Annotated in this window: 40 protein-coding genes, 1 tRNA gene and 1 pseudogene (2 of these 42 cut by a window edge); 35 read left to right on the top strand and 7 right to left on the bottom strand. The window is 60.0% G+C overall.

The annotated features are described in order from the left end of the window. Nucleotides 1-669, top strand: the end of a protein-coding gene (gene lapD, locus ICA15_RS20155) for a cyclic di-GMP receptor LapD (protein WP_210554442.1). It extends 1,278 nt beyond the left edge of the window; only the last 669 of its 1,947 coding nucleotides appear in the window; the start codon falls outside the window, past its left edge; it ends in the stop codon at nt 667-669. Nucleotides 670-767: 98 nt separating this feature from the next. Here lapD and ICA15_RS20150 read toward each other — a convergent pair whose 3' ends face one another. Both ICA15_RS20150 and ICA15_RS20145 read right to left on the bottom strand, forming a co-directional pair. After that, on the bottom strand, nt 768-1,106 hold the full coding sequence (locus tag ICA15_RS20150; RefSeq protein WP_042557024.1) for a hypothetical protein: 339 nt from the start codon (nt 1,104-1,106) through the stop codon (nt 768-770). A gap of 148 nt (nt 1,107-1,254) precedes the next feature. Then, nucleotides 1,255-16,893, bottom strand: coding sequence for a retention module-containing protein (locus tag ICA15_RS20145; RefSeq protein ID WP_210554441.1), 15,639 nt, complete (start codon nt 16,891-16,893; stop codon nt 1,255-1,257). Between the two features lie 357 nt (nt 16,894-17,250). Between ICA15_RS20145 and ICA15_RS20140 the strand changes: the two genes are divergently transcribed. From ICA15_RS20140 to ICA15_RS20090, 11 genes are all read left to right on the top strand, one after another. After that, nucleotides 17,251-18,603 (top strand): TolC family outer membrane protein, encoded by a 1,353-nt coding sequence (locus ICA15_RS20140; protein ID WP_150603984.1) that lies wholly within the window; start codon nt 17,251-17,253, stop codon nt 18,601-18,603. A 33-nt stretch (nt 18,604-18,636) separates the two neighbouring features. Next, the gene (locus tag ICA15_RS20135; RefSeq protein ID WP_210554440.1) at nt 18,637-20,793 is read left to right on the top strand and encodes a type I secretion system permease/ATPase; all 2,157 of its coding nucleotides are present in this window, start codon (nt 18,637-18,639) and stop codon (nt 20,791-20,793) included. After that, complete coding sequence (locus ICA15_RS20130; protein WP_150603983.1) at nt 20,783-22,150, top strand: HlyD family type I secretion periplasmic adaptor subunit; 1,368 nt, start codon at nt 20,783-20,785, stop codon at nt 22,148-22,150. Before ICA15_RS20135 ends, ICA15_RS20130 begins: the two co-directional genes overlap by 11 nt. Nucleotides 22,151-22,520: 370 nt before the next feature. Further along, nucleotides 22,521-23,417, top strand: coding sequence for a TauD/TfdA dioxygenase family protein (locus ICA15_RS20125; protein WP_210554439.1), 897 nt, complete (start codon nt 22,521-22,523; stop codon nt 23,415-23,417). Nucleotides 23,418-23,435: 18 nt separating this feature from the next. Continuing rightward, complete coding sequence (locus ICA15_RS20120) at nt 23,436-24,461, top strand: ABC transporter substrate-binding protein (protein ID WP_150603981.1); 1,026 nt, start codon at nt 23,436-23,438, stop codon at nt 24,459-24,461. A 4-nt stretch (nt 24,462-24,465) separates the two neighbouring features. After that, nucleotides 24,466-25,326: an ABC transporter ATP-binding protein gene (locus tag ICA15_RS20115; protein ID WP_210554438.1), complete on the top strand. Its 861-nt coding sequence runs from the start codon at nt 24,466-24,468 to the stop codon at nt 25,324-25,326. 20 nt (nt 25,327-25,346) lie between these two features. Next, entirely contained in the window at nt 25,347-26,213 is an 867-nt protein-coding gene (locus tag ICA15_RS20110) for an ABC transporter permease (protein WP_210554437.1), read from the top strand. Between the two features lie 135 nt (nt 26,214-26,348). Then, the gene (locus ICA15_RS20105; protein ID WP_150603978.1) at nt 26,349-27,266 is read left to right on the top strand and encodes a LysR family transcriptional regulator; all 918 of its coding nucleotides are present in this window, start codon (nt 26,349-26,351) and stop codon (nt 27,264-27,266) included. A 192-nt stretch (nt 27,267-27,458) separates the two neighbouring features. Further along, a complete protein-coding gene (locus tag ICA15_RS20100; protein WP_210554436.1) occupies nt 27,459-28,997 on the top strand; it encodes an MFS transporter in 1,539 nt (512 codons plus the stop codon). 26 nt (nt 28,998-29,023) lie between these two features. After that, a complete protein-coding gene (locus tag ICA15_RS20095) occupies nt 29,024-30,094 on the top strand; it encodes an HlyD family secretion protein (RefSeq protein WP_210554435.1) in 1,071 nt (356 codons plus the stop codon). Beyond that, the gene (locus ICA15_RS20090) at nt 30,091-31,686 is read left to right on the top strand and encodes an efflux transporter outer membrane subunit (protein WP_411959659.1); all 1,596 of its coding nucleotides are present in this window, start codon (nt 30,091-30,093) and stop codon (nt 31,684-31,686) included. The genes ICA15_RS20095 and ICA15_RS20090 overlap by 4 nt, the downstream gene beginning before the upstream one ends. Here ICA15_RS20090 and ICA15_RS20085 read toward each other — a convergent pair. The 3 genes and pseudogenes from ICA15_RS20085 to ICA15_RS20075 all read right to left on the bottom strand — a co-directional run bounded on the left by ICA15_RS20085 (nt 31,667) and on the right by ICA15_RS20075 (nt 34,088). Continuing rightward, a pseudogene (locus tag ICA15_RS20085) lies at nt 31,667-32,355 on the bottom strand (NYN domain-containing protein). The gene ICA15_RS20090 and the pseudogene ICA15_RS20085 sit on opposite strands and share 20 nt — an antisense overlap. Before the next feature lie 441 nt (nt 32,356-32,796). Further along, on the bottom strand, nt 32,797-33,555 hold the full coding sequence (locus ICA15_RS20080; protein ID WP_150603973.1) for a slipin family protein: 759 nt from the start codon (nt 33,553-33,555) through the stop codon (nt 32,797-32,799). A gap of 2 nt (nt 33,556-33,557) precedes the next feature. Then, nucleotides 33,558-34,088: an NfeD family protein gene (locus ICA15_RS20075; RefSeq protein ID WP_224450897.1), complete on the bottom strand. Its 531-nt coding sequence runs from the start codon at nt 34,086-34,088 to the stop codon at nt 33,558-33,560. Nucleotides 34,089-34,262: 174 nt separating this feature from the next. Here ICA15_RS20075 and ICA15_RS20070 point away from each other — a divergent pair, with 174 nt between their 5' ends. From ICA15_RS20070 to pgaD, 15 genes are all read left to right on the top strand, one after another. After that, nucleotides 34,263-34,724, top strand: coding sequence for an aminoacyl-tRNA deacylase (locus tag ICA15_RS20070; RefSeq protein WP_150618383.1), 462 nt, complete (start codon nt 34,263-34,265; stop codon nt 34,722-34,724). Between the two features lie 128 nt (nt 34,725-34,852). After that, on the top strand, nt 34,853-35,098 hold the full coding sequence (locus tag ICA15_RS20065; protein WP_150593777.1) for a DUF2789 domain-containing protein: 246 nt from the start codon (nt 34,853-34,855) through the stop codon (nt 35,096-35,098). 92 nt (nt 35,099-35,190) lie between these two features. Further along, complete coding sequence (locus ICA15_RS20060; RefSeq protein WP_150603970.1) at nt 35,191-35,436, top strand: type II toxin-antitoxin system Phd/YefM family antitoxin; 246 nt, start codon at nt 35,191-35,193, stop codon at nt 35,434-35,436. After that, nucleotides 35,426-35,707 carry a type II toxin-antitoxin system RelE family toxin gene (locus tag ICA15_RS20055; RefSeq protein ID WP_150603969.1) on the top strand — a complete coding sequence of 94 codons (282 nt, stop codon included), beginning with the start codon at nt 35,426-35,428 and terminating at the stop codon, nt 35,705-35,707. The genes ICA15_RS20060 and ICA15_RS20055 overlap by 11 nt, the downstream gene beginning before the upstream one ends. Before the next feature lie 144 nt (nt 35,708-35,851). Beyond that, nucleotides 35,852-36,280 carry a MarR family winged helix-turn-helix transcriptional regulator gene (locus ICA15_RS20050; RefSeq protein WP_191626464.1) on the top strand — a complete coding sequence of 143 codons (429 nt, stop codon included), beginning with the start codon at nt 35,852-35,854 and terminating at the stop codon, nt 36,278-36,280. After that, nucleotides 36,277-38,340, top strand: a complete 2,064-nt coding sequence (locus tag ICA15_RS20045; protein ID WP_210554433.1) for an FUSC family protein — start codon at nt 36,277-36,279, stop codon at nt 38,338-38,340. The genes ICA15_RS20050 and ICA15_RS20045 overlap by 4 nt, the downstream gene beginning before the upstream one ends. Beyond that, nucleotides 38,337-38,546: a DUF1656 domain-containing protein gene (locus ICA15_RS20040; protein WP_007917703.1), complete on the top strand. Its 210-nt coding sequence runs from the start codon at nt 38,337-38,339 to the stop codon at nt 38,544-38,546. The genes ICA15_RS20045 and ICA15_RS20040 overlap by 4 nt, the downstream gene beginning before the upstream one ends. Further along, on the top strand, nt 38,543-39,430 hold the full coding sequence (locus ICA15_RS20035; protein ID WP_047299245.1) for an HlyD family secretion protein: 888 nt from the start codon (nt 38,543-38,545) through the stop codon (nt 39,428-39,430). The genes ICA15_RS20040 and ICA15_RS20035 overlap by 4 nt, the downstream gene beginning before the upstream one ends. Then, nucleotides 39,427-40,869, top strand: coding sequence for an efflux transporter outer membrane subunit (locus tag ICA15_RS20030; protein WP_210554432.1), 1,443 nt, complete (start codon nt 39,427-39,429; stop codon nt 40,867-40,869). The genes ICA15_RS20035 and ICA15_RS20030 overlap by 4 nt, the downstream gene beginning before the upstream one ends. Nucleotides 40,870-40,961: 92 nt before the next feature. Further along, entirely contained in the window at nt 40,962-41,597 is a 636-nt protein-coding gene (locus ICA15_RS20025; RefSeq protein WP_042557045.1) for a hypothetical protein, read from the top strand. Nucleotides 41,598-41,914: 317 nt separating this feature from the next. Continuing rightward, nucleotides 41,915-43,420 carry a YdgA family protein gene (locus ICA15_RS20020; RefSeq protein WP_150618388.1) on the top strand — a complete coding sequence of 502 codons (1,506 nt, stop codon included), beginning with the start codon at nt 41,915-41,917 and terminating at the stop codon, nt 43,418-43,420. Between the two features lie 255 nt (nt 43,421-43,675). Then, complete coding sequence (pgaA, locus tag ICA15_RS20015; protein WP_210554431.1) at nt 43,676-46,156, top strand: poly-beta-1,6 N-acetyl-D-glucosamine export porin PgaA; 2,481 nt, start codon at nt 43,676-43,678, stop codon at nt 46,154-46,156. A gap of 12 nt (nt 46,157-46,168) precedes the next feature. Continuing rightward, on the top strand, nt 46,169-48,166 hold the full coding sequence (pgaB, locus tag ICA15_RS20010; RefSeq protein ID WP_210554430.1) for a poly-beta-1,6-N-acetyl-D-glucosamine N-deacetylase PgaB: 1,998 nt from the start codon (nt 46,169-46,171) through the stop codon (nt 48,164-48,166). 1 nt (nt 48,167) lies between these two features. Beyond that, on the top strand, nt 48,168-49,523 hold the full coding sequence (gene pgaC, locus ICA15_RS20005) for a poly-beta-1,6-N-acetyl-D-glucosamine synthase (protein WP_150603963.1): 1,356 nt from the start codon (nt 48,168-48,170) through the stop codon (nt 49,521-49,523). Then, entirely contained in the window at nt 49,520-50,047 is a 528-nt protein-coding gene (gene pgaD, locus ICA15_RS20000) for a poly-beta-1,6-N-acetyl-D-glucosamine biosynthesis protein PgaD (RefSeq protein WP_150603962.1), read from the top strand. The genes pgaC and pgaD overlap by 4 nt, the downstream gene beginning before the upstream one ends. Nucleotides 50,048-50,149: 102 nt before the next feature. Here pgaD and ICA15_RS19995 read toward each other — a convergent pair whose 3' ends face one another. Further along, nucleotides 50,150-51,673 carry an FAD-dependent oxidoreductase gene (locus ICA15_RS19995; RefSeq protein WP_210554429.1) on the bottom strand — a complete coding sequence of 508 codons (1,524 nt, stop codon included), beginning with the start codon at nt 51,671-51,673 and terminating at the stop codon, nt 50,150-50,152. A 139-nt stretch (nt 51,674-51,812) separates the two neighbouring features. Here ICA15_RS19995 and ICA15_RS19990 point away from each other — a divergent pair, with 139 nt between their 5' ends. From ICA15_RS19990 to ICA15_RS19960, 7 genes are all read left to right on the top strand, one after another. Continuing rightward, on the top strand, nt 51,813-52,373 hold the full coding sequence (locus ICA15_RS19990) for a YbhB/YbcL family Raf kinase inhibitor-like protein (RefSeq protein WP_210554428.1): 561 nt from the start codon (nt 51,813-51,815) through the stop codon (nt 52,371-52,373). Nucleotides 52,374-52,460: 87 nt separating this feature from the next. Beyond that, on the top strand, nt 52,461-54,134 hold the full coding sequence (locus tag ICA15_RS19985; RefSeq protein WP_210554427.1) for a vWA domain-containing protein: 1,674 nt from the start codon (nt 52,461-52,463) through the stop codon (nt 54,132-54,134). A gap of 29 nt (nt 54,135-54,163) precedes the next feature. Next, entirely contained in the window at nt 54,164-54,745 is a 582-nt protein-coding gene (locus ICA15_RS19980; RefSeq protein WP_215731455.1) for an RNA polymerase sigma factor, read from the top strand. Continuing rightward, nucleotides 54,742-55,332, top strand: coding sequence for a hypothetical protein (locus ICA15_RS19975; RefSeq protein ID WP_210554425.1), 591 nt, complete (start codon nt 54,742-54,744; stop codon nt 55,330-55,332). The genes ICA15_RS19980 and ICA15_RS19975 overlap by 4 nt, the downstream gene beginning before the upstream one ends. Before the next feature lie 20 nt (nt 55,333-55,352). After that, nucleotides 55,353-55,625 (top strand): hypothetical protein, encoded by a 273-nt coding sequence (locus ICA15_RS19970; RefSeq protein ID WP_150618398.1) that lies wholly within the window; start codon nt 55,353-55,355, stop codon nt 55,623-55,625. Between the two features lie 107 nt (nt 55,626-55,732). Beyond that, nucleotides 55,733-56,032 carry a type II toxin-antitoxin system Phd/YefM family antitoxin gene (locus ICA15_RS19965; protein ID WP_210554424.1) on the top strand — a complete coding sequence of 100 codons (300 nt, stop codon included), beginning with the start codon at nt 55,733-55,735 and terminating at the stop codon, nt 56,030-56,032. Next, nucleotides 56,029-56,346 carry a type II toxin-antitoxin system RelE/ParE family toxin gene (locus tag ICA15_RS19960; RefSeq protein ID WP_210554423.1) on the top strand — a complete coding sequence of 106 codons (318 nt, stop codon included), beginning with the start codon at nt 56,029-56,031 and terminating at the stop codon, nt 56,344-56,346. Before ICA15_RS19965 ends, ICA15_RS19960 begins: the two co-directional genes overlap by 4 nt. Before the next feature lie 66 nt (nt 56,347-56,412). On the opposite strand, the gene ICA15_RS19955 is transcribed toward ICA15_RS19960, so the two are convergent. After that, nucleotides 56,413-56,489, bottom strand: a tRNA-Arg gene (locus ICA15_RS19955). A gap of 285 nt (nt 56,490-56,774) precedes the next feature. Between ICA15_RS19955 and ICA15_RS19950 the strand changes: the two genes are divergently transcribed. Then, nucleotides 56,775-57,671, top strand: partial view of a class I SAM-dependent DNA methyltransferase gene (locus ICA15_RS19950; protein ID WP_210554422.1) — the start only. It continues 2,565 nt past the right edge of the window; the window shows 897 of its 3,462 coding nt (coding positions 1-897); its start codon is at nt 56,775-56,777; its stop codon lies off the right edge, out of view.

The following is a 57,671-nucleotide window of genomic DNA, read 5'->3' as shown; positions in this document are numbered from 1 at the left end:
GAGTTGTATTTCCAGCCAGTGGTGGCCGCGCAGGACACGCAACTGGTGCTGCATTACAAAGTGCTGTCGCGCTTGCTCGACGAGCAGGGCCAGACCGTCCCGGCCGGCCGTTTCCTGCCGTGGCTGGAGCGCTTCGGCTGGACCGCGCGGCTTGATCGCCTGATGCTGGAGCGAGTGCTTGAGCAGATGAACGAACATGAGGATTCGCTGGCACTGAACCTGTCTTCGGCAACGTTGGCGGACCCACAGGCATTGAACAAAATCTTCGAGATTTTGCGGATGCATTCCAACCTCGGCCCACGCCTGACCCTTGAGATCGGCGAGGAACAATTGCCGGAACAAGCGGTGCTGGAGCAATTGACCCGGCGTCTGCGTGAACTGGGTTTCTCTCTGAGCCTGCAACGTTTCGGCGGACGCTTCAGCATGATCGGCAACCTGGCGCGGCTAGGGCTGGCGTACTTGAAAATCGATGGCAGCTACATTCGGGCGATTGATCAGGAGAGCGACAAGCGTCTGTTTATCGAAGCCATCCAGCGCGCGGCGCACAGCATTGATCTGCCGCTGATTGCCGAGCGGGTCGAGACGGAAGGGGAGTTGTCGGTGATTCGCGAGATGGGCTTGTATGGGGTTCAGGGGCAGTTGCTCGGTGAGCCCAAGCCTTGGAAGTAAATCTCAAGATTTGAAAGCGAAAAGATCGCAGCCTTCGGCAGCTCCTACATTGGAATGCGTTCCCTGTAGGAGCTGCCGAAGGCTGCGATCTTTTGCTTCTAAATCAAGCCGCCCTCATCCTCATCAATCAACTGACTCAACCCGCCCAATGCCTCACGCGCCTGAGTCCGGTCCATCAGCTTGGCCTGGGCCGCTTCCGGCAGGTCGGTGACGCGGATCACCCCTTTGCTGGTCAACACCTGAATCAGGTCGTCGAGTACCCGAATCATCTCAAAGTCGCTCTGCTTGAGCTGTTTGAGGCTGTTTTCCACAGCTTCGTTGGCGTACCACGCCTGGATTTCATGGTGGTCGGCCGGCAGCGTTTCCGTGGCCTCGGCGTAGGCCGCAGCTTCCACGCGAATCAACTCACCTTGCGCATCGCGTTGCACGTAAAACATTGGGCATCCCTCAGATATGAACCAGCGTCATGCTGTCAGCAGCATAGCCAACTGCGCGCAAGTATGCGGTGCGGCGACCCAATCGTCACCGCTGCGGTCATCGCAAACGTGACGGCCGCCCCAGAAGGGCGGCCGTTTTGCACGCGGATCAGCTGTTGTTGTGGTCGACTTTGATGGTCGGGTCGCTGCCGGCAATCAGGTTGTGGATGTTGGCGCTCGACCAGTTGTTGCCTTCCAGTTTGATCGTCACGTCCGGTGTTGCTGCGGCAGCGTCACCGGAGTTGAACTTGCCTGCCGAGCTGACTTGCAGCGACGACGTGCCATCGACCGTGGTGATCTTCAGGAAGTTGTCGATGGTGCTGCCGGTTTCGCCCTGCAACAGATCACGCAAGTCGATACGGTCACCTTCGGCGGCTTTGAAGTCCTTGATCACGTCGTTGCCGGTATCACCCGACTTCCAGACGAAGGTGTCGGCACCGGAACCACCGATCAGGATGTCATTGCCCTGACCGCCGATCAGTGTGTCGTTGCCGGTGCCGCCCAGCAGGATGTCATTGCCTTTGCCGCCGTCGAGCACGTCATTGCCGCCCGAGCCGAACAGGATGTCATTGCCCGCGCCGCCCAAGAGGGTGTCGTTGCCGTCATGCGCACCGGATACATCGAACGCCTGATAGTGCTCGGTGATGTACTGGTGCACATTGCTGGTGCTGACTTTGCTGACCTCGACGCCGGTTTCCTTGGCGACGAACGCCTGCATTGCCTGGTAACCCTCGCCGGCGATGCCGTTGAAGCTGACCAGATCGCCGAACAGGATGTCGTTGCCGGCGCCACCGTTGACGGTGTCGTTGCCCGGCATCGTCGCTTCGGTGTGGCCGATGATCGAGTTGGCCAGATCCTTCGGATCGATGTTGGTCTGCGGCACGCCGTCCGAATCGTACGGTTTCAGGTCACTGAGGCTGACGCCGCTGTTAAGGCCGATGGCTTCGACGTTCGACAGGTTGCTGAGCAACGAGAAGCTGCTGGTCGAGTTACTGGTGGTGTACCAGTCGGTGCTGTTACCGCTACCTGCCAGGCCGGACAGCTCGTAAGTGCCGTCACCCTGAGCGTGTACGGTGCCCAGATTGGTGGTGGACCAGCCATAACGGTTGGAGTACGTCTGCAACTGGGCAAAGCCGCTGGAGTTGATGCTCAGGTAATGCGTGTTGTCGATGTAAGTGCTGAAGGTGTCACCCAGCTTGTAGTTGCTGGTCGTCACCACACTGTCGAACTTCACGCTGCCGTACAGCGTCGGGTTGGTCTGCTCGCTGGCCTGGTAGTAAGTCGGTTGGCCGTCGGTGATGAAGTACGTGAGGTTCTTCGCGCCGGCGTTGGCCACTGCATCAGCACTCTGGAACCAGTTGGCTGTGGTTTTGAACACATCCTCGTAGTTGGTGCCGCCGCCGGACGTCATCGAGTCCAGCGCTGCCTTGAGCTGCGTCAGCGCATTTGGATCGTTAAGGTTCACCGACACCGATTTATTGACCTGGGTATCGAAGTCCACCAGGAAGATATTCACCGTGCCCGAGTTGCTGCCGCCCAGGCTCTGCTTGAGGGTGTTGAACACCGACGTCAGCGAGTCCTTCGCGGCGTTGAGCGAAGAGGCGCTCATACTGCCGGAGCTGTCGACCATGAACGCGATGTTGTAGTTGGTGCCCGGCACCACGGTCAGACCGCCGATGTCGGCGACAACGATGTCGTTGCCGTCAGTACCGACGACAGTGTCGTCAGCCGAAGTCGCGGTAATGGCGTTGTAGACCGCCGGCACCACGGTGACCGGAATGGTCGCGGTGCTACTGGCCGAACCGCCCACGGCTTCGGTGGAGGTTGATGTCACGGTCAGGTTGAACTGGCCGTTGTAGTAGGTCGGCGGGGTCACGGTCAGGCTACCGAGGCTCCAACCGGTGACGTTGGCTTCGCCGTTGCTCGCGGTGACCGTGAAGCTATGGCCGGCGCCGTCGCTCAGTACCGAGCCGACCGGCGCGCCGCTGATCTTCACGCTCAGGGTTTCCGAGCCGTCGGTGTCGGTCAGGGCGGTGTTGATCGCCGACAGTTTCACCGTGGTGCCTTCGGCGCCGGTGTTGAGCTTGTAGCCGTCGTAATAACCTTCGCCGTTAGTACCGTGCAGGTCGGAGACGGTCACGCCGGAATTCACCAGATCCTGCACGCCGGTGTAGATCGGTACGCCGGCGCTGCTCAGGTCGATCGGCGTGCTGCCGTTGACCGACAGGTTGACGTCGTAACTGCCCGGGCCGCTCTGGTTGTGGTGGTAGATGTCCAGCGTGTAGTAGCCGCTGGTGGTCGGGGTGAACGATCCGTTGATCGCGCCGCCCGCGCCCCAGGTACCCGACGCCACATTCTTGCCGCCAATGGTGATCAGCAGACTGTCATCGGCGATGCCGCTGAAAGTGTAGGTCTTGCCGGCTTCGAGGAAGATCAGGCCGGACGTCTTTGAAGCGGTGCCAGCGGTCACGCTGCCGTCGGACTGCACGTTGGTCACGCTGCCGCTGGAGTTCGGCGTACCAGCGCCGTCGATCACGTTTTTCAGCGTGGTCGAATCTGCGCCGTTGCCGTTGGTGCCCAGGCCCGACAGGCCGGTCCAGACTTCCTTGATCAGCCCGGTCGACTTCACGCTGTTATCGGCAACGCCCAAGGTCGGGGCATCCGCCACTGGCGTGATGTCGATCTTCACGGTGCCTGTGTTGCCCAGCAATTGGCCGTCGGTTGGCTGGAACTTGATCTGCGCGTAGTCAGCCTGGTTGTTGCCAATGCCGGTGCCGCCGTAACCGTTCACACCCGACTCGTTGGCGTCCGGCATGAAACGCAGCTTGCCAGCGTCGATATCAGCCTTGCTGAAGGTCTGGTTGTTGGCGACGTCTTTCCAGGTCGAACCGTCCAGGTACTGCAGTTTGCCTTCACCCGGCAGTTGGGTGATTTTCACCCCGAGGCTGCTGGACGGGCTGTCGACATCCGTCACACCAAAGGTCGACCAGCCGAGGATCAGCGGGGTGTCTTCGGTGCCGGTGACGTTGGTCGGCGCTGCAACCGGTGCATCGTTGACTGGCAGCACGTTGACCGTGGTGGTCGCGGTGTTGGAGTAGTTGCCGCCATCGGTCACGGTCACGGTGATGATGCGCGGCACCGTGCTCGGATCTTCACTGTTGTTGGTGAAGCTGATGTTCTTGATCGCCTGCATGTAATCGGCAAGCGTCGCGTTACCCGACAGAGTCAGGGTGACAGTGCCGTTGGTGCTGTTTGCATTGATCGTGATGCCGTTGACGCTGTTGCCCAGATTCAGCGCATCGCCGTCCTGACGGTTGGTCAGCACGACGGTGGCGCCGGTCAGCATGGTGCTGTCCGGATCGGTGATTCTGATATCGGTGTCGGCAATCGACACACCTGCGCCCGGAGTATTTTCGGTGAAAGTCACCTTGTAATCGGCCCCGGTTGCACCGCTGGAGTTGTTGGCGTCCAGATCGATAACCGGTGGCGCATCGTTGTCGATGATCGAGGTGCTGACGCTGCCATTGGTGGTGCTGACCGCCAGATTCTCGAAGTTGCCGCCAGTGGCCGTGTCGATCTTGACCACGAAGTTCTCGGTGCCTTCGGTGATCTTGTCATCGAGGGTCGCGACGTTGAACTGCGCGCTGCTGGCGCCGGCCGGGATCTTCACGGTGTACACGCCAGTGAAGTCCGAACCGTCGGCAGCGGTGCCGCTGTAGACGATTTTCAGGGTCACCTCGGTTTGCGCCGGGTGCGTCAGGCTGACGGTATAGCTGGCGGTCTGACCTTCCGTTACCGAGGTGCTGCCGGTGATGCTGGCAGTGGTGGTGTCGATGGTGTCGGTGACGCTGGTCACGGCTGGTGTTTTGCTTGGTACCAGGTTTTCGAAGTTGCCACCGGTAGCGGTGCTGATCGTTGCCTGCACGGAACCGGCGTCTTTGTAGACGTCATCGGATGGCGCAGGAATGGTCACGGTGCCGGTGGTCTTGCCAGCGTCGATGGTGATTACCGAGCCGTTGCTCAGGGTCACAGTCACCGGCGAGCCAGCGACGTTGGTCAGCGTTGCGGTGTAGGTGATCTGGCCACCCTCGGCCACAGAACCGGTCGCGGTCAGCGACAGGTTGGTGGTGTCGACGGTGTCGGTCACGGTGGTGCTGACCGGGGTTTTGTCGGCTACGAGGTTTTCGTAGTTGCCACCGGTTACGTTGGTGATCGAGTTGGTCAGCGGGGTGTGACCGGTCAACGCGTCATTCGGCGCGGTTGTTGTTGCGGTGCCAGTAGTCTGGCCGACGCCGATGGTTATCGTCTGGCCGTTAGCCAAGGTCACGACAACTGGAGAACCGGTTACTGGAGCACCGACAGTTGCCGTGTAGACAACGTTGCCGCCCTCGGCTGCGGTTGTGGTCGCAGTGAGTTTTACGGTGGAGGTGTCGATGGTATCGGTAACGCTGGTGACCGCCGGAACAGTGCTTGGTACCAGGTTTTCGAAGTTGCCACCGGTGGCGTTGGTGATGGTTGCCTGCACGGAACCGGCGTCTTTGTAGACGTCATCGGATGGCGCAGGAATGGTCACGGTGCCAGTGGTTTTGCCAGCGTCGATGGTGATAACCGAGCCGTTGCTTAGGGTCACGGTGACTGGCGAGCCAGCGGCGTTGGTCAGGGTGGCGGTGTAAGTGATCTGGCCACCCTCGGCCACGGTGCCGGTCGCGGTCAGCGACAGGTTAGTGGTGTCGACGGTGTCGGTCACGGTTGTCGAAACCGGAGTCTTGTCGGCTACGAGGTTTTCGTAGTTGCCGCCAGTTACGTTGGTGATCGAGTTGGTGATCGGCGCGTGGCCAGTCAACGCATCGTTCGGCGCAACGAAGGTCGCGGTGCCGGTCGTCTGGCCGACGCCGATCGTAATCGTTTGACCGTTAGCCAGAGTCACGACGACAGGCGAGTCGGTGACAGGCGCGCCGACAGTCGCCGTGTAGACAACGTTGCCGCCCTCGGCTGCGGTTGTGGTCGCAGTGAGTTTGACGGTAGTAGTGTCGATGGTATCGGTAACGCTGGTGACCGCCGGAACAGTGCTTGGTACCAGGTTTTCGAAGTTGCCACCGGTAGCGTTGGTGATGGTTGCCTGCACGGAACCGGCGTCTTTGTAGACGTCATCGGATGGCGCAGGAATGGTCACGGTGCTAGTGGTTTTGCCAGCGTCGATGGTGATAACCGAGCCGTTGCTCAGGGTCACAGTCACCGGCGAGCCAGCGGCGTTGGTCAGGGTGGCGGTGTAAGTGATCTGGCCACCCTCGGCCACGCTGCCGGTCGCGGTCAGCGACAGGTTGGTGGTGTCGACGGTGTCGGTCACGGTTGTCGAAACCGGAGTCTTGTCGGCTACGAGGTTTTCGAAGTTGCCGCCGGTTACGTTGGTGATCGAGTTGGTGATCGGCGCGTGGCCAGTCAACGCATCGTTCGGCGCAACGAAGGTCGCGGTGCCAGTGGTCTGGCCGACGCCGATAGTAATCGTCTGACCGTTGGCCAGTGTCACGACGACAGGCGAGTCGGTGACTGGTGCTCCGACGGTAGCGGTGTAGACGACATTGCCGCCTTCAGCCGCTGTACCGGTGGCGGTCAGCTTCACCGTCGTGGTGTCGATGGTGTCGGTGACGCTGGTCACTGCTGGAACAGTGCTTGGTACCAGGTTTTCGAAGTTGCCACCGGTGGCGGTTTTGATCGTTGCCTGGACGGAACCGGCGTCTTTGTAGACGTCATCGGATGGCGCAGGAATGGTCACGGTGCCGGTGGTCTTGCCAGCGTCGATGGTGATTACCGAGCCGTTGCTCAGGGTCACAGTCACTGGCGAACCAGCGGCGTTGGTCAGAGTGGCGGTGTAGGTGATCTGGCCACCCTCGGCCACAGAACCGGTCGCCGTCAGAGACAGATTGGTGGTGTCGACGGTGTCGGTCACGGTGGTGCTGACCGGAGTTTTGTCGGCTACGAGGTTTTCGTAATTGCCGCCGGTTACGTCAGTGATTGCGTTAGTAATTGGCGCATGACCGGTCAACGCATCGTTCGGCGCGGTGAAGGTCACGGTGCCAGTGGTCTGGCCAACACCGATGGTGATGTTCTGACCGTTAGCCAGAGTCACGGTGACTGGCGAGCCAGTTACCGGGGCGCCAACAGTCGCGGTGTAAGTAACAGTGCCGCCTTCTGCCGCCGACTCGGTCGCGGTCAATTTGACGGTCGACGTGTCGATGGTGTCGGTGACGTCGGTCACGGCTGGAACGATGCTTGGCACCAGATTCTCGAAATTGCCGCCGGTGGCCGTGGCAATGGTCGCTTCGACTTTGCCGGCGTCTTTATAGACGTCATCGGTCGGAGCCGGAACGGTCACGGTGCCGGTCGTTTTGCCCGCCTCGATGGTGATCACCGCGCCGTTGCTCAGGGTCACAGTCACTGGCGAGCCGGCAGCGTTGGTCAGCGTCGCGGTGTAAACAATCGAGCCGCCTTCAGCCACAGTGCCGGTCGCGGTCAGCGACAGGATGGTGGTGTCAGCGACATCAGTCACGGTGGTCGAAACCGGCGTCTTGTCGGCCACGAGATCTTCGTAGTTGCCGCCGGAAACGCCTGTGATCGAGTTGGTCAGGGGTGCATTACCGGCCAGCGCATCGTTCGGCGCGGCAGCGGTCACGGTGCCGGTGGTCTGGCCAACAGCGATGGTGATGTTCTGGCCGTTGGCCAGGGTTACGACAACTGGCGAACCAGTCACCGGGGCGCCAACGGTGGCGGTGTAAGTGACGGTACCGCCTTCAGCGACGGAAGTATCGGCAGTCAGTTTGACCGTCGAAGTATCAATGGTGTCGGTGACGTCAGTAACGGCTGGAACGGTGCTCGGCACCAGGTTCTCGAAATTGCCGCCGGTGGCCGTGGCAATGGTCGCTTCGACTTTGCCGGCGTCTTTATAGACGTCATCGGTCGGCGCTGGAACGGTCACGGTGCCGGTCGTTTTGCCCACCTCGATGGTGATCACCGCGCCGTTGCTCAGGGTCACAGTCACCGGGGAGCCAGCGGCGTTAGTCAGCGTCGCGGTGTAAACAATCGAGCCGCCTTCAGCCACAGTGCCGGTCGCGGTCAGCGACAGGTTGGTGGTGTCAGCGACATCAGTCACAGTGGTCGAAACCGGCGTCTTGTCGGCCACGAGATCTTCGTAGTTGCCGCCGGAAACGCCTGTGATCGAGTTGGTCAGCGGTGCATTACCGGCCAGCGCATCGTTCGGCGCGGCAGCGGTTACGGTGCCGGTGGTCTGGCCAACAGCGATGGTGATGTTCTGACCATTGGCCAATGTCACGACAACCGGCGAGCCGGTCACTGGCGCGCCAACGGTGGCGGTGTAAGTGACGGTGCCGCCTTCAGCGACGGAAGTATCGGCAGTCAGTTTGACCGTCGAAGTATCAATGGTGTCGGTGACGTCAGTAACGGCTGGAACGGTGCTTGGCACCAAATTCTCGAAATTGCCGCCGGTGGCCGTGGCAATGGTCGCTTCGACTTTGCCGGCGTCTTTATAGACGTCATCGGTCGGAGCCGGAACGGTCACGGTGCCGGTCGTTTTGCCCACCTCGATGGTGATCACCGCGCCGTTGCTCAGGGTCACAGTCACTGGCGAGCCGGCAGCGTTGGTCAGCGTCGCGGTGTAAACAATCGAGCCGCCTTCAGCCACAGTGCCGGTCGCGGTCAGCGACAGGTTGGTGGTGTCAGCGACATCAGTCACAGTGGTCGAAACCGGCGTCTTGTCGGCCACGAGATCTTCGTAGTTGCCGCCGGAAACGCCTGTGATCGAGTTGGTCAGCGGTGCATTACCGGCCAGCGCATCGTTCGGCGCGGCAGCGGTTACGGTGCCGGTGGTCTGGCCAACAGCGATGGTGATGTTCTGACCATTGGCCAATGTCACGACAACCGGCGAACCAGTCACCGGGGCGCCAACGGTGGCGGTGTAAGTGACGGTGCCGCCTTCAGCCACCGAAGTATCGGCAGTCAGCTTCACGGTCGAGGTGTCGACGGTGTCAGTGACGTCGGTAACGGCCGGGACAGTACTTGGTATCAGGTTTTCGAAATTGCCGCCGGTAGCGGTGGCAATGGTCGCCTCGACTTTACCGGCGTCTTTATAGACGTCATCGGTAGGAGCCGGAACGGTAACGGTACCGGTGGTTTTGCCAGCCTCAATGGTGATCACAGCGCCGTTGCTCAGGGTCACAGTCACCGGCGAGCCAGCGGCGTTAGTCAGAGTCGCGGTGTAGGTGATCTGGCCACCCTCGGCCACAGAACCGGTCGCTGTCAGTGACAGATTGGTAGTGTCGACAGTGTCAGTGACGTTGGTCGAAACCGGCGTCTTGTCAGCCACCAGATCTTCGTAATTACCGCCGCTCACCTCAGTGATCGCGTTGGTAATCGGCGCATGACCAGCCAACGCGTCGTTTGGCGCAATGGTGGTCGCGGTGCCGGTAGTCTGGCCCACGCCGATGGTGATCGTCTGCCCGTTCGCCAGGGTTACGACAACTGGAGAACCCGTTACTGGAGCGCCGACAGTTGCGGTGTAAGTAACAGCGCCACCCTCAGCCGCCGACTCGGTCGCGGTGAGTTTGACGATAGTAGTGTCGATGGTATCGGTAACGTTGGTGACGGCCGGAACAGTGCTCGGCACCAGGTTTTCGAAGTTGCCGCCAGTTGCAGTCGAAATAGTCGCTTCGACTTTGCCCGCATCTTTGTAGACGTCATCGGTCGGTGCCGGAACGGTCACAGTACCGAACGTTTTGCCGGCATCAATGGTGATCACCGCGCCGTTCGACAGGGTCACGGTAACCGGAGTGCCGGCCGGGTTGGTCAGCGTAGCGGTGTAATCAATCGACCCACCTTCAGCCACCGAGTCGGTCGCGGTCAGGTTCAGGTTGGTGGTGTCGTTGGTGTCCGAAACCGCGGTGTCAGCGGGCTTGCCGTCGACAGCGAGTTTTTCATAGTTGCCGCCGGTGGCGCCGTCGATGGTCACGCTCAGCGAGCTGCCGCCCGCCAATGGGCTGTTCGGCGCGACGAAGTTTACGGTGCCGGTGGTTTCGCCCACGGCGATGGTGATGGTCTGGCCGTTGGACAGGGTCACCACGACTGGGGAGCCGGTCACCGGGGCGGTCACGGTCGCGGTGTAAACCACGGTTTCGCCTTCGGCGACGTTCGCGGTGGCGCTCAGCGACACGGTGGAGGTGTCGATGGTGTCGTTGACGGTGGTAACGGCCGGAACAGTGCTCGGCACCAGGTTTTCGAAGTTGCCGCCAGTAGCAGTCGAAATGGTCGCTTCAACTTTGCCGGCATCTTGGTAAACGTCATCGCTCGGCGCTGGAACGGTCACGGTACCAGTGGTTTTGCCCGCCTCGATGGTGATCACCGCGCCGTTCGACAGGGTCACGGTCACTGGCGAGCCAGCAGCGTTGGTCAGGGTCGCGGTGTAGGTGATCTGGCCGCCTTCATTTACCGAACCGGTTGCGCTCAGCGACAGGTTGGTGGTGTCGGTGGTGTCGGTCACGGTCGTGCTGACCGGGGTTTTGTCGGCCACCAGATTTTCGTAGTTACCGCCGCTCACGTCAGTGATCGCGTTGGTCAGCGGCGCATGACCGGTCAACGCATCGTTCGGTGCAGTCGTTGTCGCGGTGCCAGTGGTCTGGCCCACACCGATGGTGATCGTCTGGCCGTTGGCCAAGGTCACGACAACCGGCGAACCAGTGACTGGTGCGCCAACGGTAGCGGTATAGGTGACAGCGCCGCCTTCAGCCGCCGATTCGGTCGCGGTGAGTTTGACGGTCGAGGTGTCGATGGTGTCAGTAACGTCGGTCACGGCTGGTGTGGTGCTTGGAACCAGGTTCTCGAAGTTGCCGCCAGTCGCTTCCTTGATGGTGACTTCGACTTTGCCAGCGTCTTTGTAGACGTCATCGGATGGGGCCGGAACGGTCACGGTGCCGGTGGTTTTGCCTGCTTCGATGGTGATTACAGAGCCGTTGCTCAGAGTCACGGTCACTGGCGAGCCCGCAGCGTTGGTCAGGGTCGCGGTGTAGGTGATCTGGCCACCCTCGGCCACGGAGCCGGTCGCACTCAGCGACAGATTGGTGGTGTCGACCGTATCGGTCACCGAAGTCACGGCCGGCGATTTGTCCGCCACCAGATTTTCGTAGTTGCCGCCGCTGGTGCCGTCGATCTTCACGCTCAGGGTGTTGCCACCCGCGAGTGCATCGTTCGGTGCAGTGAAGTTGACGCTGCCGCTGCTGGCGCCGACCGGGATGGTGATGGTCTGTCCGTTGGACAGGGTCACGACAACCGGCGAACCCGTAACCGGCGCGGTGACGGACGCGGTGTAAACCACTACGCCACCTTCAACGGTGCTGGCCGTGGCGGTCAGCGATACGGTGCTGTTGTCGATGGTGTCGGTCACGTCGGTCACGGCCGGGGTCTTGTCGACCACCAGGTTCTCGAAGTTGCCGCCGGTAGTTTTGGTGATGCTCGCGTCGACTTTGCCGGCGTCCTTGTACACGTCATCGCCAGGTGCTGCGACGGTGGCGGTGCCGGTGGTGGCGCCTTTGGCGATGTTGATCACCGCGCCGTTGCTCAAGGTCACGGTCATGGCCGTGCCGGCTGCATTGGTCAGTGTGGCGGTGTAGATGATCGAGCCGCCCTCGGCGACCGAACCGGTCGCGCTCAGGCTGATATTGGTGGTGTCGACGGTGTCGGTGACGGTGGTGACCACGGCCGAGCGGTTGGCATCGACCTGCTCGAAGTTGCCGCCGCTGTGGCTGGCAATCGCGGTCTGCACTTTGCCGCCATCGATATACGGCGTGTTCGCTGGCGCGGCGAAGTTCACCGATCCCTGAGTGGCGCCGGCAGCAATGTTGATGACTGCGCCGTTGGCCAAGGTCACGGTCATGGCGGTGCCGGCCGGGTTGCTCAGAGTCGCGGTGTAGGTGATCTGGCCACCTTCGCTGACGGTGTCGCTTGCGGTCAGGGTCAGGCTGGTCTTGTCGACGGTGTCATTGACGGTGGTGCTGACCGGCGTCTTGCTGACGTCGAGCTTCTCGAAGTTGCCGCCGCTGGCATCGGTCATGGTTACAGTGAGCTTGCTGACGTCTTTATAGACGTCATCGCTCGGTGCCGGAATGGTCACCGAACCCGTGGTTTTACCGGCTTCGATGGTGATGGTCTGGCCGTTGCTGAGGTTGACGGTTACCGGCGTTTGCGCGGCGTTGGTCAGGGTCGCGGTGTAGGTGATCGACGTGCCTTCGAGCACATAGCTTTCGGCGCTGAGGGTCAGGTGCGTAGTGTTGATCGTGTCGGCAACGTTGGTGACCGCTGGTGTGGTGCTCGGAACGAGGCTCTCGAAGTTGCCGCCGGTAGTGTCCTTGATGGTCACTTCGACTTTGCCGGCGTCTTTATAGACGTCATCGGCAGGTGCCGGAACAGTCACGGTGCCAGTGGTCTTGCCGGCGTCGATGGTGATGGTCGAGCCGTTGCTCAGGGTCACGGTCACCGGGGTGCCGGCCGGGTTGTTCAAGGTCGCGGTGTAGACGATCTGCCCGCCTTCGTTGACGTTACCGGTGGCGGTCAGCGAAACGGTGGTGGTGTCGACGGTGTCGGTCACGGTGGTGCTGACCGGGGTTTTGTCAGCGACCAGATTTTCGTAGTTGCCGCCGGTTACGTTGGTGATCGAGTTGGTCAGCGGTGTATGGCCGGCCAATACATCGTTCGGTGCGGTCGCGGTCGCGGTGCCTGTGGTCTGGCCCACGGCAATGGTGATGCTCTGGCCGTTTGCCAGGGTCACCACGACAGGTGAACCCGTCACTGGCGCGCCGACGGTAGCGGTGTAGATGACGCTGCCACCTTCAGCCGCGGTTTCGCTGGCGGTCAGTTTGACGGTGGTGGTGTCGACGGTATCGGTCACGTCGGTGACGGCCGCAACGTTGCTCGGCACCAGGTTCTCGAAGTTGCCGCCGGTAGCGTCCTTGATGGTCACTTCGACTTTGCCGGCGTCCTTGTAGACGTCATCGGCTGGCGCTGGAACGGTCACGGTGCCGGTGGTTTTACCGGCTTCGATAGTGATAACCGAACCGTTCGACAAGGTCACGGTAACTGGCGAGCCCGCAGCGTTGGTCAGGGTCGCGGTGTAGGTGATCTGGCCACCCTCGGCCACAGAGCCGGTCGCACTCAGCGACAGGTTGGTGGTGTCCGCTACGTCAGTCACGGTGGTGCTGACTGGAGTTTTGTCGGCCACGAGGTTTTCGTAGTTGCCGCCGGTTACGTTGGTGATCGAGTTGGTCAGCGGTGCATGACCGGTCAATGCATCGTTCGGGGCAGTCGTTGTCGCGGTACCGGAGGTCTGGCCAACACCGATGGTGATGGTCTGGCCGTTAGCCAGGGTCACGGTCACTGGAGAACCTGTCACCGGTGCACCGACAGTCGCGGTGTAAGTGACGGTGCCACCTTCAGCAGCGGACTCGGTCGCAGTCAGTTTGACGGTCGAAGTGTCGACGGTGTCGGTAATGTCAGTGACGGCTGGAACGGTGCTCGGCACCAGGTTCTCGAAATTGCCGCCAGTAGCCGTGGCAATGGTCGCTTCGACTTTGCCAGCGTCTATATAGACGTCATCGGCAGGCGCCGGAACGGTCACGGTGCCGGTGGTCTTACCGGCATCAATGGTGATCACGGCACCGTTCGACAGGGTCACGGTGACTGGCGAGCCAGCCGCGTTGGTCAGGGTCGCGGTGTAAGTGATCTGGCCGCCTTCATTTACCGAACCGGTGGCGCTGAGCGACAGGTTGGTGGTGTCGGTGGTGTCAGTCACGGTGGTGCTGACCGGGGTTTTGTCCGCTACGAGGTTCTCGTAGTTGCCGCCCGTCACGTTGGTGATCGAGTTGGTGACCGGAGCCTGCCCAATCAATGCATCGTTCGGTGCAGTGAAGGTCACGGTGCCAGTGGTCTGGCCGACAGCGATGGTGATGTTCTGGCCGTTGGCCAGGGTCACGGTCACTGGAGAACCTGTCACGGGTGCACCGACAGTCGCGGTGTAAGTGACGGTGCCACCTTCAGCGATCGAGGTGTCGGCAGTCAGTTTTACGGTCGAGGTATCGACGGTGTCGGTAATGTCAGTGACGGCTGGAACCGTGCTCGGCACCAGGTTCTCGAAATTGCCGCCAGCCGCCGTGGCAATGGTCGCTTCGACTTTGCCAGCGTCTATATAGACGTCATCGGCAGGCGCCGGAACGGTAACGGTACCGGTGGTTTTGCCAGCGTCGATGGTGATGACGGCGCCGTTCGACAGGGTCACGGTCACTGGCGAGCCAGCGGCGTTGGTCAGTGTTGCGGTGTAGGTGATCTGGCCACCCTCAGCCACAGATCCGGTTGCACTCAACGACAGGTTGGTGGTGTCCGCGACGTCAGTCACGGTAGTCGAAACCGGCGTCTTGTCGGCCACGAGGTCTTCGTAGTTGCCACCGGAAACGCCTGTGATCGAGTTGGTCAGCGGTGCATTACCGACCAGCGCATCGTTCGGCGCGGCAGCGGTCACGGTGCCAGTGGTCTGGCCGACAGCGATGGTGATGCTCTGACCGTTGGCCAGGGTCACGACAACCGGCGAGCCGGTCACTGGCGCGCCAATGGTGGCGGTGTAAGTGACGGTGCCACCTTCAGCCACCGAAGTATCGGCGGTCAGTTTTACGGTCGAAGTGTCGACGGTGTCAGTGACTTCGGTCACCGCTGGCGTGGTACTCGGGACAAGATTCTCGAAATTGCCGCCGGTAGCAGTGGTAATGGTTGCTTCGACTTGGCCGGCGTCTTTATAGACGTCATCGGCAGGCGCCGGAACCGTCACGGTGCCGGTGGTTTTGCCAGCGTCGATGGTGATGACGGCGCCGTTCGACAGGGTCACGGTCACTGGCGTGCCAGCCGGATTGGTCAGGGTCGCTGTGTAGACGATCGAACCACCTTCAGCCACCGTGCCTGTGGCGCTGAGGCTCAGGCCGGTGTTGTCGACCGAGTCGGTGATGGTGGTCACTGCTGGCGTCGGGTTCGGCACCAGGTTTTCGAAATTGCCGCCGGTAGCGCCAGTGATGGTGGTGCTGACGGTGCTGCCGTTGTTGTAGACGTCGTTGGCCGGGGTCGGCACGTTGACGGTACCGGTGGTCTGGCCTGCACCGATGGTGATGGTCGAGCCGTTCGACAAGGTGACGGTAACCGGTGTTTGCGCCGGGTTGGTCAGAGTCGCGGTGTAGGTGATCTGGCCGCCCTCGACGACGCTGCCGGTCGCGGTCAGGGTCAGGCCGGTATTGTCGACCGAGTCGGTAATGGTGGTCACTGCTGGCGTCGGGTTAGGCACCAGGTTTTCGAAGTTGCCGCCGGTAGCGCCAGTGATCGTGGTACTGACGGTGCTGCCGTTGTTATAGACGTCGTTGGCCGGGGTCGGCACGTTGACGGTGCCTGTGGTCTGGCCCGCGCCGATGGTGATGGTCGAGCCGTTCGACAGGGTGACGGTGACCGGTGTTTGCGCCGGGTTGGTCAGAGTCGCGGTGTAGGTGATCTGGCCGCCCTCGACGACGCTGCCGGTTGCGGTCAGGGTCAGGCCGGTGTTGTCGATCGAGTCAGTGATGGTGGTCACTGCTGGCGTCGGGTTAGGCACCAGGTTTTCGAAATTGCCGCCGGTAGCGCCAGTGATGGTGGTGCTGACGGTGCTGCCGTTGTTATAGACGTCATTGGCCGGGGTCGGCACGTTGACGGTACCGGTGGTCTGACCCGCGCCGATGGTGATGGTCGAGCCGTTCGACAAGGTGACGGTAACCGGCGTTTGTGCCGGGTTGGTCAGGGTCGCGGTGTAGGTGATCTGGCCGCCCTCGGTGACGTTCGGCGCCGTCGTCAGAGTGACGGTGGTGGTGTCGATGGTGTCGGTAACCTGAGTCGTGGCCGGTGTGGTCGGCGGCGTCACGGTGATGCCGTTGCCGCCGGTGGTGCCGGTGACGGTCACGTCGATCTGGGTCGGGTCGTTATAAACCGAGTCGTTCGGTGCCAGCGGTACGTTGACGGTACCGGTGGTCGAGCCGGCCGGAATCACAATCACCGAGCCGTTGGACAGGGTGATGGTCAGGTCGGTGAGCGGCGCCTGGGTCAGGGTCGCGGTGTACACCAGCACGCCGCCGGCTTCGGTGATGGTCGGTGTGGCGCTGAGGCTCAGGGTCGAATCACGCAGGGCATTCGTCGTCGTGTCAGTGGTCTGGCCGCCGGTGATGTTCTGTGCAGCCTGACCGGCCGAATTGATGCCCGCCGTCGGGAAACCAATAGTCGGATCAACGCGACCCGCCGTGGCGTCGAGCATCACGAAACTATGACCGCCACCGGCAGCACCACCCGTACCTGCGGCGCTTGGGCCGGCAGCGGTGGCGTCGAGTGCGGTAGTCGGGTCGACACCCGCGGCGATGGCCTGCTGCAGTTCTTCTACAGACGGCGCAGCCTGCGCGGTGGCTTCAGCCAAGTCAGTGCTTGAGTCGGGCGCGCTGGCGCTCCATTGGGTATCGCGACCCAGATCCAGCGTGCGGCCATCAGCCAATTCCAGCGACACGGCGCCGGAAAGACCAGTATCGATCTGATCGCCCACATACAGTCGATCGCCTTCAACGAGTACGCGGCGTACGCCCTCTGGGGACACCACGAATACCTGACCGACAATGCTTTTGACGATGGCAACAACACTGCTCATTGAAGACTCTCCGGGTGTCACGTTCAGTTGACTTCCATGGACCTGAAGGCATGGATGCCAATTCAGTCTGGACGTACTTTAAAAATTTGCGATACAAGATTGACGCTGTTTTTCGTCAATAATTTGGCTATATTCTTTCGCTATTAACTTTATGCCAAACTATTGACCTTCTGGGTGCCATCCTAAACAATCGTCCCACTAATGTCACATTGATATTCCGCGGCGACCTGTCCTTTTGCGTGTGAACCAGTTCCTGTTTTGAACTTTCCGACATACGGTCAATCCAGTCGCCAATCATCCGACGCTGCAGCACGTTTAGCTGTGATTCAAGACAAGAAGTTCTGGGAAATTTTTACCATGCGTTCGCAATTGCTCAAGGCCATACCCTTCGCCCTCGCCGCGTCTTTCGTACAAGCACAATCCTTACCAGAAGCCATGCAGCAGGCACTGGATGTCCATCCGGAAATCCAGGCAGGGGTCAACAGTCGTTTGGCCGCGGATTATCAATTAAGAGCAGCAAAAGGTGGATACCTGCCCAAGGTCGATCTGCTGGGCGGTTATGGCCGTGAAGGCACCGACAGCGTGACCACCCGCGCCAACGGCGGAGGCAATCACTGGGAGACTTTGAACCGTAGCGAGTCAAGTTTACGTCTCTCGCAAATGGTTTTTGACGGTTTTGCGACCTCCAGCGAAGTTGGGCGTCAACAAGCCACCGTTAACTCCCGCGCCTACTCTTTGCTGGGGACTTCCGAGCGCACCGGACTGACAGTTGCCCAGGTTTATCTGGATGTACTGACCCGTCGTGAATTCGTGCGTCTGGCCGAGGACAACCTCAAGAGTCATCAGCGCATTTACGACCAGATCCAGTTGCGCACCCAGCGTGGCGTCGGCAGCGGCGCCGACCTCGATCAGGCCGAAGCGCGGATGGCCCAGGCGCGCAATAACCTGATCACCGAGCAGACCAACCTCGCCGACTCGGAAACCAATTTCCTCAGCGCCGTTGGCCAGATGCCTGATCAACTGGAGCGTCCGGCGCCGTTCATGGCGATGATGCCGGCCAACCTCAATGAAGCGCGTCAGCAGATGGTGGAAAACAGCCCGATCCTGCGGTCGGCCGAGTCCGACATCGCCGCTGCCGAGAAGCAGTACGAAACCGCGAAGTCGACGTTCTACCCGCGTTTCGACGCTGAACTGGGCCGCACCGCCGACAACGATCTGGACGGTCAGAACGGCCACAGCAACGAATGGCAGGCCATGTTGCGCATGCGCTTCAACCTCTATTCGGGCGGCAGCAACAAGGCCGATCTGGAATCCAAGTCGTACCTGTCGAACCAGGCGCTGGACATCCGCAACAACGCCTTGCGTCAGCTGAACGAAGAGCTTGGCTTGGCCTGGAATGCCCTGAACAACGCCAACGCTCAGGTGCCAATCGCGCAGCAGTACGTCGATCACAGCACCTCGGTGCGCACCGCTTACCAGCGTCAGTTCAGCCTCGGCGAGCGTACCCTGCTCGATTTGCTCGACAGCGAAAACGAGTTGTTCACCGCTTCGCGGCGTCTGGCTGAAATCAAAAACATTCAGTTATTTACTCAGTATCGAATCAAGGCGACCATGGGCGAGTTGCTCAGAAGCCAGGGAGTGGTCGCGCCGTTGGCATCCGTTGTGCAGAACGACGTGAAGCCCAAGGTTCAGCTGCCTGGGATGAATTGAGTTATCCCTTTCAACTGTTAAAGAGTGTCGAGCGTGGAATCAGAAGTCAGTCGAGTTCATCTCAGTCATGATCCACGCGCGTTGCACGACGATCCGTTACTGGACGGTCTGCTCGCCCTTTGCATGCTGCACCAGAAACCCGCCAGCGCGGCGATGCTGACCACCGGCCTGCCGCTGCCCAAACAACGTCTGAGTGTCGAGTTGCTGCCCCGTGCGGCGGCTCGCGCGGGCCTGCAAGGTCGGGTGTTGCAGCGCAAGCTGGAAGAGATTCCATCGATTGCCATGCCCGCGTTGTTGTTGCTCAAGGACGGCCGCAGTGCCGTGCTGCTCGGCTGGCAAGGTGACAACGAAGCGCGAGTGCTGCTCAGCGAAAGCGACGGCGGCGAATCCGTGGTCAGCCGCGAACTGCTGGCCGACGACTACACCGGCAAGGTCTTCTTCGCCCAGCCGCAGCACAAATTCGACGTCAACCACGGCACGCTGATCCCGCGCGCACGCTCGTGGTTCCGCGACACCCTCAAGCGTTCGCGCTGGCTGTACGCCGACGCAATCGCTGCCAGTTTCCTGATCAACATCATCGCCATGGCCGCGCCGCTGTTCGTGATGAACGTCTACGACCGCGTCGTGCCGAACCAGGCTGAAGCCACCCTGTGGGTGCTTGCGCTGGGCATCACTGGCGCGTACATGTTCGACCTGATCCTCAAGAGCTTGCGCAGCCTGTGCCTGGATCTGGCCGGGAAGAAAACCGACCTGATCATCTCCGCCACGCTGTTTGAACGCATCGTTGGCATGTCGATGAAGTATCGCCCGGCGCGGGTCGGCAGCTTCGCGCAGAACATCCATGAGTTTCAGAGCCTGCGCGATTTCCTCGCCTCGCTGACCCTGACCAGCCTGATCGACCTGCCGTTTACCATCCTGATCTTCATCGTCATCGCCATTCTCGGCGGGCATCTGGTGTGGATTCCGGTGCTGGCGTTCCCGATTGCGCTGTTGATTGGCTACGCCTTGCAGAAGCCGCTGGTGGCAACCATGGAACGCACCATGGCCCTCGGTGCCGAGCGTCAGTCGAGCCTGATCGAAACCCTCGCCGGCCTTGATGCAGTCAAGGTCAATAACGCCGAAAGTGAGCGTCAGTACCAGTGGGAGCAAACCATCGGCACCCTCAGCCGCCTTGAACTGCGGGTGAAAATGCTTTCCGGTCTGGCGATGAACATCACCCTGCTGATTCAGCAACTGGCCGGGGTGATCATGATCGTCTTCGGCGTGTACCAGATCATCGCCGGCAACCTGAGCATGGGCGGTCTGATCGCCTGCTACATGCTCAGTGGTCGCGCACTCAGTCCGCTGGCTTCGCTGTCGGGTTTGCTGACCCGCTATCAGCAGGCGCGAGTGACCATGACGTCGGTAGACCAGATGATGGAGCTGCCGCAGGAGCGCAATTTCGAAGAGCGCCCGCTGAGCCGCAAGGTCCTGCAAGGCGCCATCGAGTGCCGTCAGCTCAACTTCACCTACCCGGAGCAGCAAAACCCGGCGCTGAAGAACATCAACCTGGTGATTCGTCCCGGCGAGAAAATCGGCATCATCGGCCGCAGCGGCTCGGGCAAGAGTTCGCTCGCCAAACTGCTGGTTGGCCTCTATCAGCCGGACGACGGCGCGTTGCTGGTGGACGGCGTTGATATCCGCCAGATCGACGTCAGCGAGTTGCGCTACAACATCGGCTACGTGCCGCAGGACATCCAGCTACTGGCCGGCACCCTGCGTGACAATCTGGTTTCCGGCGCGCGTTATGTCGAAGACGAGCTCGTGCTGCAAGCCGCCGAACTGGCCGGTGTCCACGAATTCGCCCGCCTGCACCCGCAAGGCTACGAACTGCAAGTGGGCGAGCGCGGGCAAAACCTGTCCGGCGGTCAGCGCCAGAACGTCGCGTTGGCCCGTGCGCTGTTGCTCAATCCGCCGATCCTGCTGATGGACGAACCGACCAGCGCGATGGACAACACCGGCGAAGAACGCCTCAAGCAACGCCTCGCAGCGGTGATTGAAAACAAGACCGTGGTGCTCGTCACGCACCGTGCCTCCCTGTTGTCGCTGGTGGATCGTCTGTTGGTGATCGATCGCGGGCAGATTCTCGCCGACGGCCCGAAAGCTGCGGTGATGGAAGCGTTGAAGAAGGGGCAGATCAGTGTTGCTTAAGTCGGGTTTCAAGGATTCGATCCGTCGCTACTTCAAAGGCACTGCATCGCTGCAGGGCCAGCCGCTGCCAGAGGTCAACAAGGCGCTGATCGAAGACGCCCCGCGCGTCGTGCGCCTGACCATCTGGGCGATCATCGGCTTCTTCGTATTCCTCATGCTCTGGGCCAACTTCGCCGTGATCGACGAAGTGACCAAGGGCGACGGCAAGGCGATTCCCTCGTCGAAGATCCAGAAAATCCAGAATCTGGAGGGCGGGATCGTTTCCGAACTCTTCGTCAAGGAAGGCCAGATCGTCGAAGCCGGCGCACCGCTGATTCGCCTCGATGACACGCGATTTGCCTCCAACGTCGGCGAAACCGAGGCTGATCGGCAGTCGATGTTGCTGCGCGTCGAGCGCCTGAGCGCCGAGGTCGATGACCGCCCGCTGAATTTCCCGGAAGACGTGGTCAAGGCCGTTCCCGTCCAGGCGAAAAGCGAAGAATCGTTGTACATCAGCCGTCGTCAGCAACTGCACGACGAGATCGGTGGCTTGCAGGAGCAGTTGATCCAGCGTCAGCAAGAGCTGCGCGAGTTCAGCTCCAAGCAGGCGCAGTACCGTCAGCAGCTGAGTTTGCAGCGTCAGGAAATCAACATGTCCGAGCCGCTGGTGGCGCAGGGCGCGGTGTCCCCGGTTGAAGTACTGCGCCTCAAGCGTGCCGAAGTGGAAACCCGTGGTCAGCTCGACGCCACCACGTTGGCGATCCCACGCGCCGAGTCGGCGATCAAGGAAGTGCAGCGCAAGGTTGATGAGACGCGCGGCAAATTCCGCAGCGAAGCGCTCACTCAGTTGAACGAAGCGCGCACCGATCTGAACAAGGCTCAGGCCACCGGCAAGGCACTGGAAGACCGCGTCAGCCGTACGCTGGTGACATCGCCGGTGCGCGGCATCGTCAACAAATTGCTGGTCAACACCATCGGTGGCGTGATTCAGCCGGGCAGCGACATGGTCGAAATCGTACCGCTGGACGACACTTTGCTGGTCGAAGCCAAGATCCGTCCGCAGGACATCGCGTTCCTGCATCCGGGGCAGGAAGCGATAGTGAAATTCACCGCGTATGACTACACCATTTACGGTGGGCTGAAAGCCCAGCTGGAGCAGATCGGCGCCGACACCATCACCGACGAAGACAAGAAAACCACGTACTACATCATCAAGGTGCGTACCGAACGCAGCCACTTGGGCACCGATGAGAAGCCGTTGTTGATCATTCCGGGCATGGTGGCGTCGGTGGATATCATTACCGGCAAGAAGTCGGTGTTGAGTTATCTGCTCAAGCCGATCATTCGCGCGCGGGCCGAGGCGTTGCACGAGCGCTAGATCTTTATTGGCCTTATCGGCCTCATCGCTGGCAAGCCAGCTCCCACAAGTTCAGAAGTCGAACACATAATCGTGTTTCAACCGAGAACCCTGTGGGAGCTGGCTTGCCAGCGATGGCGTCAGTGAAATCGCCACATTTCACCCAGAAGTGACAAAAACCGTCACTCACCCCCCAGTCCATTCCTCACCAATCGCCATATCGTTATTCGCTAACGGTATTTAATTTACGATTCTTATATCTTTAAAGTTACTTCCCTGCGTACCTGCCGACCAATCGGCGCGCCGCACGACCTGAACGAACACGCAATCCAGCGTGAGTTTCTGATCGACGTGCGCGCCCTGTGAGCGTGCCGTGCGTGGGAGATTATTGATGTCCGCAGCCACTGCCTCTTCTAGCGCCGCGATCGCCGCGCCGCAAACCTTCGAAATTCGTCCGTTCAGCGGTGCCGTCGGCGCCGAGATCATCGGCCTCGACCTGACCCGCCCGATCAATGATCAGGACTTCGCCCGCATTCACCGTGCGCATCTGGATCACCACGTTGTGGTCTTTCGCGACCAGCGCATCACCCCTCAGCAACAAATCGACTTCAGTCGCCGCTTCGGCGTGTTGCAGATCCACGTGCTCAAACAGTTCCTGCTGGCCAATCACCCGGAAATCCTCATCGTTTCCAACATCGTCGAGAACGGCCAGAACCTCGGTCTGGGCGATGCCGGCAAGTTCTGGCACTCGGACCTTTCCTATAAAGAACTGCCAAGCCTCGGCTCGATGCTGCACGCGCAGGAATTGCCGTCCGAGGGCGGCGACACCTTGTTTGCCGATATGCACAAGGCCTGGGACAGCCTGCCCGACGCGCTGCGCAAAGCGGTCGAGGGGCGCTTCGCTGCGCATTCCTACACCGCGCGTTACAGCGAAACCAAATTCGAAGGCAACTGGCGCCCGACTCTGACCCCGGAGCAACTCGCCCAAGTCGCGGAAGTGGTGCACCCGGTGGTGCGCACTCACCCGGAAAACGCTCGCAAGGCGTTGTTCGTCAGCGAAGGTTTCACCACGCGCATCGTCGGTCTGCCGGAAGATGAAAGTCAGCAACTGCTGGCTGAGCTTTACGCCCACAGCGTGCTGCCGCAAAACATCTACCGCCATCAGTGGCAGCCCCACGACCTGGTGTTCTGGGACAACCGCTCGCTGATCCACCTTGCCGTCGGCTGCCCTGCGCACCTGCGCCGCAAGCTGTATCGCACGACCATCCAGGGCGACGCGCCTTTCTGATTTGCCGGAGATTCGATCATGTCCAAACGTCTTCCATTCGCCCCGTTGGCCGCCGCCATTGGCCTCGGCTTCAGTCTGATCGCCGGTAGCCTGGTGGCGCCGACCGTGGCCCACGCCGAAGGTGAAATTCGCATCGCCGAGCAGTTCGGCATTGTCTATTTATTGCTCAATGTGGTGCGCGATCAGGGCCTGATCGAGAAGTACGGCAAGCAGGAAGGCCTCGACATCAAGGTCGACTGGACGCAGCTTTCGGGTGGCGCGGCAGTAAACGATGCGCTGCTGTCCGGTTCCATCGACATTGCCGGCGCCGGTGTCGGCCCGTTGCTGACCATTTGGGATCGCACCCACGGCAAGCAGAACGTCAAAGCCGTGGCTTCGTTGGGCAACTTCCCTTACTACCTGGTGAGCAACAACCCGAAGGTCAAAACCATTGCTGACTTCACCGAGAAAGATCGCATTGCAGTGCCGGCGGTGGGCGTGTCCGTGCAATCGCGTTTCCTTCAATACGCGGCTGCCAAGCAGTGGGGCGACAAGGAATTCAATCGCCTCGATAAATACACCATCGCCGTTCCGCACCCGGACGCGACCGCTGCGCTGATCGCTGGCGGCACCGAATTGAGCGGGCATTTCTCCAATCCACCGTTCCAGGATCAGGCGCTGGAAAACCCCAATGTGCATGTCGTGCTTAACACCTACGACCTGCTCGGCCCGAACTCGCCGACCGTGCTGTTCGCCACCGAGAAATTCCGCAACGAAAATCCGAAAACCTACAAAGCCTTCGTCGAAGCGCTGACCGAAGCCGCGCAATTCGCCCAGAACGATAAAGGCGCGGCAGCCGACACTTACATCCGCGTGACCAAAGCCAAAATCGATCGTGCAGCCCTGCTGAAAATCATCGATAACCCCCAGTTTGAATTCAGCGTTACGCCGAAAAATACTTATCCACTGGCCGAATTCCTCTACCGCGTCGGTGCGATCAAAAACAAACCGGAATCGTGGAAGGATTACTTCTTCCAGGATGCCAAACCGTTGCAAGGGAGCTGATCGAATGAATGCCCTTTTGCAAGGCCACGTGGCCAGCAACCCGATCGCCAGCACGCAAGCGCTGCTGGCGGTGGACCAGGTCAGCCTCGAATACCGCACGCCGCAACGTGTTGTGCGAGCCACCCATCAAGTCAGTTTCGACGTCGATCAGCAGGATCGCTTCGTATTGCTTGGCCCGTCCGGCTGCGGCAAATCCACACTGCTCAAAGCCGTCGGCGGTTTTATCCAGCCGTGCGAAGGCGAGATACGCTTGCAAGGTCAGCGAGTCGATGCGCCCGGCCCAGACCGGATCGTGGTGTTCCAGGAATTCGATCAACTGCCGCCATGGAAAACCGTCAAACAGAACGTGATGTTTCCGCTGCTGGCCTCGCGCACGCTGAAGAAGAAAGAAGCTGAAGAGCGTGCGCTGCACTATCTGGAAAAGGTCGGACTGTCAGCGTTTGCCGATGCCTATCCGCACACCTTGTCCGGCGGCATGAAAGCGCGCGTGGCGATTGCTCGAGCACTGGCGATGCAACCGAAAATCCTCCTGATGGACGAGCCGTTCGCCGCGCTGGATGCGCTGACCCGCCGCAAGATGCAGGAAGAATTGCTGCTGCTCTGGGAAGAGGTGCGTTTCACCTTGCTGTTCGTCACTCACTCGATTGAAGAGGCGCTGGTGGTCGGCAATCGCATTCTATTGCTGTCGCCGCATCCGGGGCGTGTGCGGGCCGAAGTGCACAGCCATCAATACGATTTGCAAAGCCTTGGCGGCGGGGCGTTTCAGGAGTCGGCGCGACGGATTCATCGACTGTTGTTCGACGAGGGCCAGTCTCCGAAAACCGAGCGTGAACACGACTTCAACGACATTCGCATCGCTTATTGAGCGGCCAGGAGAATCACCCGATGAGCCATTCATCATCTGTGCGTCAAGCGTTCGAAACGGTTCTGGAGCCGCTGACCAGTGTTCCGGTCGAGCGTGAATTGGCCCTGGGACAGCGGCTGTGGCAACAAGGCTGGCTGCGTAAAAGCCTGATCCTGATCGTGCTCGCAGTGTTGTGGGAAATCGTTGCCCGAGTGCAAAACAACGATCTGCTGCTGCCGAGTTTCGTGCAGACCAGCCATGCGCTGTACGACGGCCTGCTCAGCGGCGAGTTGCTGGGCAAGGTGTGGATATCTTTGGTGGTGCTGATCAAGGGCTATCTGATCGGCATCGTGCTGGCCTTCGCCCTGACCACTTTGGCGGTTTCGACGCAACTGGGTCGCGATCTGCTCAGTACGCTGACGTCGATGTTCAACCCGCTGCCGGCGATTGCGTTGCTGCCGCTGGCGTTGCTGTGGTTTGGGCTGGGACAGAACAGCTTGATTTTCGTGCTGGTGCACTCGGTGTTGTGGGCGCTGGCGCTCAACACTTATGCGGGGTTTCTTGGTGTTTCGGAGACCTTGCGCATGGCCGGTCGAAATTACGGTCTGAAGGGTATGCGTTTTGTCCTGTTCATCCTGATTCCGGCGGCGCTGCCGTCGATTCTCGCCGGGTTGAAAATCGGCTGGGCGTTCGCCTGGCGCACCTTGATCGCGGCTGAACTGGTATTCGGCGCGACCAGTGGCAAGGGTGGATTGGGTTGGTACATTTTTCAGAATCGTAATGAGCTGTACACCGACAAAGTGTTTGCCGGGTTGGCAGTGGTGATCCTGATCGGCTTGCTGGTGGAAAACCTGGTGTTCGATACGCTGGAGCGGGTGACCGTGAAGCGCTGGGGCATGCAGCGCTGAAAATCAAAAGATCGCAGCCTTCGGCAGCACCTACATGGGTTTGACGGTTCTCCGGTAGGAGCTGCCGAAGGCTGCGATCTTTTGATCTGCTAGCATTGCGCCCAGATCAATCCAGATCAGCCAAGGGTGCTCAGCATGCAACTCCCGGACATGAACCTTCTGGTCGCCCTCGACGCCTTGCTCGACGAGGGCAGCGTGGTCGGGGCCGCGCGGCGAATGAACCTTAGTCCGGCCGCGATGAGCCGAACCCTGACGCGAATTCGCGAAGCCATCGGCGATCCGATCCTCGTGCGCGCTGGCCGTGGTCTGGTGCCGACGCCCAAGGCATTGGAATTGCGCGAGCAGGTGCGTGATGTCGTCGAGCAGGCGGCGCTGCTGTTCCGCTCGGCTGATGACGTGGAGCTGGGCACTTTGCGCCGTCGTTTCAGCATTCGCGCCAATGACTTCTTCATCGGCGTTTATGGCGGCAAGCTCTTCGACACGCTGGATCAGATGGCGCCGCACTGCGAATTGCGCTTCGTTCCGGAAGGCGATGGCGACGATGAGGCGCTGCGTGAAGGACGCATCGACCTGAGCGTCAGCAACACCCGGCCGATCACCCCGGAAGTGAAAGTACAAAATCTGTTCTCCACACACTTCGTCGGGCTGGTGCGCGAGGATCATCCCTTGCTCGATGGCGAAATAACCGCCGAACGCTATGCCGGGTTTTCCCATATCAGCATGTCCCGCCGGGGCATCGCCCGTGGCCCCATCGATACGGCGCTGAATGCGCTGGGGCTGGAGCGGCGGGTGGCGGTGATCGCGCCGAGTTTCCATGCGGCGATGTTCGCTTTGCCGGACTCTGACCTGATCCTGCCGGTGCCTAAGGAGGCACTGTTGAGCGTAAGGCGCCTGGGATTGAAATTGCGCTCATTCGATCTGCCGATTCCGCTGCCAACGCTGATGCTGACCCAGGCCTGGCACCCGCGTTTCGACAAGGATCCGGCGCACCGCTGGCTGCGAGAAACCCTCAAGAGTTGCTGCGATGAGACGTGGCTCGCAGCCCAACCTTGAAGAGCAAAAGATCGCAGCCTCCGGCAGCTCCTACATTGAAATGCATTCCCCTGTAGGAGCTGCCGAAGGCTGCGATCTTTTGATCTTCCATAGTTGTGTCTGACGCACTTATAACCTGCCAATAAGTCAATTTTCGTCAGCACTAAGCCCGACTAAGATGCTCCGGTATTTCCACCCCCGGAGTTTTCATTCATGACATCCCTGACGGTCCCGGCATCTATCGCCGCGGCCAGCCCGGCGACGGCGGTCACGCCCCCGGTGTTCGGGGCGCGGATCATCATCGGGCTGGTCGGCGTGCTGCTGGCGGTGCTGGTGTCGGGCCTCAACGAGATGGTGACCAAGGTCGCCCTGGCCGACATTCGCGGCGCACTGAATATCGGTTACGACGAAGGCACCTGGCTGGTTGCCAGTTACACCGCCACCTCCGTCGCGGCCATGGCCTTTGCGCCGTGGTGCTCGGTGACCTTCTCGTTGCGCCGTTTCACCCTCTGCGCGATCAGCCTGTTCACCTTGCTCGGGTTGCTATGTCCATTCGCCCCGAATTACGAAAGCCTGCTGCTGATGCGCACCTTGCAAGGGTTGGCGGGCGGCGCGTTGCCGCCGATGCTGATGACTGTTGCGCTGCGCTTCCTGCCGGCCAATTTCAAACTCTATGGCCTGGCCGGTTACGCGCTGACAGCAACCTTCGGCCCGGGCCTCGGCACACCGCTGGCCGGGTTGTGGACCGAGTACGTCGGCTGGCAATGGACGTTCTGGCAAATCATCGTGCCGTGCCTGATCGCCATGGTGATGGTGGCGTACGGCATCCCGCAGGATCCACTGCGCCTTGAACGTCTCAAGGCGTTTAACTGGAAGGGCCTGCTTCTTGGCTTTCCGGCGATCTGCATGTTGGTGATCGGCCTGTTGCAGGGCAATCGGCTGGACTGGTTCGAGTCGAACCTGATCAGCGCGTTGCTGATCTCAGGATCGCTGCTACTGGTGGCGTTTCTGATCAACGAGTGGTCGCAGCCGATTCCGTTTTTCAAGTTGCAGATGCTCGGTATCCGCAACCTGGCGTTCGCGTTGATGACCCTGGCTGGCGTGTTGATCGTGCTGCAAGCCGTGGTGTTGATTCCGTCGAGCTATCTGGCGCAAGTGCAGGGTTATCGCCCGGTGCAAACCGCGCCGATCATGCTGATCGCGGCGTTGCCGCAGTTGATCGCGCTACCGCTGGTGGCGGCCCTGTGCAACCTGCGCTGGGTCGATTGCCGTTGGGTGCTGGGGATCGGTTTGAGCATGCTGACACTGTCCTGTCTGGGCGGATCGCTGCTGACTTCGGAGTGGATTCGCGACAATTTCTATGTCCTGCAATGGCTGCAGATTTTTGGCCAGCCGATGTCGGTGCTGCCGCTGCTGATGCTATCGACCGGCAGCATCCAGCCCATGGATGGGCCGTTTGCCTCGGCATGGTTCAACACTGTGAAAGGCTTGGCGGCGGTGGTCGCCACGGGCGTGATCGAAGCGCTGACCACATCGCGTCTGCATTTTCACTCGACCATGCTGGTCGACAGCCTCGGCAATTCGCCTTTGGCCGACCGCAGCGACCCGGGTCTCGCCCATCGCCTCCACGAACAAGCGGTGGTGCTGACGTCTTCCGATCTCTATGTGTGCATGGCGGGCGTCGCTTTGACGCTGATCCTGCTGATTTTCTGGCTGCCGACGCGGATCTTTCCACCGCGCGCGCCGACCTGATTGCTGTACTGAAAATGAAGGTTTCCATGACGACTCAAGCAAAGCAAAAACTCGCGGTGGCTGTGGCGGCCGCGTTGGCTGTTGGCGTGCTGGTGTACCTGGCGATGCCCGGCCTGTTTGGCAAACGTACGCAGCAGAACACTAACGATGCGTTCGTTTCCGCCGACTACACGCTGGTGGTCCCGCGTGTGGCCGGGTTCATCAAGGAAGTGCTGGTGGAAGACAATCAGCAAGTGAAGGCGGGACAGTTGCTGGCGTTGATCGATGATCGCGATTTGCGCGCTTCTGCCGAGGCGGCGGATGCGCAAACCCTGGTCGCCCGGGCGCAGTTGCAGAACGCCAAGGCGACGCTGGAGCGTCAGACTTCGGTGATCGCTCAGGCGCAAGCTTCGGTGGTGTCGGCCAAGGCTGAAATGGCCTTCGCCAAGCAGGAATTGAATCGCTACAACCACCTCGCCGGTGTGGGTGCTGGCACGGTGCAAAACGCACAACAGGCGCGAACCCGCATCGATCAGGCCACTGCGCACCTCGACACGGCCACCGCGAAACTGGCGGCGGAGCGTAAGCAGGTCGACATTCTCAGTGCCCAGCGAGATGCCGCTGAAGGCACTTTGAAACACGCGCAAGCGGCGTTGGAAATCGCCAGTTTCGAGCTGTCTTACACGCGCATTACCGCGCCGCAGGACGGCATGGTCGGCGAGCGTGCCGTGCGTGTCGGCGCTTATGTGACGCCGGGCAGCAAACTGCTGGCGGTGGTGCCGTTGAAGCAGGCTTATGTGGTCGCCAATTTTCAGGAGACACAACTGACCGATGTGCAGCCGGGGCAGGAAGTGCAGGTGCGCGTTGATAGCCTGGGTGGCGAAGCGCTGACCGGCCGCGTCGAAAGCATCGCCCCGGCCACCGGCGTGACGTTCGCGGCGGTGAAACCGGACAACGCCACGGGTAACTTCACCAAGGTTGTGCAGCGGATTCCGGTGAAGATCTTGCTTGAGCCGGGTCAGCCATTGGCCAATCGGCTGCGGGTAGGGATGTCGGTGGAGGCGAGTATTGATACGCGCACGTCGGCGACTTCGGTGCGTGAGGTGACTCAGCGATGATGTTCGTTGAATCGACTGGCCCAATCGCTGCGATGCGGCGATCCGACAAGCCAGCTTCCACAGGAATTTTGAAGGCTGTGCAACTTAATCACTCCAGACACAGTTCCCTATGGGAGCTGGCTTGCCAGCGATTGGGCCAGTGGCAGCAACTCACCCTCGGTGCCTTGCTCACTGTCAGCCTCACCGCCTGCACCGTCGGCCCAGATTTCCAAAAACCCGAAGCCACGCAAATCGCCAACTGGGCCAAGCCAGCCCAATCCGCCCCCAGCCAAGCTGTCAGCGAGCCCCTCAACGAGCGCTGGTGGGAAGTCTTCAACGACCCGCAACTGTCGGCCCTGACCCAGCGCGCCGTGCGCAGCAACCTCGACCTGCGACTGGCCAGCAGTCGTCTGCAACAGAGCCGTGCCGCACGTCAGGTCATCACTGCCGAGCGCTACCCGACTACCGCCGCCACCGGCAGTTATGGTCGCAAACGCAACAGCGGCGAAGGCCTGAACGACCCGTCCGGGCACAACGGCGATTCCGCCTTCAACCTGTGGGACGCCGGTTTCTCCGCCTCGTGGGAACTGGATTTCTGGGGTCGCGTGCGCCGCGAAACCGAAGCCGCCGACGCCAACCTCGAAGTCGCGGAAAACGACCGTCGCGGGGTGCTATTGGCGGTGCTCGCCGACACTGCGCAGAACTACATCCAGCTGCGCGGCGTACAGAACACTCGCGCCGTCACCGAGCAGAATCTCGACGTCGCCCGCCACAGCCTCAAGCTCTCGCAGCTGCGTCTCAACGATGGCGTGGCGACCGATCTGGACGTCGCCGAAGCCGCTGCGCAAGTCGCCGCCATCGAGTCGCGCTTGCCTGCACTCGAACAGCGCCAATCGCAACTGATCAACGCGATCAGCCTGTTGATGGGCGAGCCACCACAGGCTCTTGATAAAGAATTATCCACAGACGCCGCGGTGCCACAGTCGCCGCTGAAAGTTGCTATTGGCCTGCCGTCGCAACTGGCTGAGCGCCGGCCGGACATCCGCCAAGCCGAAGCACGACTGCATGCCGCCACCGCCAACATCGGTGTGGCCAAGGGTGATTTCTATCCGCGCATCACCCTGTCCGGCAACCTCGGTTCGCAAGCGATGCAGCTCAGTGATTTCGGCTCGTGGGGCTCGCGTGCGTTCGGCATCGGCCCGCAGTTCAGTCTGCCGCTGTTCGATGGCGGCCGCCTGCGCGGCGTATTGCAGTTACGCGAAGCCCAGCAACAGGAAGCAGCGATCGGCTATCAGCAGACCGTGCTGCGTGCCTGGCACGAAATCGACGATCAACTGACCGCCTACAACGCCAGCCAACGCCGCCGCGACAGCCTCGCCGAGGCCGTACGCCAGAACCAGATCGCCCTGCGCACCGCGCAACAGCAATACGTCGAAGGCGTGGCCGACTTCGTCAATGTGCTTACTGTGCAAGGTGCGTTGCTCGCAACGCAGGAGCAGTGGGTGGAGAGTTCGACCGGGGTTTCGCTGGCGATGGTCGGGTTGTATCGGGCGTTGGGTGGGGGATGGGAGTCGGTGTATCCCGCAGAAGTTGTTACCAATAATCCGGCTTGATCGCGGGCTTTTTGTGGGTTGCCACCCGGTCTGCGAATTGGTGCAGTAATAGCTCTTCAGTGGTGATGAGCCTTCGTAGCCAATGCGAGTGTTCTTTCAGAGAGCCGGGAGGGGGGCGGGTAGATCCGGTTCGATGAGGAAGAACGCCCCAATGGTGATATCAGGAAAGTCTTCACGTAACGCTTTCAAAACCGGCGTCATATCAGTGTCGCCGGTTACCAGGACAATTTGCTCAATGCGCTGGTCCGTACAGAGCGCACGTTGTCGGCTAGCGGTGCGATACATGCTGATTGCGATATGAACGTCGGTTTCTTTTTCTTCCAGTTTCCAGATATCGACTTTGTCTTGGCGCGAGGCCTGCGTATTCCGATCAATAAACCTTGGCGCTTTAGCGGGCTCCAGCTGATGTCGACCAAAATGCACGGTGATATTGGTAGTTCTCAGGGCTCTTACATAGGTATCTTGAGCCTCTTTGGATACCCGCCCGCGCGTGGCCAGTTGGGGCTTGATGGGAGAGGTGAAGTAATCAACCGAAACGACTGAACTTTGCGGATTTTCAACGTGTGCAATGTGCGTCAGCAGGCTTTTCAGGTTCAGCCATTTGTAAGGCGTGCCAGCCAGTAATCCGTAGAAAACGTTATAGCCATCGACAAAGAACGCAGTGCGCACAAAGATATTCCTCAGAAACGAAAAAACCGGCCTGGGCCGGTTTTTTCATCCCCAACTGCCAGCGAACTGAATCGCTACGTACGGGGTTGAGTAAGGCAATCCTAGAGTGAGTACGTCATGTGGGTCAACCCACCATGTGATCTTCAACTCGCTCAGTCGGGATTTAACCAGCGCCGGTCGCTCAGTTTTGTTGGGTTTCCTCGGTAATGGTCAAGTCATTCGAGAGGCTCTGTATGAGCAGTTGTTACATCGGAGACTTCGTTCGCCTATGTTTGTCGCTACTTTCACTTTCGGAGAGAGTAGCTTCCTGGATCTCTGTAGGAAAATACGGTCGGACTACACTCATGTAACAAGTTGATGGCAACTTTGTTAGATCGGCTATTTTTGAAACATTACATTTCAGAGCCTTGATGACTTCCTTCCCTCGCCACAGGAATTGCTTCAGGATTTTCCCGACAAGTCCGCCATGCCCTTGAGCAATTCAATCGGTAACGGAAAGACAATCGTCGAACTCTTGTCGCCAGCAATCGAGGACAAGGTCTGCATGTAGCGCAGTTGCATCGCACCGGGCTGGCGGCCGAGCATTTCGGCGGCCTGCATGAGCTTTTCCGAGGCCTGCAGTTCGCCTTCGGCGTGGATTACCTTGGCCCGCCGTTCACGTTCGGCCTCTGCTTGTTTGGCGATGGCGCGCACCATCGACTCATTCAGGTCGACGTGTTTGATCTCGACATTGGCGACCTTGATGCCCCAGGCATCGGTTTGCGCGTCGAGCACTTGCTGGATGTCGATGTTCAACTGCTCGCGCTCGGCCAGCAGTTCATCCAGTTCATGTTTGCCGAGCACGGCGCGCAGCGTGGTCTGCGCCAGTTGGCTGGTGGCGGAGAGGAAATCTTCGACCTGAATAATGGCCTTCTGCGGGTCGAGCACACGGAAATACAGCACCGCGTTGACCTTCACCGAAACGTTGTCGCGGGTAATCACGTCCTGCGGCGGCACATCGAGAACCACGGTGCGCAGGTCGACCCGAACCATTTGCTGCACCACCGGAATCAACAGGATCAGCCCCGGGCCTTTGACCTGCCAGAAACGCCCGAGCTGAAATACCACGCCGCGCTCGTATTCACGCAGGATGCGAAACGTCGATCCGGCCAGGACGATCACCAACAACAGCAGCGCAACAAAACCGATTTGCAGACCCATGATCACTCTCCGTGTTGAGCCGCGTCAGTCGCGCTGACTTGCAGCAGTAAGCCGTTTCGCCCGACCACGCGTACCGATTGCCCTGTGTGCAGTGGTGTGGTGCTGAGCACCTGCCAATGTTCGCCTTGCAGTTGCACCCAGCCGTTATGCGCATTTTGCGCGTGCACAGTGGTCACTGCCGTGACGCTGCCCACCAGCCCGGCGTCGCCACTGACTGCGTGTCGCGGCCGGGTCTTCAAGGCGCGGATGATCAACGCAAGCAAGAGCAGGGCGCTGATCAGGCCTAGGCCGATCATCATGGGCACCGGCAAGTCGGCGTTGCCCAGAATCAGCGCGCCGATGACGAACATGATGATCCCGCCCAGGCCAATCACGCCGTAATTGGGCAGCGCGGCTTCGGCAATCAGAAAAACGATGCCGAGGGTGATCAGCCACAGGCCGACCGGGCTCATGGGCGGTAATGAGGTGTCGGCGGCGAAGGCGAACCCACTCAGCAGGAGTAACCAGACAAACGCACAACATCGGCTGTTCACGTGATCCTCCGCGACAGTCATTGGTGGTTCTTTCAGTCTAGTTGAGCCTCGCGCTGGCTGAATTTTGATCAATGTGCGGATGTGTCCGGTGAGCGGATTTCCCTTCGTCTGCAACCTGCCGAACTAGACTCAAAGACACGGCAACAACCCTCCAGCGCAACTCCGAGGTGCATCATGCGAATGGCCAAAAAGGTGCAAAGCAGCCTGAACCGGGCGCATTGCGAATATGACATCGTCGCTCACCGCCACTCGTCCAGCAGCCTGGAGACCGCGCGGGTTAGCGGGGTGGCTGCCGAACGGGTAGCGAAATCGGTCATCCTCGACGATCACCACGGGCATTACCTGATGGCCGTGCTGCCAGCCAGCCGCCACCTGGATTTGAGCAAGGTGCGCAACTCTGGTGAATGGCAACTCACCCGCGAAAGCAATCTGGCGCACATATTCGATGACTGTGAACGCGGCGCGGTGCCGCCGCTGGGGGATTCCTACGGGTTGGACATGGTCATCGACCCTCTGCTGACCCGGCAGAAAGACATCTATCTGGAGGCTGGCAACCACAACTACCTGCTGCACATGAGCATGCCCGAGTATCTGAAAATGGTGCCGCATGCGCAGGTGCGGGAGTTGAGTCATTAGGTTTAGTGGCGTTCGTGCAGACGCCTTCGCGAGCAAGCTCGCTCCCACAGGAGATTGAGTTCAACCTGTGGGAGCGAGCCTGCTCGCGAAAATTCTTCCACTCACCGCGTCATCCAAGGAATTCATCAATGGAAAATCCAAACCACAGCCTCCCATCGCTATTCAAACAACTGGGCCTGGACAACGACCCGGTCAGCATCGACCAATTCATCGCCACCCATTCCCCCCTCAAACCAGAGCTGCATCTGGCGGACGCGTTTTTCTGGAGCGAAAGCCAGGCGGAGTTTTTGCGGGACGAGATTCTTGATGATGCGGACTGGGCGGAAGTGGTGGATCAGTTGAATGTGTTGTTGCGGAAGGGGCGGCAGGGATGACTGAATGATGACCGCTTGTAGCCTTATCGTTTTTACGATTGTCTGTGATCTAAAATTGGACCAATATAACGACCTCAAATGAGGTCTTAATTATGCAAAACGTTCTGGCCGATATGGCTGTCAGTGTTTCCGAGTTGAAGAAAAACCCATCTGCAGTACTAAGCGGCGCACATGGTGGAGCGGTGGCCGTTCTGAACCACAATCGCGTAATGGGCTACATGGTGCCAGCTGATGTTTACGAGGCAATGATGGAGCGGCTCGATGATCTGGAGTTGGCTGAGATCGTGCGTGCCCGCAGCCATGAGACACCCGTACCGGTAAGCCTGGATGACCTATAAGCTCGAATTTTTGCCATCTGCTCATAAAGAGTGGAACAAGCTCGGTCATACGCTTCGAGATCAATTCAAAAAGAAACTCGCCGAAAGATTGATGCTGCCAAGAGTATCGGCTGATGCGCTCCACGGAATGACTGATTGCTACAAAATCAAACTCAAGGCATCTGGTTACCGTTTGGTTTATCAAGTAATCGAAGAGCGCGTCGTCGTTTCTGTCGTTGCGGTAGGCAAACGCGAGCGCAGCAATGTGTACGAAAATGCAAAAAAACGCTGAGTACATCCAGCCAATCCATTTCTCCATGGCTGAACGGTCAATTTGTTTCAAAACTTGACTGAATTTCCCCTCCAATGCGATATTGATAGTTAGCAAACTAACAGTGTGCATTTCCCCGTGCCAAATTCCCTCGACGCTCTCCAAATGAACATCAGCAGTGCCATGGTGGTGGCCGCCAGGCATTGGCGGAAGATCTGCCAGACCACGCTGGTCAACTATGGAATCTCCGAAGCCTGCGCCGTCCCGTTGTTGATGATCGGGCGGTTGGGCGAAGGTGTGCGTCAGGTGCAAGTGGCGCAGGCGGCCGGGATGGAGAGTCCGTCGCTGGTGCGACTGCTTGATCAGTTGTGCCACTCCGGTTACGTCTGCCGAACTGAAGACACACAGGATCGCCGCGCCAAGTGCCTGAGCCTGACCGACACCGGTCGTGAGCTGGTGCAAGCGGTGGAAGTCGAATTGGTGCGTCTGCGTCACGAAGTACTCGAAGGCATCGACCAGAGTGATCTGGAGGCTACGCTTCGAGTACTCAGAGCTTTTGAGGCGGCCAATCCGCCCGTGGTGGTTAATTCTTGAACGGTTTTTTCACTGGCATTCCGCCGGCCCGGGACTGGTTCTACGGGATCCGCACGTTTGCCGCGTCGATGCTCGCGCTGTACATCGCCATGCTCATGCAAATGCCGCGTCCCTATTGGGCGATGGCCACGGTGTACATCGTTTCCAGCCCATTTCTGGGCCCGACCAGTTCCAAGGCGTTGTACCGCGCCATCGGTACTTTTCTCGGTGCGGCGGCGGCGGTGTTTTTTGTGCCGATGTTCGTCCAGAGCCCTTTTGTACTGGTGGTAGTCATCGCCTTGTGGACGGGGATTTTGCTGTTCCTGTCGCTGCATTTACGCACCGCCAACAGTTACGCATTGATGTTGGCCGGTTACACGCTGCCGCTGATTGCCTTGCCGGTGGTGGATAACCCGCTGGCGGTGTGGGACGTGGCGGAAGCGCGTACCGAAGAGATTTTCCTCGGCATTGCCGTCGCTGCCGTCGTGGGTGCGATGTTCTGGCCACGTCGCCTTGCGCCGGTGTTCAACGACGCCGTGGGCAAATGGTTCGCCGACGCGTCGACCTACAGCCTGAAATTTCTCAGCCGCGACGTGCAGCCCGAAGAAGTCACTGCTTTACGCATGGCGATGGTCGCCAGTTTCAATAGTCTCGAACTGATGATCGGCCAGTTGCCCCACGAAGGCTCGCGGCCGCAAACCGTGCGTAATACCAAGGAGCTGCGTGGGCGGATGATCCACCTGTTACCGGTGATCGATGCCCTCGAAGACTCGCTCTACGCCCTCGAACGACGCACCCCGGAACTGGTGGAAAAATTCGCACCGCTGCTGGCCGCGACCCGTGAATGGCTCGATCATAACGACGCCGATCTCGACCGCTGGCAGGCACTCAAAGATCAGCTCGAAGCCTTGCAGCCAAGCGCCGAAGCACTTGAAGACCGCAAGCAATTACTGTTTTCCAACGCGATTTATCGCCTCGGCGAATTCATCGATTTGTGGCAAGACTGCCGCAGTCTGCAAGACGCGATTCTCTGCGAGCGCCAGGACAGCTGGCGCGCGGTCTATCGCCACTGGCGCCTCGGCCGTCTGACGCCGTTTATCGACCGTGGGCTGATGCTCTATTCGGTGGCGTCAACGATTCTGGCGATCATCGTCGCCTCGGTGCTGTGGATTCTGCTCGGCTGGCCGGATGGCGGCAGTGCGGTGATTCTGGCGGCAGTAGCGTGCAGCTTCTTCGCCTCGATGGACGACCCGGCGCCGCAGATTTACCGGTTCTTTTTCTGGACCGGCATGTCGGTGCTGTTCGCCAGCCTGTATCTGTTTTTGATTCTGCCGAACCTGCACGATTTTCCGATGCTGGTGTTGGCGTTTGCCGTCCCGTTTATCTGCGTTGGCACCCTGACGGTACAGCCGCGTTTCTACCTCGGCATGCTGCTGACGCTGGTCAACACCTCGTCGTTCATCAGTATTCAGGGGGCTTACGACGCAGACTTTTTTGCCTTCGTGAACTCCAATCTGGCGGGGCCGATCGGCCTGTTGTTCGCGTTCATCTGGACGCTGGTGGCGCGTCCGTTTGGTGCCGAGTTGGCAGCCAAACGGCTGACCCGCTTCAGTTGGAAAGACATTGTCGACATGACCGAGCCGGCCAGTCTCGCTGAACACCGCAAGTTGGGCGTGCAGTTGCTTGATCGGCTGATGCAGCACCTGCCGCGTCTAGCGCTGACTGGCCAGGACACCGGCATTGCCATGCGCGAAGTACGAGTGGGCCTGAACCTGCTCGACTTGCTTGCCTACACCCCGCGGATGACCGGCGTACCCAAGGCACTGTTGCAGCAAGTGGTAAGCGAGGTCGGCGGGTATTTCCGCGCTTGCCTCAAGGCTGGTGAACGTCTGCCGGCGCCGAGCCCTTTGCTGATGACCCTGGACCGCACCCGCCGTGCGCTCAATGGCCACGGCGACGAAGAAACCCGGCTACACCTGTTGCACGCCCTGAGCGGTTTGCGTCTGGCATTGCTGCCCGGCGTTGAATTCGTTTCCAGCGCCGAGCCCGAAGAACCGCTGCCCGATGGAGCGCCCCTATGATCGGTGATCTGGACATCAGCGGCATTTTCCTGCCGACCCTGCTGGTGTTGATGGGCATCACTTATGTGCTGTTTTTGCTGGTGCATGCCGTGCTCACGCGCGTGCACTTTTACCGTCTGGTCTGGCACCGGGCATTGTTCAACGTGGCGCTCTACGCCGTACTTCTCTACGGCGTGGACTCACTCAGTCGATACCTGATGACATGAAAAAACCGTTTTTGACCATCGGTCGCGTGGTACTGACCCTGCTGATCGTGACTTTTGCCGTTGTCCTCGTCTGGCGCATGGTGATGTATTACATGTTCGCGCCGTGGACCCGCGACGGCCACATTCGCGCCGACATCATCCAGATCGCCCCGGATGTTTCCGGGCTGATCCAGCAGGTCGAGGTGAAGGATAACCAGTTGATCAAGCGCGGCCAGGTGCTGTTCAGCATCGACCAGGACCGCTTCAAACTGGCCCTGCGCCAGGCTAAAGCCGCGGTCGCGGATCGTGAAGAAACCCTGGCGCAAGCGCAACGTGAAGCCAAGCGAAACCGTGGATTGGGCAATCTGGTGCCGGCCGAGCAACTGGAAGCGAGCCAGTCGCGTGTCGCCCGTGCGCAATCGGCGCTGGCCGAAGCGCTGGTGACCGTGGACAGCGCTCAGCTCAACCTTGATCGCTCGGTAATCCGTAGTCCGGTGGATGGCTACGTCAACGACCGTGCGCCGCGTCCTCAGGAATTCGTCACTGCCGGGCGTCCGGTGCTGTCGCTGGTCGACAGCAATTCCTTCCACATCGACGGCTATTTTGAAGAGACCAAACTCGACGGCATTCATGTCGGCCAGTCGGTGGATATCCGTGTGATTGGCGACCGTGCGCGGCTGCGCGGGCATGTCGAAAGTATCGTCGCCGGCATCGAAGACCGCGACCGCAGCAGCGGCAGCAATCTGCTGCCGAACGTCAATCCGGCGTTCAGTTGGGTGCGACTGGCGCAGCGGATTCCGGTGCGCATTGCCTTCGATGAGGTGCCCGCAGACTTCCGCATGATCGCCGGGCGGACCGCCACGGTGTCGATCATTGACGACAGGAAACAGGAGCCCGAGCAATGAACAAGGCCCTGATGATCGCCGGGTTGGGCGTCATGCTCTCGGCCTGTCAGATGGTCGGGCCGGATTACCAGGTGCCCGATGAGGCGGCTGTTCAGCGCAAAGACATTCAGGGCGAACTGGCGGTGGCTGGCAAACCGGTGGTGTCGGCGCCAGTGCCGGCTGACTGGTGGCGCCTTTATAAGGACCCACGTCTGGATCAACTGGTGCAGCAGGCCATGGCCTCCAACACGGATCTGCGCGTGGCGGCGGCGAACCTGTCGCGGGCCCGCGCGCAGGTCGATGAGGCCGAAGCGGCGGGTGGCTGGAGCGCTGGTGTAAAAATGGGCGCGCAGCGATTGCAGGAATCCGGTCAGGCGTTCCTGCTGCCGGAAAAAGTCCCGGTCGATAACGTCGGCGATATCGGCATCAGCGCTTCTTATCAATTCGATCTGTGGGGCACCTTGCAACGCGGCATCGAAGGCGCGAAGGCCAACGCCGATGCGACCCAGGCGGCAGCGGACACCGCGCGGATCACGTTGGTGGCTGACGTGGTTCGCGCCTATACCCAGGTGTGTGCAGCGAATGAGGAGCGGGAAATCGCAGAGCATTCTCTCGATCTGCAAGCGCAAAGCACCACGCTGACCCAACGCTTGCGTGATGCCGGACGTGGCGACGAAACCCAGGTCACCCGCTCGCAAACCCAATTCAAATCTCTGCGCGCTGACCTGCCACGTTACGAAGCGGCACGTCAGGCTGGGTTGTTTCGTCTGTCGATGCTGCTGGCCAAACCCGTTGATCAATTGCCGACGGGCACAACGACCTGCGCCGAGCTACCGAAAATCGCGCAATTGGTGCCGGTCGGTGATGGCGCCGCGTTGCTCAAGCGCCGCCCTGATATTCGCCAGGCCGAACGGCGGCTGGCTGCTTCGACCGCCGGGATCGGTGTCGCCACCGGCGAGTTGTACCCGGACATCAGCATTGGCGCGACGATTGGCACCGTCGGTCTTATCGACGATTTGGGCGATCCATCGACCAACCGTTGGGGCTTCGGCCCGTCGCTGAGCTGGAAGGTGCCGACCAACGGCGCCCGTGCGCGCATTCGCGAAGCCGAAGCGGCGACACAAGGCGCACTGGCGCATTTCGACGGCGTGGTGCTCAACGCCATTCGCGAAACCCAAACGGGGCTGGCTCAGTACACTGCCTTGTTGCAGCGTCGTGATGCACTGGCCGATGCCGAGCAATCGGCGAAACTGGCTGCAGACCAGACGCACCGCTTCTTCCAGGCCGGCCGCGAGTCGTTCCTCGCCGACCTGCAAGCAACACGCACCTACACCGATGTCACCGCGCAACTGGCCGCTGCCAACACTCAAGTCGCCATGAGCCAGATCGATTTGTTCCTCGCCCTCGGCGGCGGTTGGGAAAGCGGACGAACGCAAGCCTCAAGCCCGAGCAAACCCTGACGCCGTAGCTATGCTTGAAGTGTTGAAAGGGCGCCCCGTGCAAAGCGTCCCTTCAGCGCACATTGCTAGCGCTGGTCTAGGGGAAACCAATAATGAAAAACCCTTACGCTCTCGGCTTCTGGTGCTCGTTGGCAGCGCTGGTGCTGCTTTCGGCCACTTATTTTTACGGCATCATGCTGGCCCACCAGATCGACAAGGCGATGATTTTCCTCGACAGCGCTGTGGCGTTGATCGCGGTGATGGCAATCGTCGTGGTGGCCTGGGCGTCTCTGCAGGTTCAGCGAGTCAAGAAACGACAGCTTGAACGAGGCAAGACCCTGGTGCTGATCTGGGACACCAAAGTCGCCCTGCGCCGGGTCGAAACCGTGTTCGACCGATATTTCTGGGGCAGCTACTGGCAACCCGGGCGTACCTTCGCCGAGGTCATGGGCGAACTCACCGGCACGCCGCTGGAAAAAAGCCTCGAAGCGCTGAAGAAGCAATGCCTGGAACTCGACAAGCAGTTCGACGATGAGGGCTGGCATTGGCTGAACAATGCCCGCGAACTGTCCGATGTCGCCACGGCCATGGCCCGCGAACGCTATCAACTGGATTACTGCGATCCGCGCGCCGATGGCCCGAGTGGCGCGGTGATCGATCGGGATTTTGAAGTGCTGGTGTATACCTGGACTGCGCGGTTGAAGAGCTTTGATCATCAGCTCGATGAGATCGAGGTTCAGTATTCCTGATCTCCTTTGAATCAACGGGCCTCATCGCTGGCAAGCCAGCTCCCACAGGTTTTTGTGGTGTTCACAATTTTTGTGATCACCCAAGTCTCTGTGGGAGCTGGCTTGCCAGCGATAGCGTCTGCAAAAACAGCGAAACTCTTCCAGCCTGTCGACTGTCCACACTCCCCATAGACACTCTTTCACCTTTAAACATTGGGCCGTATCCCGTGCCCAGTGCTAATCTCCACCGCTAATTCAAGCGGAGTCGAGCCGTAACCCGGTCACGGGTTCAGGGAAGACGACCACACTTTCAGCCACGGAAATCGATCAGGTCATTCATGAATAAATCAGCAGGCGTGCTACTCGGAATTGTTGTTGCTATCGGTGCGATCAGCGCAGGCGGGGCCTGGTACACCGGGACCAAGATCGAAGGCGTACTGAACAACGCCGTCACCAACGCCAACAAAGAACTGCAAACCGCGATGGCCGGCTCCAATGGCACGGCGTCGCTGGAACTGGTGTCGCTGGAGCGCCACACGTTCACCAGCACCGCGCACTATCGACTCAAAGGTGAAGGCGAGTTGTTTGGCGATGCGCCGGTCGAGCTGCTGTTTGTCGACCACATCGAGCACGGCCCGCTGCCGTTCTCGCGTCTGGTGTCGCTGAAGTGGCTGCCGGTCATGGCCACCAGCAATTACGAGCTGGAAAAGAACCCGGCCACCGAAAAATGGTTCGCCGCGACCAAGGGTGCAGCACCGCTCAAAGGCGTGACCAACATCGGCTACGACGAATCCACCACCAGCACCATCGACCTGCTGCCACTGGAAACCGCACTGGATGCGCAATCGAGCCTGAAATTCTCCGGCCTGACCATGAATATTTCCGCCAGCGCCCAAGCGCAAAAGGTCAAGGCTGACGGTTACATGGACAGCCTGAAACTGGTCACCGTGGCTGAAGACCAGGCGCCCGTGCAGATCGAACTCAACGGTCTGACCCTGGCCAGCAACCTCGCCAAGAGCAGCTTCGGCTACTACACCGGCGCCAACACCCTGGAACTGACCAACAGCAAAACCACCTTCGGCACCAAGCAATCGGTGCTCGGCGTGAAGGGCTTCGAGATGAAGAACCTCACCGAAGAAAGCGGCAGTAATGCGTCCGGTCGCGCCGATTACAAGGTTGACGAAGTCACCCTCAACGACAAGAAAATCGGTTCGGCCAACCTGGCATTCAGCCTGAAGAACCTCGACATTCCGTCGACAATGTCGCTGATGCAGATCTATCAGACCAAATTGCAGCCTTACGAAAAAGCCGCTGCCGAAGCTGCAGAAGCAGGCTTGCCGGCGCCGGAACTGAACCTGACCGAAGCCGAATCGGCTCAGGTCAAAGCCGACCTGCAAAAGCTGCTGGCGGCTGGTCCGCAAGTGGCGCTGGAGAACCTCTCTCTGAAAACCGCCAATGGTGAAAGTCGCGCCAATCTGGTGATCGACCTGACCAAGCCGCAATCGATGGACCTGCCACCGGATCAACTGGGCAAACAGCTGATCGCGTTGCTCGATCTCAATATCGTCGTGTCCAAGCCAATGCTGATCGATCTGCTCAGCGTCCAGGCGCAGCTTGATGGTCAGACCGACGCCAAAGCTATCGTCGATCAGGCCAGCGGTGCGGCCGACATGTTCTCGGGCATGGCCGTCGGTTCGCAGTTGGCGACCGTGGATGGCACCAATGTCGTGACCAAGCTGCATTACGCCGCCAATCAGGTGGAATTCAACGGCCAGAAAATGACCGTCGAGCAGTTTGTCGCCTTCCTGATGAACAAGTTCGCGGGCGTCACGCAAGTGCAGTAATACTGCGCCCTTAACAGCAAACGCCCGGCCTCTGTCTTGCACAGACGCCGGGCGTTTTGCTGTCTGGTGTTCGGGTTTTCAGCGCTCCTGCCAAGCCGCCATCACGATTCTGAACAATTATTGTGTTCCGGATTTTGCTCAGCGCTTGCGTGCAAACTGCCTGACTAAGCTTGGCCGAGCGTTGTTGGCTCGGCTCCGTTACGAATGGGCAAGGAGGGCATTGAGACCCGGCTAGCCATGTAAGGATGCTGACGAATGCCGCGTATTGATGTTCCCGTATTGCATCGTGGTTTACGCCCTTTGTTCCGCGTAGCGCTGTGCAGCCAATTACTTTGGCCGGCTCTCGCGTTTGCCGATGCACCCTATGATCAGATGGTGCGCGACGCCCGTGCCGGGCAAACCACGCCTGCGCTGACGGTGCTGCGTCAGGTGCCGCCGGGTCAGGCGACCACCGGACAGATCAGCGATCACCTGCAAATTGCCAGTTGGGCCGGGCTCGACGCCGAAGTGGTGCAGGTCTATGAAACCCAGGGCCGCGCCCGCGTGCTGCCGATTCAGGCGCTGACGGCCACTGCTCGCGCCTATCGCAACCTCAAACGTTGGGATCAGGCGACACAGGTCTACAACAAGGCCTTGGCGCTGGAGCCGGACAACGCCGACCTGCAACTGGGTCTGGCCCTGACTCAGGCTGACGCCGGCCAACCCGATCAAGCCGTAACTCGCGCCAAAGCGCTGGTCGCCGCCAAGCCTGATGATCCTTCGCGCCGTTTGGCATTGGGCTACGCGCTTAGCCGTGCCGGCAAGCAATATGACGCCTTGTTCGAATACGATCAGGCCTTCATCCGCGCTGGCAACAAACCGGAAGTCGCCCGCGAATACGTGGTCGCGCTGCAAAAGGCGCGTCTGCCGGAACCGGCACTGCGCCTGGCCCATCAGCGTCCGGGGTTGATCGATCCGGTCACCCTGCGTCGCCTCGAAGGCGATCTGGCTGCCGAACGCGTGCGCCTCGCTGAACTCGCGACTCGCAGCGAAAAAGAACGCTACGTGATCGCCGACCGTGCCTTGGCCGATTACGACAAACTGCTCGCCACCTGGACGCCCGACGCCAGCGCCAAAGACGACGTGACCCGCTGGCGCATCGACCGCATGGGCGCGCTCAAGGCCCGGGCGCGTACCGCCGACATCATCAGCGAATACCAGAAACTGCAAGCCGAAGGCGTGAAGATTCCCACCTACGCCCAGCGCTGGGTGGCCGCAGCCTATCTGGACCAGCGCGAGCCAGAAATAGCCTCTGATCTGTATCGCCAAGTGCTGTCGGCGCCGGACGCCGATGTCGGTGATCGTCTGGAAGACACCACTGCGCTGTACTACTCGCTGCTTGAAAGTGACCGCGCCGACGAAGCGCGCAAAGTCGCCGAAGACTTGGCCAAGTCCCAGCGCCCACGCGTTGAACTCAAGGGCTTGCCAATAGGCAACCCAAACGATGAATGGATGGACGCCCAGCAACTCGCAGCGCAGGCCGGTACCTATGGCTCCGACCTGCCCCATGGCGAAGAGCGTTTGCAGACGCTGGTCGATCAGGCGCCGGGCAACGTCGGTTTGCGCCTGGCTCAAGCCGACCTGTACCTGGCCCGCAACTGGCCACGTCGCGCTGAAATCCAGCTCAAGGACACCGAAAGCATGGTGCCGCGCGACATGGGCCTGGAAGTTGCTCAGGCCCGCACCGCCATGCAGTTGCAGGAATGGCGGCAGATGGATGCGCTGACCGACGATGTGGTCGCGCGTTATCCGGACAACCGTCAGGTGCAGCGTCTGGCCCGTGAGCGTGAAGTCCACGACATGTCCGAACTGCGAGTAGAAGCCTACGGCGGCAAGGCCAATGGCGGTAGCGGCGGCGATGGCGGCGCGGTCAGTGGCAGTCGCGATTTCGGTATCCAGACTACGTTGTACAGCCCGCCGATTGACGAGGACTGGCGCGTGTTCGCCGGTGCCGGTTATGCCACTGGCGACTTCGCCGAAGGCACTGGCCATCACCGTTTTCAACGAGTCGGTCTGGAGCGTCGCACCCGCGACATGACCCTCGAAGCCGAAATCTCCAATCACGATTATGGCTTCGGCGACAAACAGGGTGCGCGACTGGCGATCGCCCGCGACATCAATGACAACTGGCAGTACGGCGGCAGCCTTGAATACCTCTCGGCGGAGACGCCGTTGCGCGCGCTCAACAGCGACATCAAGGCCAACGGTGGCAGCGGGTTTATCCGCTGGCGCGCCAACGAAAGCCGCGAGTGGCGGCTGTCGGTGAGCCCGTCGCACTTCAGTGATGGCAACAACCGCGTCGAAGCCTTGCTCACCGGACGCGAAGGCGTCTACAGCGCGCCGAACGTGCAAGTCGATGCGGGCCTGGAAGTCGGCACCAGCCACAACTCCAAATCCGATGACGTGCCGTACTTCAACCCCAAATCCGACTTCAGTGTGATGCCGCTGATCAACGTCAATCACGTGCTCTACCACCGTTACGAAACCTCCTGGAGCCAGCAGTTCCAGGCGGGTGCGGGTACGTACAGCCAGCGTAATCACGGCACCGGCGGCATGGCGTTGCTCGGCTACGGCCAGCGTTATGCCTGGAACGACGTGTTCGAGGTGGGCGGTTTGTTCAGTGTGATCAACCGGCCCTATGACGGCGATCGGGAGACCGATCTGCGTCTGCTCGTCGACCTCACTTTCCGCTTCTAGAAGAGTTTGAAGATGCCTTTTATTTCGCGTTTCATCCTTCTGCTGGGAGCGCTGCTGGTCAGCGCTTGCGCCCAGCAAGCCCCGGCCTTCACACCGCCCTCCGAGCGCCCGGTGGCGGCCAGTGAAAAACCGTGGCCGAAGAATCACGTGCTCGGCATCGCTTATCACGATGTCGAAGATCTTGATCCCGATCAGGCCGTGGTGGCGGTGCGCACCGAGCGCATGATCGAACAGCTCGCCTGGCTGCGGGAGAACAACTACAAACCGGTCACGGTCGACCAGATCATGGCCGCACGCAAGGGCGGACCAGAGTTGCCGGCGAAGGCGATTCTGCTCAGTTTCGACGACGGATATTCAAGCTTTTACACCCGCGTGCTCCCAGTGTTGCGCGCCTATAACTGGCACGCGTTGCTGGCGCCGGTCGGCAGCTGGATCGACACGCCGCTGAACCAGCCAGTGGATTTTGCCGGTACGCCGCGCGCGCGCTCCGACTTCCTGACCTGGGAGCAGGTACGCGAGATCTCCAGGTCCGGGCTGGTGGAAATCGCCGCCCACACCGATGCCAACCACAAAGGCATCCTCGCCAACCCGCAAGGCAACCTGCAGCCTGCTGCCGCGACCCGACGCTATGATCCGCTGACCAAACGCTATGAATCCGAGGCCGATTTCCAGGCGCGGATTCGCACCGACGTCAGCAATATCTCGGAAAAAATCCGCAAGGCCACCGGTTACAAACCGCGGGTCTGGGTCTGGCCATATGGCGCGGCGGACGGCACTTCGCTGACCGTGGTAGGCGAGGAGGGCTACGAAATGGCCCTGACCCTCGACGACGGTCTCGACGCCCTCGACAACCTGATGAGCAGCCCGCGCTTCCTCGTCGCCTCCGATCCTGACGGCACGCATTTCGCCAACAGCATTGTCTCGGCACAGGCGGATTTCGCCATGCGCGTGGTGCACGTGGATCTGGACAACGTCTACGACCCGGACCCGGTGCAGCAGGACATCAACCTCGGCAAACTGGTGCAGCGCATGGCCGACATGGGCGCCAACACCGTATTCCTGCAAGCCTTCGCCGATCCGCAGGGCGACGGTCTGGTGCACTCGCTGTACTTCCCTAACCGTCATTTGCCGGTGCGTGCGGATATTTTCGACCGTGTGGCCTGGCAACTGCGCACCCGTGCCCACGTCAAAGTCTTCGCCTGGATGCCGGTGCTGAGTTTTGCTCTCGATTCGAAATTGCCGCGCGTCATGCGCTGGGATCCGGAAACCGGTGCCACCTCGGTCGCTCCTGATCAGTACAAACGCCTGTCGCCGTTCGATCCGGAAGTACGGCGAATCATTGGTGAAATCTACGAAGACGTGGCGCGCCTGACTTCGGTCGACGGCATCCTTTACCACGACGATGCCGTGTTCTCGGACTTCGAAGACGCCGGCCCGCAAGCACTGAAGGTGTATGCCGCAAACGGCTTGCCGGGTTCGATCGCAGCACTGCGTGATGACCCGGCGGCAATGCAGCGCTGGACGCGCTTCAAGAGTCGTTACCTGATCGATTTCACCAACGAACTCACCGCCAAAGTCCGCGCCATTCGAGGGCCGCAAGTGCAGACCGCGCGCAACATCTTCGCCGAGCCGATGCTCAATCCACACAGCGAAGAATGGTATGCACAGAACCTCGATGACTTCCTCGCGACCTACGACTGGACGGCGCCGATGGCCATGCCGCTGATGGAAAAACAGACTCAGGAACAGTCCGGCCCATGGCTGGAAACGCTGGTGCAAACCGTCAGCAAACGCCCCGGCGCGCTGAACCGCACGGTATTCGAATTGCAGGCCCGCGACTGGACGAAAAAGGATCAGGCCGACATCGATGGCGCGCATCTGGCGGACTGGATGGGCCGCCTCAAGCGTCAGGGCGCGACCAGTTTCGGCTACTACCCGGACAACTTCCTCGACAACCTGCCGGACCTGAAAACCGTACGGCCTGCACTCTCCAACAAATGGAACCCATGACATGCTGGATAGACTGTTAGCCCTGCTTGTTCTGGCGCTCGTCCTCGGCGTACCGCTGGGGCTGATCTTCCTGGTCACCGGCCAGTTCCTGATGGACTTCGTGTTTTTCTACCCGTTGTTCATGTCTGGCTTGTGGATTGCCGGTGGCCTGTATTTCTGGCTGCACTGGGAGCGGCACTGGCCGTGGAAGGACGACACGCTGCCGCCGTCACTGGCAGGCGAGCCGCTGATCTCGATCCTGATCCCTTGCTACAACGAAGGCGACAACGCCGCCGACACCATCCATGCGGCGCTGGCCCAGCATTACCCGAACATCGAAGTCATCGCGATCAACGACGGCTCCAAGGACAACACCGCCGAAGTGCTCGACCGGCTGGCCAAGGAAGACCCGCGGCTACGCGTCCTGCACCTGGCGGAAAACCAGGGCAAGGCTGTCGCCCTGCGTATGGGCGCGATTGCCGCGCGCAGTGAATATCTGGTGTGCATCGACGGCGACGCGCTGCTGGCGCCGAACACGGCGGCCTATCTGGTCGCGCCGATGCTAGACAACGCACGCCTCGGCGCGGTGACCGGCAACCCGCGGATTCGTACGCGTTCGACGCTGGTCGGACGGGTGCAGGTCGGCGAGTTCTCATCGATCATCGGTTTGATCAAACGCACTCAGCGCGTGTTCGGGCGGATCTTCACCGTCTCCGGCGTCATCGTCGCGTTCCGCCGCTCGGCGCTGAACCGGGTGGGCTACTGGAGCCCGGACATGATCACCGAAGACATCGACATCAGCTGGAAGCTGCAACTCGACCACTGGAGCATTTTCTACGAGCCCCGCGCCCTGTGCTGGATTCTGATGCCGGAAACCCTCGGCGGCCTGTGGAAGCAGCGGTTGCGCTGGGCACAGGGTGGCGCCGAAGTGCTGTTCAAGAACATTCGCGGCATCTGGCAGTACCGCCATCGTTACCTGTGGCCGCTGCTGTTCGAATACTGCCTGTCGACCGGTTGGGCGTTCACCTTCCTGCTGTCGGTGATTTTCTGGGGCGTCGGCAAATTTGTGGTCATGCCAGAAGCCATCGCGGTGGACCACCTGATGCCGCCGGCATTTACCGGGTTGCTGCTGGCGTTCGTGTGTCTGGTGCAGTTTGCGGTCAGCATCGTCATCGACCGCCGCTATGAACCGGGGCTGGGCCGGACGATGTTCTGGGTGATCTGGTACCCGCTGGTGTTCTGGTTGATCAGTCTGCTGACCACGCTGGTCAGTTTCCCCAAGGTGCTGTTCGGCCAGCATCAGAAACGTGCGCGTTGGGTCAGTCCTGATCGGGGCATCAAACCGATCGGCGACGACGAAGAGGAAGTCATCAAATGAAAATCATCCGGACCCGCCAGCGGCCAATCCTGGTCGTGATCGACGTTATCCTCACCGTGCTGGCCTGGGTCGGCCTGCTGTTTCTGCTGATGCGCGGGCTATGGCCGCTGATAGAAACCCACGCCGGCGCGCCGCGCATCGACAGCTCGGCGTTCGATGCGCTGGGCACGTTGCAGATTTACCTGTGGATCGCTGTGGTCAACGCCGTGATCCTGATTGCATGGGCGCGTTATCAACAGCGCAAAAGCAGAAGCTTCGCTCAGCGTCGTTTGCCGTCACCGGTGATCGACGATGCAGGGCTGAGCAAGAGTTTCAAACTCTGCGATGACCGTCTGCAAAAACTGCGCACGCCCGGGGTGATGACCATCCACAACGATCAGGAAGGTGACATCAGTCATGTGGTGACGCATTTCTGGCCAGTGACACAAGCGCAATTGCCATCGCCACTCGCACCGCTGGAACATCCGCGGGTGATCTTCTTGCACGCTGAAGATGACGACAACCGCGAGCCGCTGACCCGATAAATGAACTTAGGGTCCTGTAGGAGCTGCCGCAGGCTGCGATCTTTTGATCTTTTTAACGTCAAAAGATCGCAGCCTGCGGCAGCTCCTACACGGGATTGGTGTTTACTCGCGGATCAGTTTCCAGGCCACGTCCATCGGCAACGGTTGCTTCATACGCTCAGCCAGTATCGCCATCGCCCGTTCTTTTTCGCAGGCCACTGCCGCGACAACGATACCGTTTTTGCCGAACAGGCCGATGAAGGGCGGCTGCTCGGGTTCACCCATGAATTCGATCTCATCCCATAGCTCGGCATGGCCGAGGTATTCGTAGTTCTTGCCGAAGTGCCACGTCCAGAAAAACGGCACATCAAGGTAATGCTCGTCGCCACCGAGCATATTGGCGGCGGCGATTCGCGCGTGTTGCTGGGCCAGTCGCCAGTGTTCGATGCGCTGTGGCTGGCCGCTCAGCGGGAACGTGGCGATATCGCCGATGGCCCACAGACCTTCTTCCACACGCATGCCCGCATCGACGCGCAGAGATTGATCCTCATCCCTCGGCAGTGACGCAAAAGCTTCGGTGGCGGGATGTACGCCGACGCCGGCCAGCACCAGATCCGCCGAAAGTCGCAAACCATTGTCCAGTAGCACCGCCTCGACTTTACCGCTGCCGGTGATCTCCTGCGCCTCATGCGCGGTGATGAACTTCACGCCGTTTTCTTCGTGCAAGGCGCGGATGGCTTTGCCCACAGCGTCGCCGAACTGAGCGGCGAAAGGGATCGCGTGGCGAGCGAGTACTGTGACGTCGAGGCCGTGCTGGCGCAGGGCCGAGGCACATTCGAGAGCGATGAAGCTGTCGCCGATAATCACTGCGCGTTGATCGGGTGCGGCGGCGTTCATGATCTGTTCAGCCTGGGCTTTTGAACGCAGGACGAAGACTTGCGGCAGTTCGGCGCCGGGCAGTTCCAGAGGGTTGGGTTCGCCGCCGGTGGCCAGCACGGCGGCGTCATAACTCACCGCGTTGCCATTGCTCAAATGAATGGTTTTCGCTTGCGTATCGAGTGAGGTGATTTCCCCTTGGAGGCGTTCGATACGTTGCTCTCTATAAAAAGCTTCATCACGCAACGCTGGGATTTCTTCTGACGGCATCTCGCCAGCGAGGACGAATTTGCTCAGCACCGTGCGGTCGTACCCGGCATCGGGCTCGCGGTCGATCATTGTGATGCGGCCGCCAAAACCCTTTTCTCGCAGCGCCGCCGCACACGCGGTGCCTGCCGCACCCGCACCGACAATCACGAACGTGCGTGTATCGTCAGCTGGCGGGATGTGCGGATCGGCAATCGGCTGGTCATCCACCCAAACCTCATCGTCACGCAGCTCCAGCGGATAACGCTTGAGGCTGTCGAGGGCTGGCGGCTCGCACAGCGCACCGTCTTCGGCGCGGAAAGTCGCCTTGTGCCACGGGCAGATCAGCCGTCCATGACACAACGCACCGTCAGCCAAAGGCGCGCCGGCATGCGGGCATTCACCCTGAAACGCTCGTAATTCGCCGGCGGCACGCAGCAGCACAATCTTGCAGTCGCCGATTTTCACTTCCAGACCACGATCTTCAGGAACATCGGCGAAACGGGCGACACGGTGCAGAGACATGTTCGGCTTCCTCGCGGGCATTTCTCTTACGAGTTTGCGGCGCAGTGCGAGGTTCAGCCATTTGCTACTGCCAAGGCACGAACGGTACAGCTATAGTTTGCAAGCCGACGACGGCCCCACTGCACAAGGTGCTCCCGGAATGACCCGATTGACCTCTCTCAACCCTTGGCTGGCGGCCATTGCCGTCGCACTTTGCGTGCAGTTTCCGGCGCAGGCCCAGGAGCGCTTCACCCTGAGCATCCCGGGAGTGTCCGATAATCGTCTGTTCACTTCTGCCGCGGCCAGCGATGCGGCCGGTTGCGGCGGCAAGAACCAGTCACCCGCGCTGAGCTGGAACGCCGGCCCTCCCGGAACCCTGAGCTACGCGATTGTCATGCACGACCCGGACGGCCAGAAAGGCCTGGGCGTCGATCACTGGATTCACTACGGCATCAAGCCGACGACTCACCAGATTGCTGCGGGTGTCGGTGCCAAATCCGCTTTCGAAGGCGTCGGCGGCACCAACAGCAAGGGCAACACTCATTACATGGGGCCGTGCCCACCGGTCGGCGACAGCGCGCATCACTACATCATCCAGCTCTACGCGCTGGATCTGGCCCCGGACGCCTTGCCTGCCGGTCTGACCCGTGCCGAACTGATGGAAAAAATCAAAGGCCACGTGCTGCGCAACAGCAGTGCGGTGCGGCGTTATCACCGCTGAAAAAAATTTCAGCGGCGCTTAACCCGAAATGAAAGGGCTGCCCGTCTCAGTGGATGAATGATCAATTTCATCCCGAGGTCAGCCCCCATGTCTCTCCCTCTTTTGCGTCCTGTAGTGGTCGGTATTTTGCTGGCCATCGGCGGTTGCGGTGTCTCTTCCAAACCTGATTCCGCTGCTGCACCGGCTCAGACTGAAGCCGTTGTGCAACATGAAGCGATCATGGCTGACGGTGCCATGGCCAAGCGCAGCGCGCGTCCGGCACCCATTGCCAGTTTTGCCGCAATGCCTGCCGGGGAAAGTTATCCACAAGGCTATCGCGACGAGCAGCGCGAGCAATATCAGGCGCTTGCCGACAATCCGATCCACAGCGTCGCCGAAACGCCGGTTTCGACCTTCAGCGCCGACGTGGATAGCGGCGCCTACGCCAACGTTCGCCGCTTGCTCAATCAGGGACGCCTGCCACCGGAAGGCGCGGTGCGGCTGGAGGAAATGGTCAATTACTTCCCCTACGACTACGCATTGCCCAGCGATGGCTCACCTTTTGGTGTGACCACCGAACTGGCGGCATCGCCGTGGAACCCCCACACGCGTTTACTGCGCATCGGCATCAAGGCTTCTGACCGCGCGGTTGCGCAATTGGCCCCGGCCAATCTGGTTTTTCTGGTCGACGTATCCGGTTCGATGGATCGCCGCGAAGGGTTGCCGATGGTCAAAAGCACGCTGAAACTGCTGGTGGATCAATTGCGTGATCAGGATCGGGTTTCGCTGGTGGTGTATGCCGGCGAATCCAGAGTGGTGCTTGAGCCCACATCCGGACGAGAAAAAGCGAAGATTCGTACAGCCATCGAGCAACTAACTGCGGGCGGCTCCACTGCCGGTGCGTCCGGCATCGAACTGGCCTACCAAATGGCACAACAGGGGTTCATCGCCAAAGGCATCAACCGCATCCTGCTGGCCACCGACGGCGACTTCAACGTCGGCGTCAGCGACTTCGACAGCCTTAAACAAATGGCTGTGGATAAACGCAAAACCGGTATTTCCCTGACCACCCTGGGTTTTGGTGTGGATAACTACAATGAACACTTGATGGAACAACTGGCCGATGCCGGCGATGGCAACTACGCCTACATCGACAACCTGCGCGAGGCGCGCAAAGTGCTGGTGGATCAACTCGGCTCGACGCTCACTGTGGTGGCGAAAAACGTCAAATTGCAGGTGGAGTTCAATCCCGCGCAAGTCAGCGAGTATCGCCTGCTCGGCTATGAAAACCGTGCGTTGAAGCGTGAGGATTTCAGTAATGACAAAGTCGATGCTGGCGAAATCGGCGCAGGACACGCGGTGACGGCGTTGTATGAAATTGTTCCGGCAGGCGAGAAGGGCTGGCTGGAACCGCTTCGCTACGGTAAATCGAGTGCGGCTGTTTCCGAGAAGAATGGGGAGTTGGCAATGCTGCGTGTGCGATATCAACAGCCTGAAGGTGGGAAAAGTCTGCTGATCGAGCGGCCGATTGCCAATCAGGTTGTGCCAGCCAGCGAGGATTTGCGTTTTGCTGCGGCGGTCGCCGCGTTTTCCCAGCAACTCAAGGACGGTCGTTATACCGGCGATTTCAACCTGACGGACACCGAAGCGCTGGCCCGTGGTGCCCGTGGCGATGACCGTTTTGGCCTGCGCAACGAGTTTGTGCAACTGGTCGAACTGGCGCAAAGCCTGCGCAACTCAACCGCATCGAATGCACTGCCCACTGAACGACGGATTGAATAGTGAGTCGTCTGAAAGGCTTCATCACTCAGCTGTTTGCTACGCCAGACAGCACAGCCACCAGCAGCGATGAAACGCTGCTGGCGCGTTATCGCGAGGGCGACGGCGCGGCGTTCGAGATCTTGTACGCCCGTCATCGTCAGAGTTTGTATCGGTTTCTGCTCGGCTTGAGTGGCAAAGCGGAACTGGCCGACGAAGTCTTTCAGGAAACCTGGCTGAGCCTGATCCGCAGCGCCAGTCAGCCACAAGGTCGAGCGATATTTCGTACATGGCTGTTCCAGATTGCCCGTAACCGTCTGATCGACCATTGGCGCAAACATGGCGCCCGGCAACCGCTGCACGACAGTTACGATGAGCAGACGCACGCTGTCAGCGACGAAGCGGCCGATCCCGAACAATTGCTGAGCCTCAGCCGCGACAGCCAGCGCCTGGAAACGGCACTGCAAAGCCTGCCCGCCGATCAACGCGAAGTGTTCCTGCTGCGCGCCCACGGCGACCTCGACCTGGCGCAAATCGCCAGCCTCACCGAAACACCGCTGGAAACCGTCAAAAGCCGCTTGCGCTACGCCCAGCACAAACTGCGTCGGCTGCTGGCCGAGGAGGTACTGACATGAACGACGCCCGCCAGACACCCGAAGATCCGGTCATTAAACATGTGCGCGAACAGCACAACGCTGAACCGCCAACGCACCTTGATGCGTTCATCCTCAATGCTGCCCTGCGCGAAGGCCCGACGGTTAAGCCAAGCCTGTGGCAACGCTGGCTCGACGCCTGCCGCAAACCGCGCTGGCAAGTCGCATTCGCCAGCCTCGTCGGCGTGGCCCTGATGCTGTCGCTGGTACAACGCGCGCCCGAGCCACAGCCGCAATTCGACTTTGCGCCCGCCGCCAAACCCGCCGCGCCCCTTGCCCGTAAACAAGCGCCCGAAGCATTGAGCGCCCCGGCAGGCGCCATGTCCGCACCCGCGCCGATGGCAGAAATGGCTGCGCCGATGCAAAGCGAATCGATCCAGGCCGACGAAGCCAAAGTCAGCAAACGCGCCGCCGCCCCGGCCAACGGCCTCGACGAACAACTGCGCGAAGTCCTGCGCCTGCGCGAATCCGGCCAAGCACAAGCCGCCGACAGCCTGTTCAACAACCTTCACAAACGCTACCCAAACGCCGACCTCGACGCCCGGCTCAAACAAATCCAGAAGAACTGACCGCCTGTTCACCCAGCCATTTGGCATTGCCCCGCAAAAACGCGCACTATCGGGCCATAGCTGAAGCGCTGGAGAACACCGTGGCACCAAAAATCGACCGTATCGCCCAACTCCTCAATTGCCCACAAAAGGGCGAAGAGATGCGGCGCGCGATTACCGAAGCGCGTAAGGAATTTCTGCTGAGTCAGCAGGAAGAGGATGTGCTTGAGGAAGAGGACGTTTTTGAGGAGGAGGTTGAAGGGGAAGACGAGGAGGATGAGGATTACGATGAGTTTGATTGGACGACGGAGTAGTGCCGGTTCGCCAGACTTACACTTTATAAGTAACCAAGCTGCTCGTTGACCCTGATCTCAAAAAAAGAGCACTATAAAGTACATTTTTATGTACCTTTGGAGGCTCTATGGAGCAGTTGCTCGCTAACCGCTCGGTAAGTATCACCGAATTGAAACGCAGCCCCAGCACTGTGATCGAGCAGGCCGGGTCGGAGCCTATCGCCGTTCTCAACCATAATCGTCCCGCCGCCTATTTGTTGGCTCACGCGACGTATCAGGAACTGCTGGATCGCTTGCGAGCCGCTGAATTGCGCGAGGCGATTGCCGCAAGTCGTAATGACCATCGTCCGGCGGTAGCTTCAGACACTGTTTTTGCCGAGCTCGATGCGCTGATTGATGACGTAGAGTCTGAGCAGAATCGTGTATGAGTCGGCTGTTATTTTCCGCACTCGCCCGTGAGGATCTTCAGCAGATTACCCGCTACATCGCTCGTGACAATCCCGGACGGGCTCGGAGCTTCGTTGGTGAGTTACGTGTTCGTTGTGATCAGTTGCTCAGCCAGCCGAATCAAGGAATATCCCGAGATGAAGCTGCCAAAGGGCTGAAAATGATCGCCCACGGTCGATACCTGATTTTTTACTCACTTATAGAGAGCTATGTTCAGGTAGAGCGGGTTCTGCATAGTGCGCGCGACATTGCTCGACTGTTTGATTCCGATAACCTGGATCGCCAGCCTCAATAGTTAAAAACAGTCGCCCACAAAAAAGCCCCGGACCATCACAGTCCGGGGCTTTTTCATTTCTATTCATGGTGCACCAGGCGGGATTCGAACCCACGACCCCTGCCTTCGGAGGGCAGTACTCTATCCAGCTGAGCTACTGGTGCAATGCGGGCGCCATAATACCCATGTCGGGGGGGGGGCGTCCAGTTGCGGGGATCTTGAAGCTCGATTCTAGGGCAGTGTCACACCTTGGTGGGGCTGGTTGATGTCTCTCACGTTCACCTCATTCTGCCCTTTCCAACTACAGCAAGTCACTCATTGATCTGGTGCAGCGGATTTATCGCTTATCGCAGCGTTGCGTTGAGACAATTTCTCCCGGCAACAATGTGCCGTCATTCTGTCGTTTTCCATTAGAATCGCGCCATTTGTCGCTGTGAGGGAGAGCTGGCGTGATTGAGCAAAAGGTAGAGGCATACATCGAGCGTTGGGGCGGTGGTATGAGCCGTGGAGGTAATGAACGAGCCAACTTACAGATGTTCATCACCGAGCTCTGCACCTTGCTGGATTTGCCACAGCCTGAACCGGCGACGGCGAAGCGTAGCGACAACGCATACATCTTCGAGCGCTCCGTGACCGAGCTTTTCGCAGACGGTGGGAAAACTACCCGAGCGCTCGACCTCTACAAGCGCGGCTGTTTCATCCTCGAAGGCAAGGACACCGGCAAGCAAACCCACAGCGACGGCTGGGATGCCGCCATCACCAAAGCGCTGAAACAGGCTGAGAACTACGCCCGCTCACTGCCTGTTGAAGAAGGCCGCCCGCCGTTTATCATCGTTGCTGATGTTGGCAAGTCCCTCGCCCTCTATTCAGAGTTCAGCCGCTCTGGAGGCAACTATGTCGCCTACCCTGACTCGCGAAATCACAAGATTCCTCTGGAGAAGCTGCGCGATGCTGAGACTCGCGAACTTCTAAAACGAGTCTGGCTTGATCCACAGAACCTTGATCCCACTCGCTATGCGGGCAAGATCACCCGCGTTATCGCGGACCAACTGGCAAAACTGGCCAAGTCTCTCGAAGACAGCGGCCATCCCGCTGAGCAAGTCGCCAGCTTTCTCATGCGCTGCTTGTTCACCATGTTCTCAGAAGATGTGGGGTTGCTGCCGGATCGAGGCTTCACCGAGCTCCTGGAGCGCCTGAAGGCCAGGCCGGAGTCGTTTTGCAGACAGCTGAGAAGTCTTTGGCAAACCATGAATACCGGTGGTTTTGCGCCAGCACTGGATACGGATGTATTGCAGTTCAATGGTGGGTTGTTCGCGGATGCTCAGGTCATCGAGCTGAATGTGGAT

This window comes from Pseudomonas sp. P116, assembly GCF_020149425.1.
GTDB lineage: Bacteria > Pseudomonadota > Gammaproteobacteria > Pseudomonadales > Pseudomonadaceae > Aquipseudomonas > Aquipseudomonas anatoliensis.
Note: the sequence above shows the minus strand (reverse complement) of the source record. Positions and strands in the feature narration are given on the sequence as shown.

What these genes read in the sequence shown, in the direction of transcription:
- ICA15_RS20150 (WP_042557024.1), bottom strand. Translation starts at nt 1,106, where the DNA reads ATGTTTTACGTGCAACGCGATGCGCAAGGTGAGTTGATTCGCGTGGAA.
- ICA15_RS20145 (WP_210554441.1), bottom strand. Translation starts at nt 16,893, where the DNA reads ATGAGCAGTGTTGTTGCCATCGTCAAAAGCATTGTCGGTCAGGTATTC.
- ICA15_RS20140 (WP_150603984.1), top strand. Translation starts at nt 17,251, where the DNA reads ATGCGTTCGCAATTGCTCAAGGCCATACCCTTCGCCCTCGCCGCGTCT.
- ICA15_RS20125 (WP_210554439.1), top strand. Translation starts at nt 22,521, where the DNA reads ATGTCCGCAGCCACTGCCTCTTCTAGCGCCGCGATCGCCGCGCCGCAA.
- ICA15_RS20120 (WP_150603981.1), top strand. Translation starts at nt 23,436, where the DNA reads ATGTCCAAACGTCTTCCATTCGCCCCGTTGGCCGCCGCCATTGGCCTC.
- ICA15_RS20115 (WP_210554438.1), top strand. Translation starts at nt 24,466, where the DNA reads ATGAATGCCCTTTTGCAAGGCCACGTGGCCAGCAACCCGATCGCCAGC.
- ICA15_RS20110 (WP_210554437.1), top strand. Translation starts at nt 25,347, where the DNA reads ATGAGCCATTCATCATCTGTGCGTCAAGCGTTCGAAACGGTTCTGGAG.
- ICA15_RS20105 (WP_150603978.1), top strand. Translation starts at nt 26,349, where the DNA reads ATGCAACTCCCGGACATGAACCTTCTGGTCGCCCTCGACGCCTTGCTC.
- ICA15_RS20100 (WP_210554436.1), top strand. Translation starts at nt 27,459, where the DNA reads ATGACATCCCTGACGGTCCCGGCATCTATCGCCGCGGCCAGCCCGGCG.
- ICA15_RS20095 (WP_210554435.1), top strand. Translation starts at nt 29,024, where the DNA reads ATGACGACTCAAGCAAAGCAAAAACTCGCGGTGGCTGTGGCGGCCGCG.
- ICA15_RS20090 (WP_411959659.1), top strand. Translation starts at nt 30,091, where the DNA reads ATGATGTTCGTTGAATCGACTGGCCCAATCGCTGCGATGCGGCGATCC.
- ICA15_RS20080 (WP_150603973.1), bottom strand. Translation starts at nt 33,555, where the DNA reads ATGGGTCTGCAAATCGGTTTTGTTGCGCTGCTGTTGTTGGTGATCGTC.
- ICA15_RS20070 (WP_150618383.1), top strand. Translation starts at nt 34,263, where the DNA reads ATGCGAATGGCCAAAAAGGTGCAAAGCAGCCTGAACCGGGCGCATTGC.
- ICA15_RS20065 (WP_150593777.1), top strand. Translation starts at nt 34,853, where the DNA reads ATGGAAAATCCAAACCACAGCCTCCCATCGCTATTCAAACAACTGGGC.
- ICA15_RS20060 (WP_150603970.1), top strand. Translation starts at nt 35,191, where the DNA reads ATGCAAAACGTTCTGGCCGATATGGCTGTCAGTGTTTCCGAGTTGAAG.
- ICA15_RS20055 (WP_150603969.1), top strand. Translation starts at nt 35,426, where the DNA reads ATGACCTATAAGCTCGAATTTTTGCCATCTGCTCATAAAGAGTGGAAC.
- ICA15_RS20050 (WP_191626464.1), top strand. Translation starts at nt 35,852, where the DNA reads ATGAACATCAGCAGTGCCATGGTGGTGGCCGCCAGGCATTGGCGGAAG.
- ICA15_RS20040 (WP_007917703.1), top strand. Translation starts at nt 38,337, where the DNA reads ATGATCGGTGATCTGGACATCAGCGGCATTTTCCTGCCGACCCTGCTG.
- ICA15_RS20035 (WP_047299245.1), top strand. Translation starts at nt 38,543, where the DNA reads ATGAAAAAACCGTTTTTGACCATCGGTCGCGTGGTACTGACCCTGCTG.
- ICA15_RS20030 (WP_210554432.1), top strand. Translation starts at nt 39,427, where the DNA reads ATGAACAAGGCCCTGATGATCGCCGGGTTGGGCGTCATGCTCTCGGCC.
- ICA15_RS20025 (WP_042557045.1), top strand. Translation starts at nt 40,962, where the DNA reads ATGAAAAACCCTTACGCTCTCGGCTTCTGGTGCTCGTTGGCAGCGCTG.
- ICA15_RS20020 (WP_150618388.1), top strand. Translation starts at nt 41,915, where the DNA reads ATGAATAAATCAGCAGGCGTGCTACTCGGAATTGTTGTTGCTATCGGT.
- pgaA (WP_210554431.1), top strand. Translation starts at nt 43,676, where the DNA reads ATGCCGCGTATTGATGTTCCCGTATTGCATCGTGGTTTACGCCCTTTG.
- pgaB (WP_210554430.1), top strand. Translation starts at nt 46,169, where the DNA reads ATGCCTTTTATTTCGCGTTTCATCCTTCTGCTGGGAGCGCTGCTGGTC.
- pgaC (WP_150603963.1), top strand. Translation starts at nt 48,168, where the DNA reads ATGCTGGATAGACTGTTAGCCCTGCTTGTTCTGGCGCTCGTCCTCGGC.
- pgaD (WP_150603962.1), top strand. Translation starts at nt 49,520, where the DNA reads ATGAAAATCATCCGGACCCGCCAGCGGCCAATCCTGGTCGTGATCGAC.
- ICA15_RS19995 (WP_210554429.1), bottom strand. Translation starts at nt 51,673, where the DNA reads ATGTCTCTGCACCGTGTCGCCCGTTTCGCCGATGTTCCTGAAGATCGT.
- ICA15_RS19990 (WP_210554428.1), top strand. Translation starts at nt 51,813, where the DNA reads ATGACCCGATTGACCTCTCTCAACCCTTGGCTGGCGGCCATTGCCGTC.
- ICA15_RS19985 (WP_210554427.1), top strand. Translation starts at nt 52,461, where the DNA reads ATGTCTCTCCCTCTTTTGCGTCCTGTAGTGGTCGGTATTTTGCTGGCC.
- ICA15_RS19975 (WP_210554425.1), top strand. Translation starts at nt 54,742, where the DNA reads ATGAACGACGCCCGCCAGACACCCGAAGATCCGGTCATTAAACATGTG.
- ICA15_RS19965 (WP_210554424.1), top strand. Translation starts at nt 55,733, where the DNA reads ATGGAGCAGTTGCTCGCTAACCGCTCGGTAAGTATCACCGAATTGAAA.
- ICA15_RS19960 (WP_210554423.1), top strand. Translation starts at nt 56,029, where the DNA reads ATGAGTCGGCTGTTATTTTCCGCACTCGCCCGTGAGGATCTTCAGCAG.